The 54,209-nt window shown below is 63.9% G+C and carries 59 protein-coding genes and 4 tRNA genes (2 of these 63 running past the window's edge); 34 read left to right on the top strand and 29 right to left on the bottom strand.

Going from position 1 to position 54,209, the window contains the following annotated elements:
- Together IEX85_RS19485 and IEX85_RS19480 are read right to left on the bottom strand one after the other, a co-directional pair.
- On the bottom strand, positions 1–829 hold the 5' portion of the coding sequence (locus IEX85_RS19485; RefSeq protein WP_188862293.1) for an FAD/NAD(P)-binding protein. Its footprint begins 2 nt before the window's first position; the window shows 829 of its 831 coding nt (coding positions 1–829); its start codon is at positions 827–829; the stop codon is cut by the window's left edge — 1 of its three bases falls inside, at position 1.
- A complete protein-coding gene (locus tag IEX85_RS19480) occupies positions 822–1,943 on the bottom strand; it encodes a 4Fe-4S dicluster domain-containing protein (RefSeq protein ID WP_188862292.1) in 1,122 nt (373 codons plus the stop codon). Before IEX85_RS19480 ends, IEX85_RS19485 begins: the two co-directional genes overlap by 8 nt.
- Positions 1,944–2,115: 172 nt before the next feature.
- On the opposite strand from IEX85_RS19480, the gene hypF reads away from it, so the two are divergent.
- From hypF to dacB, 9 genes are all read left to right on the top strand, one after another.
- Positions 2,116–4,413, top strand: a complete 2,298-nt coding sequence (hypF, locus tag IEX85_RS19475; RefSeq protein ID WP_188862291.1) for a carbamoyltransferase HypF — start codon at positions 2,116–2,118, stop codon at positions 4,411–4,413.
- On the top strand, positions 4,410–4,916 hold the full coding sequence (locus IEX85_RS19470; RefSeq protein WP_188862290.1) for a hydrogenase maturation protease: 507 nt from the start codon (positions 4,410–4,412) through the stop codon (positions 4,914–4,916). Before hypF ends, IEX85_RS19470 begins: the two co-directional genes overlap by 4 nt.
- The gene (hypA, locus tag IEX85_RS19465; RefSeq protein WP_188862289.1) at positions 4,904–5,245 is read left to right on the top strand and encodes a hydrogenase maturation nickel metallochaperone HypA; all 342 of its coding nucleotides are present in this window, start codon (positions 4,904–4,906) and stop codon (positions 5,243–5,245) included. The genes IEX85_RS19470 and hypA overlap by 13 nt, the downstream gene beginning before the upstream one ends.
- Positions 5,245–5,949, top strand: a complete 705-nt coding sequence (gene hypB, locus IEX85_RS19460) for a hydrogenase nickel incorporation protein HypB (RefSeq protein WP_188862288.1) — start codon at positions 5,245–5,247, stop codon at positions 5,947–5,949. Before hypA ends, hypB begins: the two co-directional genes overlap by 1 nt.
- Entirely contained in the window at positions 5,949–6,197 is a 249-nt protein-coding gene (locus tag IEX85_RS19455; protein WP_188862287.1) for a HypC/HybG/HupF family hydrogenase formation chaperone, read from the top strand. The genes hypB and IEX85_RS19455 overlap by 1 nt, the downstream gene beginning before the upstream one ends.
- Positions 6,194–7,324 carry a hydrogenase formation protein HypD gene (gene hypD / locus IEX85_RS19450; protein ID WP_188862286.1) on the top strand — a complete coding sequence of 377 codons (1,131 nt, stop codon included), beginning with the start codon at positions 6,194–6,196 and terminating at the stop codon, positions 7,322–7,324. Before IEX85_RS19455 ends, hypD begins: the two co-directional genes overlap by 4 nt.
- Positions 7,311–8,330: a hydrogenase expression/formation protein HypE gene (hypE, locus tag IEX85_RS19445; RefSeq protein ID WP_188862285.1), complete on the top strand. Its 1,020-nt coding sequence runs from the start codon at positions 7,311–7,313 to the stop codon at positions 8,328–8,330. Before hypD ends, hypE begins: the two co-directional genes overlap by 14 nt.
- Before the next feature lie 80 nt (positions 8,331–8,410).
- Positions 8,411–8,605: a hypothetical protein gene (locus tag IEX85_RS19440; protein WP_188862284.1), complete on the top strand. Its 195-nt coding sequence runs from the start codon at positions 8,411–8,413 to the stop codon at positions 8,603–8,605.
- A 286-nt stretch (positions 8,606–8,891) separates the two neighbouring features.
- A complete protein-coding gene (dacB, locus tag IEX85_RS19435; RefSeq protein WP_229722017.1) occupies positions 8,892–10,319 on the top strand; it encodes a D-alanyl-D-alanine carboxypeptidase/D-alanyl-D-alanine endopeptidase in 1,428 nt (475 codons plus the stop codon).
- Positions 10,320–10,361: 42 nt separating this feature from the next.
- On the opposite strand, the gene IEX85_RS19430 is transcribed toward dacB, so the two are convergent.
- A complete protein-coding gene (locus IEX85_RS19430) occupies positions 10,362–10,934 on the bottom strand; it encodes a hypothetical protein (RefSeq protein WP_188862282.1) in 573 nt (190 codons plus the stop codon).
- A 487-nt stretch (positions 10,935–11,421) separates the two neighbouring features.
- Here IEX85_RS19430 and IEX85_RS19425 point away from each other — a divergent pair, with 487 nt between their 5' ends.
- On the top strand, positions 11,422–11,853 hold the full coding sequence (locus IEX85_RS19425; protein ID WP_308425668.1) for a DUF4399 domain-containing protein: 432 nt from the start codon (positions 11,422–11,424) through the stop codon (positions 11,851–11,853).
- Positions 11,854–11,871: 18 nt separating this feature from the next.
- On the opposite strand, the gene IEX85_RS19420 is transcribed toward IEX85_RS19425, so the two are convergent.
- The 4 genes from IEX85_RS19420 to IEX85_RS19405 form a co-directional block, all read right to left on the bottom strand.
- A complete protein-coding gene (locus IEX85_RS19420; protein WP_188862281.1) occupies positions 11,872–12,906 on the bottom strand; it encodes an acyltransferase family protein in 1,035 nt (344 codons plus the stop codon).
- Between the two features lie 152 nt (positions 12,907–13,058).
- Positions 13,059–13,472 carry a GFA family protein gene (locus IEX85_RS19415; protein ID WP_188862280.1) on the bottom strand — a complete coding sequence of 138 codons (414 nt, stop codon included), beginning with the start codon at positions 13,470–13,472 and terminating at the stop codon, positions 13,059–13,061.
- A 26-nt stretch (positions 13,473–13,498) separates the two neighbouring features.
- A complete protein-coding gene (locus IEX85_RS19410; RefSeq protein ID WP_188862279.1) occupies positions 13,499–14,974 on the bottom strand; it encodes an AAA family ATPase in 1,476 nt (491 codons plus the stop codon).
- A gap of 56 nt (positions 14,975–15,030) precedes the next feature.
- Positions 15,031–15,948, bottom strand: coding sequence for a pirin family protein (locus IEX85_RS19405; protein WP_188862278.1), 918 nt, complete (start codon positions 15,946–15,948; stop codon positions 15,031–15,033).
- A gap of 67 nt (positions 15,949–16,015) precedes the next feature.
- On the opposite strand from IEX85_RS19405, the gene IEX85_RS19400 reads away from it, so the two are divergent.
- A complete protein-coding gene (locus tag IEX85_RS19400; RefSeq protein WP_188862277.1) occupies positions 16,016–16,444 on the top strand; it encodes a DUF1499 domain-containing protein in 429 nt (142 codons plus the stop codon).
- A 7-nt stretch (positions 16,445–16,451) separates the two neighbouring features.
- Here IEX85_RS19400 and IEX85_RS19395 read toward each other — a convergent pair whose 3' ends face one another.
- Genes IEX85_RS19395 through IEX85_RS19385 form a run of 3 tightly spaced genes read right to left on the bottom strand, consistent with a single transcriptional unit; the run spans position 16,452 to position 19,427 of the window.
- On the bottom strand, positions 16,452–17,738 hold the full coding sequence (locus IEX85_RS19395; protein ID WP_188862276.1) for a TRAP transporter large permease: 1,287 nt from the start codon (positions 17,736–17,738) through the stop codon (positions 16,452–16,454).
- Complete coding sequence (locus tag IEX85_RS19390; RefSeq protein WP_188862275.1) at positions 17,735–18,340, bottom strand: TRAP transporter small permease subunit; 606 nt, start codon at positions 18,338–18,340, stop codon at positions 17,735–17,737. The genes IEX85_RS19395 and IEX85_RS19390 overlap by 4 nt, the downstream gene beginning before the upstream one ends.
- A 49-nt stretch (positions 18,341–18,389) precedes the next feature.
- Positions 18,390–19,427 (bottom strand): TRAP transporter substrate-binding protein, encoded by a 1,038-nt coding sequence (locus IEX85_RS19385; RefSeq protein WP_188862274.1) that lies wholly within the window; start codon positions 19,425–19,427, stop codon positions 18,390–18,392.
- A 282-nt stretch (positions 19,428–19,709) separates the two neighbouring features.
- On the opposite strand from IEX85_RS19385, the gene IEX85_RS19380 reads away from it, so the two are divergent.
- The 3 genes from IEX85_RS19380 (at position 19,710) to IEX85_RS19370 (ending at position 21,631) form a co-directional block, all read left to right on the top strand.
- On the top strand, positions 19,710–20,039 hold the full coding sequence (locus tag IEX85_RS19380; RefSeq protein WP_188862273.1) for a DMT family transporter: 330 nt from the start codon (positions 19,710–19,712) through the stop codon (positions 20,037–20,039).
- Positions 20,040–20,110: 71 nt separating this feature from the next.
- Positions 20,111–20,728, top strand: a complete 618-nt coding sequence (locus IEX85_RS19375) for a transglycosylase SLT domain-containing protein (RefSeq protein WP_188862272.1) — start codon at positions 20,111–20,113, stop codon at positions 20,726–20,728.
- A gap of 645 nt (positions 20,729–21,373) precedes the next feature.
- Entirely contained in the window at positions 21,374–21,631 is a 258-nt protein-coding gene (locus tag IEX85_RS19370) for a hypothetical protein (protein ID WP_188862271.1), read from the top strand.
- A gap of 149 nt (positions 21,632–21,780) precedes the next feature.
- Here IEX85_RS19370 and IEX85_RS19365 read toward each other — a convergent pair whose 3' ends face one another.
- The 5 genes from IEX85_RS19365 to IEX85_RS19345 all read right to left on the bottom strand — a co-directional run bounded on the left by IEX85_RS19365 (position 21,781) and on the right by IEX85_RS19345 (position 25,140).
- A complete protein-coding gene (locus IEX85_RS19365) occupies positions 21,781–22,392 on the bottom strand; it encodes a GDSL-type esterase/lipase family protein (RefSeq protein ID WP_188862270.1) in 612 nt (203 codons plus the stop codon).
- Positions 22,389–22,865: an FKBP-type peptidyl-prolyl cis-trans isomerase gene (locus tag IEX85_RS19360; RefSeq protein ID WP_188862269.1), complete on the bottom strand. Its 477-nt coding sequence runs from the start codon at positions 22,863–22,865 to the stop codon at positions 22,389–22,391. Before IEX85_RS19360 ends, IEX85_RS19365 begins: the two co-directional genes overlap by 4 nt.
- Positions 22,862–23,536, bottom strand: coding sequence for an alpha/beta hydrolase (locus IEX85_RS19355; RefSeq protein WP_188862268.1), 675 nt, complete (start codon positions 23,534–23,536; stop codon positions 22,862–22,864). The genes IEX85_RS19360 and IEX85_RS19355 overlap by 4 nt, the downstream gene beginning before the upstream one ends.
- Before the next feature lie 9 nt (positions 23,537–23,545).
- Positions 23,546–24,196: a pyridoxamine 5'-phosphate oxidase gene (gene pdxH / locus IEX85_RS19350; protein ID WP_188862267.1), complete on the bottom strand. Its 651-nt coding sequence runs from the start codon at positions 24,194–24,196 to the stop codon at positions 23,546–23,548.
- An 80-nt stretch (positions 24,197–24,276) separates the two neighbouring features.
- Positions 24,277–25,140 (bottom strand): fructosamine kinase family protein, encoded by an 864-nt coding sequence (locus tag IEX85_RS19345; RefSeq protein ID WP_188862266.1) that lies wholly within the window; start codon positions 25,138–25,140, stop codon positions 24,277–24,279.
- A 245-nt stretch (positions 25,141–25,385) separates the two neighbouring features.
- On the opposite strand from IEX85_RS19345, the gene IEX85_RS19340 reads away from it, so the two are divergent.
- From IEX85_RS19340 to IEX85_RS19330, 3 genes are read left to right on the top strand one after another with little or no spacing between them, the layout of a single operon-like run.
- A complete protein-coding gene (locus tag IEX85_RS19340; protein ID WP_188862265.1) occupies positions 25,386–26,621 on the top strand; it encodes a paraquat-inducible protein A in 1,236 nt (411 codons plus the stop codon).
- A gap of 34 nt (positions 26,622–26,655) precedes the next feature.
- On the top strand, positions 26,656–29,331 hold the full coding sequence (locus IEX85_RS19335) for a PqiB family protein (RefSeq protein WP_188862264.1): 2,676 nt from the start codon (positions 26,656–26,658) through the stop codon (positions 29,329–29,331).
- 33 nt (positions 29,332–29,364) lie between these two features.
- On the top strand, positions 29,365–30,051 hold the full coding sequence (locus tag IEX85_RS19330; RefSeq protein WP_229722016.1) for a hypothetical protein: 687 nt from the start codon (positions 29,365–29,367) through the stop codon (positions 30,049–30,051).
- A gap of 10 nt (positions 30,052–30,061) precedes the next feature.
- On the opposite strand, the gene IEX85_RS19325 is transcribed toward IEX85_RS19330, so the two are convergent.
- The 3 genes from IEX85_RS19325 to IEX85_RS19315 all read right to left on the bottom strand — a co-directional run bounded on the left by IEX85_RS19325 (position 30,062) and on the right by IEX85_RS19315 (position 32,615).
- Entirely contained in the window at positions 30,062–31,084 is a 1,023-nt protein-coding gene (locus IEX85_RS19325; protein WP_188862263.1) for a hypothetical protein, read from the bottom strand.
- Between the two features lie 269 nt (positions 31,085–31,353).
- Positions 31,354–32,205: an alpha/beta fold hydrolase gene (locus tag IEX85_RS19320; RefSeq protein ID WP_188862262.1), complete on the bottom strand. Its 852-nt coding sequence runs from the start codon at positions 32,203–32,205 to the stop codon at positions 31,354–31,356.
- A gap of 41 nt (positions 32,206–32,246) precedes the next feature.
- Positions 32,247–32,615, bottom strand: coding sequence for a PilZ domain-containing protein (locus IEX85_RS19315; protein WP_188862261.1), 369 nt, complete (start codon positions 32,613–32,615; stop codon positions 32,247–32,249).
- 228 nt (positions 32,616–32,843) lie between these two features.
- Here IEX85_RS19315 and IEX85_RS19310 point away from each other — a divergent pair, with 228 nt between their 5' ends.
- From IEX85_RS19310 to IEX85_RS19270, 9 genes are all read left to right on the top strand, one after another.
- Positions 32,844–34,226 (top strand): class II fumarate hydratase, encoded by a 1,383-nt coding sequence (locus IEX85_RS19310; RefSeq protein ID WP_188862260.1) that lies wholly within the window; start codon positions 32,844–32,846, stop codon positions 34,224–34,226.
- An 80-nt stretch (positions 34,227–34,306) separates the two neighbouring features.
- The gene (gene dapC / locus IEX85_RS19305) at positions 34,307–35,503 is read left to right on the top strand and encodes a succinyldiaminopimelate transaminase (protein WP_188862259.1); all 1,197 of its coding nucleotides are present in this window, start codon (positions 34,307–34,309) and stop codon (positions 35,501–35,503) included.
- Between the two features lie 107 nt (positions 35,504–35,610).
- The gene (locus IEX85_RS19300) at positions 35,611–35,958 is read left to right on the top strand and encodes an ArsC family reductase (protein WP_188862258.1); all 348 of its coding nucleotides are present in this window, start codon (positions 35,611–35,613) and stop codon (positions 35,956–35,958) included.
- 27 nt (positions 35,959–35,985) lie between these two features.
- The gene (gene dapD, locus IEX85_RS19295; protein WP_188862257.1) at positions 35,986–37,017 is read left to right on the top strand and encodes a 2,3,4,5-tetrahydropyridine-2,6-dicarboxylate N-succinyltransferase; all 1,032 of its coding nucleotides are present in this window, start codon (positions 35,986–35,988) and stop codon (positions 37,015–37,017) included.
- A 78-nt stretch (positions 37,018–37,095) separates the two neighbouring features.
- Positions 37,096–38,235 carry a succinyl-diaminopimelate desuccinylase gene (gene dapE, locus IEX85_RS19290; protein ID WP_188862256.1) on the top strand — a complete coding sequence of 380 codons (1,140 nt, stop codon included), beginning with the start codon at positions 37,096–37,098 and terminating at the stop codon, positions 38,233–38,235.
- On the top strand, positions 38,232–39,065 hold the full coding sequence (locus tag IEX85_RS19285) for a putative RNA methyltransferase (RefSeq protein WP_188862255.1): 834 nt from the start codon (positions 38,232–38,234) through the stop codon (positions 39,063–39,065). The genes dapE and IEX85_RS19285 overlap by 4 nt, the downstream gene beginning before the upstream one ends.
- Positions 39,062–39,340, top strand: coding sequence for a hypothetical protein (locus IEX85_RS19280; protein ID WP_188862254.1), 279 nt, complete (start codon positions 39,062–39,064; stop codon positions 39,338–39,340). Before IEX85_RS19285 ends, IEX85_RS19280 begins: the two co-directional genes overlap by 4 nt.
- Positions 39,333–39,722 (top strand): hypothetical protein, encoded by a 390-nt coding sequence (locus tag IEX85_RS19275; RefSeq protein WP_188862253.1) that lies wholly within the window; start codon positions 39,333–39,335, stop codon positions 39,720–39,722. The genes IEX85_RS19280 and IEX85_RS19275 overlap by 8 nt, the downstream gene beginning before the upstream one ends.
- A 38-nt stretch (positions 39,723–39,760) precedes the next feature.
- Entirely contained in the window at positions 39,761–40,588 is an 828-nt protein-coding gene (locus tag IEX85_RS19270) for an SEL1-like repeat protein (protein ID WP_188862252.1), read from the top strand.
- A gap of 121 nt (positions 40,589–40,709) precedes the next feature.
- Here IEX85_RS19270 and IEX85_RS19265 read toward each other — a convergent pair whose 3' ends face one another.
- The 3 genes from IEX85_RS19265 to IEX85_RS19255 form a co-directional block, all read right to left on the bottom strand.
- Complete coding sequence (locus tag IEX85_RS19265) at positions 40,710–41,477, bottom strand: hypothetical protein (protein ID WP_188862251.1); 768 nt, start codon at positions 41,475–41,477, stop codon at positions 40,710–40,712.
- A 143-nt stretch (positions 41,478–41,620) separates the two neighbouring features.
- Positions 41,621–42,505 carry a DMT family transporter gene (locus tag IEX85_RS19260; protein ID WP_188862250.1) on the bottom strand — a complete coding sequence of 295 codons (885 nt, stop codon included), beginning with the start codon at positions 42,503–42,505 and terminating at the stop codon, positions 41,621–41,623.
- Between the two features lie 78 nt (positions 42,506–42,583).
- Positions 42,584–43,003 carry a hypothetical protein gene (locus IEX85_RS19255; RefSeq protein WP_188862249.1) on the bottom strand — a complete coding sequence of 140 codons (420 nt, stop codon included), beginning with the start codon at positions 43,001–43,003 and terminating at the stop codon, positions 42,584–42,586.
- Between the two features lie 88 nt (positions 43,004–43,091).
- On the opposite strand from IEX85_RS19255, the gene greB reads away from it, so the two are divergent.
- Positions 43,092–43,610 (top strand): transcription elongation factor GreB, encoded by a 519-nt coding sequence (gene greB / locus IEX85_RS19250; protein WP_188862248.1) that lies wholly within the window; start codon positions 43,092–43,094, stop codon positions 43,608–43,610.
- A gap of 310 nt (positions 43,611–43,920) precedes the next feature.
- Here greB and IEX85_RS19245 read toward each other — a convergent pair whose 3' ends face one another.
- The 6 genes from IEX85_RS19245 to IEX85_RS19220 all read right to left on the bottom strand — a co-directional run bounded on the left by IEX85_RS19245 (position 43,921) and on the right by IEX85_RS19220 (position 46,688).
- Positions 43,921–44,706 (bottom strand): YbaY family lipoprotein, encoded by a 786-nt coding sequence (locus tag IEX85_RS19245; protein WP_188862247.1) that lies wholly within the window; start codon positions 44,704–44,706, stop codon positions 43,921–43,923.
- Positions 44,707–45,060: 354 nt separating this feature from the next.
- Positions 45,061–45,136, bottom strand: a tRNA-Lys gene (locus tag IEX85_RS19240).
- Positions 45,137–45,162: 26 nt separating this feature from the next.
- Positions 45,163–45,238, bottom strand: a tRNA-Lys gene (locus IEX85_RS19235).
- Positions 45,239–45,247: 9 nt separating this feature from the next.
- A tRNA-Asn gene (locus IEX85_RS19230) sits at positions 45,248–45,323 on the bottom strand.
- 25 nt (positions 45,324–45,348) lie between these two features.
- Positions 45,349–45,436 (bottom strand) — tRNA-Ser (locus IEX85_RS19225).
- A 187-nt stretch (positions 45,437–45,623) separates the two neighbouring features.
- Positions 45,624–46,688, bottom strand: a complete 1,065-nt coding sequence (locus IEX85_RS19220; RefSeq protein WP_188862246.1) for an AraC family transcriptional regulator — start codon at positions 46,686–46,688, stop codon at positions 45,624–45,626.
- A gap of 526 nt (positions 46,689–47,214) precedes the next feature.
- On the opposite strand from IEX85_RS19220, the gene IEX85_RS19215 reads away from it, so the two are divergent.
- The 5 genes from IEX85_RS19215 (at position 47,215) to IEX85_RS19195 (ending at position 50,709) form a co-directional block, all read left to right on the top strand.
- Complete coding sequence (locus IEX85_RS19215) at positions 47,215–48,030, top strand: spermidine synthase (RefSeq protein ID WP_188862245.1); 816 nt, start codon at positions 47,215–47,217, stop codon at positions 48,028–48,030.
- Positions 48,031–48,061: 31 nt separating this feature from the next.
- On the top strand, positions 48,062–48,514 hold the full coding sequence (locus IEX85_RS19210; protein ID WP_188862244.1) for a cytochrome b562: 453 nt from the start codon (positions 48,062–48,064) through the stop codon (positions 48,512–48,514).
- A 14-nt stretch (positions 48,515–48,528) separates the two neighbouring features.
- Positions 48,529–49,185, top strand: a complete 657-nt coding sequence (locus IEX85_RS19205) for a cytochrome b/b6 domain-containing protein (RefSeq protein ID WP_188862243.1) — start codon at positions 48,529–48,531, stop codon at positions 49,183–49,185.
- 79 nt (positions 49,186–49,264) lie between these two features.
- Positions 49,265–49,777 carry an S-ribosylhomocysteine lyase gene (gene luxS / locus IEX85_RS19200; protein WP_188862242.1) on the top strand — a complete coding sequence of 171 codons (513 nt, stop codon included), beginning with the start codon at positions 49,265–49,267 and terminating at the stop codon, positions 49,775–49,777.
- A gap of 92 nt (positions 49,778–49,869) precedes the next feature.
- On the top strand, positions 49,870–50,709 hold the full coding sequence (locus IEX85_RS19195; protein ID WP_188862241.1) for a CvfB family protein: 840 nt from the start codon (positions 49,870–49,872) through the stop codon (positions 50,707–50,709).
- 607 nt (positions 50,710–51,316) lie between these two features.
- Here IEX85_RS19195 and metA read toward each other — a convergent pair.
- The gene (gene metA, locus IEX85_RS19190; RefSeq protein WP_188862240.1) at positions 51,317–52,249 is read right to left on the bottom strand and encodes a homoserine O-acetyltransferase MetA; all 933 of its coding nucleotides are present in this window, start codon (positions 52,247–52,249) and stop codon (positions 51,317–51,319) included.
- A 535-nt stretch (positions 52,250–52,784) separates the two neighbouring features.
- Positions 52,785–53,216 (bottom strand): PACE efflux transporter, encoded by a 432-nt coding sequence (locus IEX85_RS19185; RefSeq protein WP_188862239.1) that lies wholly within the window; start codon positions 53,214–53,216, stop codon positions 52,785–52,787.
- A 249-nt stretch (positions 53,217–53,465) separates the two neighbouring features.
- Between IEX85_RS19185 and IEX85_RS19180 the strand changes: the two genes are divergently transcribed.
- Both IEX85_RS19180 and IEX85_RS19175 read left to right on the top strand, forming a co-directional pair.
- The gene (locus tag IEX85_RS19180) at positions 53,466–54,098 is read left to right on the top strand and encodes a thermostable hemolysin (protein WP_188862238.1); all 633 of its coding nucleotides are present in this window, start codon (positions 53,466–53,468) and stop codon (positions 54,096–54,098) included.
- Positions 54,088–54,209: the 5' portion of an AMP-binding protein gene (locus IEX85_RS19175; protein ID WP_188862237.1), read on the top strand. It continues 1,303 nt past the right edge of the window; the window shows 122 of its 1,425 coding nt (coding positions 1–122); the start codon lies at positions 54,088–54,090; its stop codon lies beyond the right edge, outside the window. The genes IEX85_RS19180 and IEX85_RS19175 overlap by 11 nt, the downstream gene beginning before the upstream one ends.

Below are 54,209 nucleotides of genomic sequence, written 5' to 3'. Positions count from 1 at the left end.
AATAGCCCTCCAGCAGGAACCACTCCCGCACGTCCGAGACCCGGAAAATAGGCCCGTTCTTGCAGATGAAGGGAGCGCCCATCTGACAGTGGCCACAGAGCCCGAGCGCACACTGCATGTTGCGCTCGAGACTGAAGTAGCAGTTTTCCGCTGCCACCCCCTTTTGCTCCAGCGCCCGTATCGACGCCCGCATCATCGGTTCCGGACCACACATCATCACAGTGGCGCTGTCCGGGTCGAAGCAGGCCTTGTCGATCAGGGTCGTGACCATGCCCAGCGACCAGGCGAATGGCGCCTGTTTCTCCTCGCTGGCGGCCAGCAGCACCTGACAGTCGGGCACCTCGCGCCAGCGGTCGTACTGCGCCTGCCACAACATGTCCTCGCGGTGCTTGACGCCCTGCATGATCACCAGCCGCCGATAGCTGTCCCGCTCGGCAATGGCCCGTCGAATGGCCGCGATCACCGGCGCGCAACCGAGTCCCGCGGTGATGAACAGCAGATCCCGGCCCCGCGCCTCCTCGAGCGGCCAGCTGTTGCCGTAGGGGCCGCGCAGGCCGATGCTGGCACCGGGCTGCAGCTGCGTCAGCCCCCGGCTGACGCGTCCCACGGCCCGGATGGTGTGCTGCAGGCAGCCGTCCTGGTAGTCCATGATCGAGATCGGCACCTCGCCAAGTCCGTACAGATAGAGCATGTTGAACTGGCCACAGGCAAAGCGGTAACGACTCTGCACGTCGGGATCCGCAAAGCGCAGCGACAGGGTCACCACATCCGGCGTTTCCGCGACCCGGTCGACCACCTGGGCGCAGTATGGCGTCCAGGGATCAGTCATGGTTGCGCTCCGCTTCGCCGACTTCATCGCACAGCCGCTGCGCCTCTTCGACGATATCGATGCCGACCGGGCACCAGGTAATGCAGCGCCCGCAGCCGGTGCAGCCGCTGCGATCGTACTGGTCGTGCCAGCTGGCCAGCTTGTGGGTCAGCCACTGCCGGTATTTATGCTCGGCGCTCTTGCGAACCACATGCCCGACCAGGTAGCTGTGCTCGTCATTGAAACAGGTGTCCCAGCGCCGCACCGCACGGCTCAGGCTGCCATCCAGCGGGGCCTCCTCGTCGACCCGGTGACAGAAGCAGCTGGGACAGACCGCCGCACAGTTGCCGCAGGTCAGACAGCGGTCCGCCACCGGTTGCCAGTGGTGCATATCCTCCCGCGCCGCGTACAGCGGCGCGCGCAGATCCCGCGACGGCAGCGCCCGCTGCTGAACCCTTGCCCGACCGCGCAGCGCCTTGGCACGCCGCTTGTGCCAGCCACGTACCGGCCGGGTCGGCAGTTGCGCCAGCAGCGCTGCGCCGCGCCCGCTGCCCGCGCTGATCAGATAGCCCTGATCCAGTTCGTCCAGCACCAGATCCGCCCCGGTCCTGACCTGCGGCCCGTCACCTGTGGAGACACAGAAACAGGTGTCGGCACTGCGATGGCAGTTGACCGCCACCAGCAGCAGCTGGTCGCGGCGCGCCCGGTAATGCGGGTCCGGGTAATCACCCTCGAGAAAATGGCGATCCTGCAACGCCAGCGCCGCCAGATCGCAGGCACGAACGCCGATCACGGCGGTGGGCGGCGGTGTTTCACGCACTTCCTCGAAGCGCAGCCCGCCCTCGACCTCGCGCGCCACCCAGAGCGGCTGTTCGGCGCTGAAAAGCCAGGGCTTCAGGCCCTGGGCGGTGCCGACCCAGTCGAACCGGCGGTGATGGTCCTGCCGTTCGAGCCGGTAACGCCCCGGCGCCTGGTGGTCGACCAGCCCTGTCGGCATCCGGTCGACGCTTTCGAGCTCGCGGTAAGTCAGGGCGCCCTGCTCCTCGACAGCCCCGACGACGCGATAACCGGCGGCGCGCAGCACGTGGTAGAGCTGTCCGAAGTCTCGCTGAGGCAAAAATCGACTCTGGTCCATGGTCCGGTTCCGAAGCGGTCTGTTGCCCATCAGGATAGTCCAAGGCATTGCAGCGCTCCTGACCGAAATCAAGCCGGCGACAAAAAGCGCTGCCTATACTGAGGACAAACGCGTTGCCGGGCCCGTGACAGCGACTGGCCGGACAGCCTGCAAAAGGAGTGCAGTACCCGTCATGCAGCAGCAGATCGCCGAAATCCGCATCAAAGGCAGCGTCCAGGGCGTCGGCCTGCGGCCCTGCGTCTGGCACCTGGCGCAGGAAATGGCGCTGCACGGCGAGGTGTGCAACGACGGCGACGGTCTGTTGATACGCCTGTACCCCGCCGCCGCCGCTACGGGCTTTAGAGAGCGGCTCGAAAGCCGCCTGCCGGCACAGGCCGAGGTCGACAGCATCAGCATCCGCCACACCCGCTGCGATGCGGCCCCCAACGGCTTTCGCATTGCGCCAAGCTCAACGACACCCGGAACGACCCGCATCCAGCCGGACCTGGCCATCTGCCCCGAGTGTCAGACGGAGATCCGGGACCGCGGCAATCGCCACTATCGCTATGCGTTCACCAGTTGCACCCGATGCGGTCCGCGCTTCTCGATCGTCGAAGGACAGCCGTACGATCGCGAACGCACCACCATGGCGCCCTTCCCGCTGTGCCCGATCTGCAGCGACGACTTTAGCAACCCGCACAGGCGGCGCTTTCACGCCCAGGCAATCGCCTGCCCGGTGTGCGGCCCGCAGCTGCAACTGCTGGCCGCCGACGGCCGTCTGCTGGCGCAACAGGACGCCATCCACAGCGCCGCACAGCGGCTGAAGGCCGGCGCCCTGCTGGCCATCAAGGCCGTGGGCGGCTTTCATCTGGCCTGCGACGCCCTCGATAGCGCCGCCATCGTCCGACTGCGCGATTTCAAGGGGCGCCCGGAGAAGCCCCTGGCGGTGATGCTGCCCGACCTCGAGGCGCTCCAGCTGCGCTGCATTGCAGCCCCCGCCGAGCTTGAGCTGCTGACCGGTCCCGCCGCGCCCATCGTACTGCTGCGCTCGCGCGACGGGCACTGGCCGGGGAACCTGTGCGACGGCCTAGACCGGATAGGCGTGATGCTGCCGGGTACCCCGCTGCAGCAGCTGTTGCTGAGCGCCGTCGGCCGGCCGCTGGTGATGACCTCCGGCAACGTCGAAGGCGCGCCGCCCTGTCTCGACAACGACGAGGCCAGGACTCTGCTCGGGCCCGGCGTCGACGCCCTGCTGCTGCACGAGCGCGTCATCGCGCGTCGCATCGACGACTCGGTGGTGCAGCTGGCGGCCGGCCAGCCTCAGATTCTGCGCCGCGCCCGCGGCTATGCCCCCGCCGCGCTGAAGCTGGGTACGGGCTTCGAGGCCGCCGATGGCGTGCTGGCTCTTGGCGGCGATCTTAAAAACGCCCCCTGCCTGCTGCGCCAGGGCCAGGCGATTCCGGGCGCGCACCTCGGTGACCTGGCCAACCCCCGCATCCTGCAACAGCTGCAGCAAAGCGGTATCGATCTTGCCAGCCTGTTCGCCTGCCGGCCGCGCCTGATCGCCTGCGACGGTCATCGGGGTTATCACAGCCGGTCGCTGGCGCAACGGCTCGCCGAGCGCCAGCAGCTGCCGCTGATCGAGGTCCAGCATCATCACGCACACCTTGCCGCCTGTCTTGCCGAGCATCGCAGACCGCTCGATGCGCCACCGGTACTCGGGCTGATCCTGGACGGCAGCGGTCAGGCACCCGACGACAGTCCGCACCCGCTGTGGGGCGGGGAAATTCTGCTCGCGGACTACCGTCACTGCGAGCGCCTCGACGGTCTGCCGGCGGTGGCGATGCCCGGCGCGGAACAGGCGGCGCGGGAACCCTGGCGCAACCTGCTGGCCCACCTCGAGCGCTGGTCCCCGGACTGGGAACGACTGCGCTGGCCATCCCTCGACGCCCTGCGCCGGCAACCGCTGGCGACTCTGCGGGGCCTGATCCGCGAGGGGTTCAACGCGCCGCCGGCAAGCTCCTGCGGTCGCCTGTTCGACGCCGTTGCGGCGCTGCTCGACATCGCGCCGCAGCGACTCAGCTACGAAGGCCAGGCCGCGATGCGACTCGAGGCCCTGGCAGGCCGCGCCTCGGCGCAGCCGGTGCCCGCCCTCGGGCCGCCGGCGGGCCCCATTGCGCTCGACGGGGTCTGGCAGCGGCTGCTCGGCGGCCTCGGGAGCGAAACCCCGGAACGCCTGGCCTACTGCTTCCACCACTGGCTTGCCGAACTGCTGGCGCAGCGGGTACGGGCGCTGGCGCACACCTATCACTGCGACACCCTGGCGCTGGGGGGCGGATGCCTGCACAACCGCCTGCTGCTCGAGGCCCTGCAGCATCAACTGCGCGACAGCGGACTGATGCTGCTGGCGCCGAGGCAGCTGCCGGCCGGCGACGGCGGCCTGGCGCTGGGGCAGGCCGTGGTCGCCTGGGCGCGGGAAAGGCGCCCATGAACGCGGCCATAGTGTTATCGCTGGGGCACCCGCTACGCAGCGACGATGGTTTCGGCGAGCGCCTGCTGCAGCGCTTCGAACAGCGCTACGAGATACCCGAGCAGGTACTCTGCCTGCACGGCGGTACCCGACCGGTGGCCCACTACGACCGTATCGCCGGCTGCCGCTGGCTGATCGTGCTGGACGCCGTGCGCTACAGCGATGCCGGTAGCGACCTTCGTGTGATCGATCCGCTGCCGGTGCTCGACTGCGAGCGGCAACTGGCGGTGCACGAACTGGGCCTTGCCGAGCTGCTGCAGCTGATGGCGGTGCTCGGCGAGGCGCCGGCGCGCGTCAGCCTGGTCGGGGCGGCGTTCGCGTCGCTGGACTGGGGCCCGGCGTTGAGCCGGGCGCTGGAACAGCGCCTGCCGCAGGCCTGCGAACGTCTGGCCACTTTGCTCGAGCACAACGGCATCCGCCTGAGGCAACGGGCGCCGCAGGGAGACCCGGCATGCACGAGCTGAGCCTGTGCCGAAGCCTGATCGCGACCCTGGAGCGCGAGGCCGACGCCCGCGGTCTGACGCATATCCTTGGCGTCGAGCTCGGTATCGGCTGTCTTTGCTGCGTCGAGCCCGAGGCGCTGCGCTTCGCCTTCGAAACGGTGGCAAAGCCCGCCTGCCTGGAGGCTTGCGCCCTGACCATCAGACGCCAGCCCGCCAGGGCCCGCTGCCTTGCCTGCGGCCGGCACTACGAGGTTTACCGCTGGCTTGACGCCTGCCCGGCCTGCGCCGGCGAAGCACGCGATCTGGCCGGCGGCGACGAATTGATCATCGAACAGATGGAGGCCCGCTGATGTGCGGACACTGCGGCTGCGACGAGCCGACACCCCAGGCTGAGCAGCGCCAGCTTATCGCGCTGCACCGCGACCTGATGGACGCCAACCGCCAAGGCGCCGAGCACAACCGCGAGCACCTGCGGCGCCGGCGACTGACCGCCCTGAATCTGGTCTCCAGCCCCGGCACCGGCAAGACCACGCTGCTGGAAAAAACCCTGCGGCGATTGCAGGGACTGCGCCCGGCGCTGGTGATCGAAGGTGACCAGCAGACCGAACTCGACGCCGCCCGCATCCGCGCCACCGGCACCCCGGCGGTGCAGATTCAGACCGGCCAGGCCTGCCACCTCGACGCCGCCATGGTGCACGACGCTCTGCACCGTCTGCCCGAGGCTCCGGGCGGCCTGCTGTTCATCGAGAACGTCGGCAACCTCATCTGCCCGTCCCAGTTCGACCTCGGAGAACAGGCGCGGGTGGTGCTGGTATCGGTCACCGAGGGCGACGACAAGCCGCTGAAGTACCCCGGTATCTTCCGTCACGCCGACCTCCTGCTGATCACCAAGATCGACCTGCTGCCCCATGTCGACTTCGACCCGGACCGCTGCATCGCCAACGCACGACGCATCTGCCCTGAGCTGCCGGCGCTGCAGCTGAGCGCAACCGCCGGTACCGGACTGGACGCCTGGCTCGACTGGCTGCGACAGCCCGACAGGGAGGCAGGCTGATGTGTCTCGCGGTTCCGGCACAGGTGCTGTCGATCAGCGACCCTTCACGCGCCCTCGCGCTCGCAGACAGCGGCGGAGTACAGCGCGAAATCGAGCTTAGCTGCGTCATCGCGGACGGCCCGCCGGAGACACTGATCGGGGCCTGGGTCCTGGTACACGTCGGCGTGGCTCTGGCGCAGATCAGTGAACAGGAGGCTCTGGCCTCGCTGGCGCTCTGGGCCGAACTGGACGACGGAGACGGCGCATGAAGTACGTTGACGAGTTCCGTGATCCGGCGCTGGTCGCGCAGCTGGTGAAGCGAATCGACGCCAGCGCCGCCAGGCTGCCTTCGCGCCAGCAACCCTGGCAGTTGATGGAAGTGTGCGGCGGCCATACCCACGCCATTTTCCGCTTCGGCCTCGACCGTCTGCTGCCGGACTGCGTCGAGTTCGTCCACGGCCCGGGCTGCCCGGTCTGCGTACTGCCCGAAACGGTGATCGACCAGGCGGTGGCGCTGGCGCAGCGCCCCGGCACCCTGCTGTGCAGTTACGGCGACGCCGTGCGCGTTCCCGGCACCGGCGGCAGCCTGCTCGAGGCCCGTGCCGGCGGTGCCGCGGTCGAGGTCGTGTACGGCCCGCGCGATGCGCTCGAACTGGCCCGCCGCCACCCCGACAAAGACATCGTGTTCCTCGCCATCGGCTTCGAAACCACGGCCCCGGCCACCGCCCTGGCGCTGCAGGCGGCGCGGCGCGAGGGGATTGGCAACTTCCGCGCGCTCTGTCATCTGGTGCTGATCGAGCCGCCGCTGCGGGCGCTGCTGGCGGACCCGCAGCTGTGCCTCGACGGTTTTATCGGTCCGGGGCACGTCAGTCTGGTCACCGGCACCCGCCCGTTCGATTTCATCCCTGCGCAATACCGGCGCCCGGTGGTGATCAGCGGCTTCGAGCCGGTGGATCTTTTGCAGTCGGTCTGGATGCTGCTGCGTCAGCTCGAACAGGGCAAGGCCTGCGTCGAGCTGCAGTACCGGCGCGTCGCCACGACCTCGGGCAATAGCGCCGCCCGCGCCGCAATGGAGGAAGTGTTCGAGCCTGCGCCATCAACCGAATGGCGCGGGCTCGGCTCACTGCCCCACTCGGGCCTGCAGCTGGCCCCGGAATACCGCGCCTTCGACGCCGCGGCGCTGCTCGAACCGAGGGCCGCGACAGGCGCGGAACCCGGGGATCCGCGCTGTGGCTGCGCGGCGGTACTGAGCGGGCGCATGAAACCGCCCCACTGCCCGCTGTTCGGTCGCGAGTGCACACCCGCGACGCCCAGCGGTCCGCTGATGGTGTCATCGGAAGGCGCCTGTGCCGCCTGGTATCAGTATCGACAGGAGAGCGCCGATGACCGACGCTAAACGCCTGACGCTGGCGCACGGCAGCGGTGGCGAACCGATGCAGCAACTGCTGCACCAGCATATCCAGCCGCTGTTCGACAATGCCATTCTGGCGCGTCAGGAGGACCAGGCCCGGCTGAACATGACGCTGGCGCCGGGCGAGCGGCTGGCGTTCACCACCGACAGCTTCGTGGTCACGCCGCTGTGCTTTCCCGGCGGCAACATCGGCACCCTGGCCGCCAACGGCACCCTCAACGACCTGGTCGTCGGCGGCGCCCGGCCGCACTATCTCAGCTGTGCTTTGATCATCGAGGAAGGTCTGCCGCTGGAGACGCTGCAGGCGTTGCTGGCCGACCTGGCCCGCGAAGTGCGGGCCGCCGGCGCGCTGGTGGTGACCGGCGATACCAAGGTCGTGCCCCGCGGCGCCGCCGATGGACTCTTCATCAACACCAGTGGCATTGGCGTGATTCCGGCGGCAGTCGACCTCGGCACCCACCGTCTGAAAGCCGGCTGCAGGCTGCTGGTCAGCGGTCCTGTCGGCGATCACGGCGCCGCCATCCTGGCCTGCCGACGCGAGCTGGCACTGGGCGGCGACCTGATCAGCGACTGCGCCAGCCTCTGGCCGCTGGTAAAAGGCATGCTGGAGGAACCGGGACTGCTGGCGATGCGGGATGCCACCCGTGGCGGTGTCAATGCCGTGCTGCACGAGTTCGCCGCCGCAGCCGGGCTCAGCGTCGAACTGGAGGAAGCGGCGATTCCGGTAAGGCCGGCGGTACGGGGATTGTGCGAGCTGCTGGGACTCGATCCGCTGCAGCTGGCCTGTGAAGGACGCCTGCTGGCAGCCGTCGAGGCCGACGCGGCCGAGCGGATGCTTGAACGTATGCACGCCCACCCACTGGGCAGCGGCGCACAGCTGATCGGCCGTCTGGTGCCGCAACGCAACAGTGCGGTGATCGTGCGCGGACTCTATGGCGTCGAGCGCAGCCTGCCCGCGGTCAGCGGAGAACTGCTGCCCCGAATCTGCTGACGCTCGACCCGGTAGGGAACTACTTGCAAAAAGCATACACCTAACCCATACCTACAGAGGTTGAACCCGAGGTAGCCCGAATGTACAAGACCAAACACTGGACCGCAGAACAGCTGGCCAAGATGAACGAGGAAACATTTCTCGTCGAAGCCCTGGACATGATCCGCATATCACCGGAACTCAGCGACGGCAGCAACAATATCGAGGCGATCAAGGCCAAGCTAGAGGCCCTGGAGGCACTGCTCGACAACCGGCTCGACGGTATCAAGCAGTAACCGGACGGGCCGGAACCGACCAGGCCGCCTTCGCGCCCGACGCATTCCGGCGTCCGGCTTGCGCCTGACAGCGCTGAACCTTTCCCCCCTGTCGCAGACCAATGTCTCCAGGCGCAACCCTGCAGGTTGCTGACCAGCGTTTTCGCTGCAGCCCTGCAGAATCAGCCCGGCCGGGTCAGCTAAACTGAGTCTGTAGAGCCTGCTTCAGACGCAGAATTCGGTTACTCACCCGGAACTTCAATGGCCTGTCAGGGACGATACATGAAAACTTTTGGCATACTCCTGCTTGGCTGCAGCCTGTTACTGTCCGGACCCGTGGCGCGGGCCGCCGGGGGGGTGGGAGCAGCTGCTGTCGCTGGCCCCGGAAGGCAGCCAGCTGGGGCTGGTCGTTGAGCCCATCACCTCCGGCCCCGTCACCATCGACTATCGCTCACAGGCGCTGATGCCGCCGGCCAGCACACTGAAGCTGCTGACCGCCTACGCAGCCGAGCGCGAACTGGGCCCTGATTTTCGCTTCCACACCCGCCTGTTACGTCGCGGCAACCGCACCGGCAGCCAGTGGTCGGGGGATCTGCGCCTGGAGTTCAGCGGCGCCCCGGACTTCAGCCGCTCGCAGTTGCGCCAGTTGCTGGAGCGCCTGGGCGCAGAAGGCATCGATACCATCAACGGCAACCTGCTGCTCGACACCTCCGCCTACGACGGTTACGCCTGGGCCGAAGGCTGGCCCTGGAACAACCTCAGCGTCTGCTACAGTGCGCCGGTGCCGGCGCTGATTCTCGACGAAAACTGTGTCGCCGCGAGCCTCACCGCCAGAGCCCCCGGCGACCTGGCGCGATTCTACATCCCGCCACACCAGCCGCTGCTGGTCGAAAACGAGGCGACCACGGTGACGCCTGCACAGCAGCGTCGTCAGCTGTGCGAGCTCGAGGTCGATACCGGCCCCGGAAACCGCTACCGGCTGCACGGCTGCGTGGTCAGCAACCGCAAGGTCTGGCCGCTCAACTTCGCCGTCACCGACCCGGTCGCTTTTGCCTCGGACGTGATCCGCCTGCAGCTGCAGGAGCTCGGCATACGGCTCAACGGTCAGATTCGCGAAGAAAGAAGCCCCGGCGACGGATGGCAGGAAGTGGCCCGGATCAGCTCGGCGCCGCTGTCACAGCTGCTGGGGCAAATGCTGCAGGTGTCCGATAACCTGGTCGCCGACAGTCTGCTCAAAACACTTGGCCGCCACCAGACCGGAACCGCGGGCAACTTTCGCAACGGCGCCCGGGCCCTCAAGGCGCGACTGCAATCGGATCTTGGACTGCTGCTGGATCCGGCGGTGATCGCCGACGGCTCCGGCCTGTCCCGGGACAATCTGCTGCAGCCTGCACAACTGGCGCAGCTGCTGCGACACCTGGCAGGACAGCGACAGGCCATTACCTACCGGTCGCTGGCGGTTGCCGGCGAATCGGGCACCCTCAGATACCGGCGCAGTCTTAGCAACTCGGTGCTGCTCGGCAACCTGCGCGGCAAAAGCGGAACCATCAATGCGACCACCAACCTGGCCGGATACCTGACCGCCAGATCCGGGCGCGAGTATCTGTTCGTGGTGATGGTATCGGGAATCAGCCTGAACGCCGAAGACCGGCAACAGGCCAGACGCGACTCGCTGAAGCACCCGGTACGGGCCTTCGAACGGTCGTTGCTGGAGTGGGTGTATCACAATGGCTGAACACCGACGGCGCCCGCAGGCGCCGCCGGACAGCGCAGCGGGTTACTGCTGAGCCTCTTTCATCGCATCGGCAGCTTCGTCGGCGCCTTCGGCGGCCGCGTCACCGGCCTCCTCCGCAGTCTCGGCGGCCTCGTTCATGCCCATGGACTCCTTGGCGGCGTCCATGGCTTCACCGGCAGTCGCCGCAGCCTCGTCAGCCGCTTCAGCGGTCGCCTTCATGGCGTCGTCGGCCATCTCGCCGGCGGCATCGGCGGCATCGCTCATCATTTCACCGGCCGCGTCGCCCATTTCGCTGGCGCTTTCCATCGCCGAGTCGGCGGCATCTTTCGCCATATCGGCGGCATCCTCGGCCATTTCGCCGGCTTTCTCGATGGCATCCGCAGCCATCTCGCCGGTCTTGTCTGCGGCTTCCTCCATTGCATCGCCGGCCTTGGCCGCGGTCTCCTCTGCCTTCTCGGCGGCATCCGACGCCATTTCCGAGGCCTTGGACTTCATCTCCTCGACACTGGGCGCGGTTTTTTCCGTTTTCGCTTCGTCGGACTCGTCGCTACCACAGCCGGCCATAAACGCCGCCGATGCCAGCACACAGGAAAACAGCAGTTTGTTCATCTTCATGGATCATCACTCTCCGTAGTTGATATCAATGCCAATGCTGTTGCTCGCAGCTTCCCTTGACTATAGGCCTTTGCTGCAGTTTACGCGAAACAGCACGGCAATAACGTGTCAGGTCTCGGGGCCCGATAATTCGACTATAGTGAGTCAGACGGCATTAACAGCCGATGAAAGCCCGCCCGGCATTACCCGACCGGGCAGCCCGAACGGAATCACCGAGGAGCAGGAAACCATGATGAAAATCTGGGAACCGACGAACAAGTCCCATTTGGTCTCTGCGGGTCCTGAAGCCTGTAGCTGCAAGGCGCAGTGCGCAGGGAATGGCCGTAGTCCTTTTCAAGCACTGCAACACAGCAGATGCATGCTTCAGGGCCCGCCCTCCGGGGCTTACAGCGCGAACCAGACTCTTCGTTGCCGCTTCTCGACAGGCCACCAGCATGCCTTCAAAACGGCGCCTCGATTCCGGCCCGCGCTGAAAGCCAGAGCCTTATTGGGACTTATTCGCCGATTCCCGGGCGTGATGCTGGCGACCGCACTGGCGGCAATGCCGCTGGCAGCGCAGGAAATGAAGTCCCGCCCCGCCCCCGAGGGCGCTCGCGCTTACATCATTTCGCCGCAGGATGGCGAAACGGTCTCGCAGACCTTCACGGTCCGCTTCGGTCTCAGCGGCATGGGTGTGGCGCCGGCCGGGACCGACAAGGAAGGCACCGGGCATCACCACCTGCTGATCGACGTCGACAGCCCGCCGCCTGCCGACACCGTCATGGATGCGAGCGTGAAGCACTTCGGCGCCGGCCAGACCGAAACCGAACTGACGCTAGCGCCGGGTCAGCACAGCCTGCAACTGATGCTCGGCGACATGAACCATGTCCCCTTCGATCCGCCGGTTATGTCGGAAAAGATCACCGTCACCGTCGAGTAGCCACCTTCCAACCGGTCACTACCAGCCAATCAGCATCCGGCTGTTGCGAGGAAAAGCGCGCCGGATCAGCCTCGCCACCCCATAGGTCAGCGCGGTGGCGAGGATCACCGAAAACAGCGTCGCCGCCACGTTCGCCCAGCCAGGCGGGTGCAGCGTTCGCATCCAGGGTATCAGTCGCTCGTGCACCTCGCCGAGCAGGAACGGATGCAGGAAGTACAGCGCGAAGCTGGCGGCGGAAATCTCCAGCAGCAAAGGATAATGCCCCCGGCGACTGAGCCAGTAAGCGATCTCCAGCATGACCACGCTCAGGCAAAGCTTCTGCACGAACATCAGGTCGATGCCGCCAAAGCGCAGCGGCGCCTTGTGGTAGTTCGCCAGATGCGGAAACACCAGCGTCTGCAGCACGATCATCAGCATCACACCCACAAAGGCCGCCGCCGCTATCGATCGGCGGTGACGGCTCAGCGGCTCGTAATACTGCGAATAGAGCATGCCGAGCATGTAGAAAGGCGTGAAATAGAGCACCGACTGCAGCACATTGGCGTTGCCCAGGGGCCGGTGCAGCAACATCGCAGCGATGCTGAACTCAATCAGCAACAGCAGCTGCGCCATCGTACTGGCACGGATGTAGAGCAGATACAGCGGCGACAGCAGGAACACGGCCATGATGAACAGGATGTACCAGTGCGGATACAGTACATAACCGTCATTGAGCTGCCAGTACAGATTCATCGCGAACTTCTGCGCCGTCATGTCGGGCTTGCCGAGCCAGGCCAGCATCATCGGTATCAATGCCGCCAGCGACACCACCAGAAAGGGACAGAAGACGTTGCGAAACTTCTTGCGCATGAAAGCGGCGTAATTGAAGCGGGGATAGAAAACCCGATGAAAAAAGAAGCCGGAGACAAACACGAACAGACCGGACCCGCCGGCAATCAGATTATGCAGAGCCAGAGGAAAGGTACGGTCGACATTGACCACCGCGTGGCCCAGTATGATCACCAGAATGGCCATGCCACGCAGGTAGTCGAATTCGAGATAGCGCTGATTCAATGGAAGGGCCCGAAACGCCGGACGGCGAAATTAGAGTCTGGGCAACACCGCCTGTACCGCCGCTGAAGGCGGCGCAACAGCGCCCCCGGCAGCGCCGGGCTGCCGTCTGGCGATTATATATCCGACAAGCCCGGGAACAAGTCCCATTTGGCCTATCCGGGATACTGATCGAAGCGCGGCGCCTGTTGCAGGCTGTCGTCGTCCCAGATGGCGCGATCGGCGCAGAAAATATGGGCCTGCGGCCTGATGCCCGGATCATCGTCGAGGGTCCCGGCCGGCACCAGCAGATAACTGCCGTCCTTTCCGACATGGGGCACCGGAGATCCGCAGGTGGCGCAGAAACTCTTGCCGAAACGCTCGGCACCGGGCAGCTCGAAGCGGCGCACCAGGTCCTCGCCGCTCAGCCACCGGAGCCCGTCCGGCTTGCAGAACAGGTTGCTGACGTGGACCGAACCACTGGCGCGCCGACAGCGACTGCAGTGGCAGAGCATGAAACGCTTGAAAGGGCCCGTGATCTCGAACCTGACACTGCCGCAAAGACATTGACCGCGGAGAGGGGTTGTCATGCAATTTCTTCCTTATAGTCGTTGAGTCAGTCGGCGGGCACCGCCCGCTCCCGCGCCCAGTTTCGCAATTGTGCCACCGGCTCCGCCATCAGCACCGACAGCGGCCGTGTGGCCTCGATTTCCGCCAGCAGGGTTGCGCCATCGAGGCCGCTTTCGGCGGCGTGGGCCGCGTAGTAGGCCGACACCACCGCCTGTTCGATCTCGGCCCCGGAAAAGCCTGCAGTCGCCGCCACCAGTGCCGGCAGATCCAAGCGCTTTGGATCGGCCTCGTGACGCTCCAGATGAATGCGCAGCGCCGCCTCGCGTGCCGCCTCCCCGGGCAGATCGACGAAAAAGACCTCGTCGAAACGCCCCTTGCGCACCAGTTCCGGCGGCAGCGCCTGAATGTCGTTGGCGGTGGCGACGACGAAAACCCCGCCGCGCTGCTCCGCCATCCAGGTCAGCAGCGAGCCCAGTATCCGCTTGGAGGTTCCCTGGTCGCTGTCTCCACTGGAAAAGCCCTTTTCGATCTCGTCGATCCAAAGCACGCAGGGCGCCATGACCTCGGCGGTGGCCAGTGCCTCGCGCAGATGGCGCTCGGACTCGCCGATATACTTGTCGTACAGCGCGCCGGCGTCGAAACGCAGCAATGGCACGCCCCAGGCTCCCGCCACCGATCGCGCCGCCAGGCTCTTGCCGCAGCCCTGCACACCGAGCATCAGCACCCCTTTCGGTCTGGCGCCACTGGGCAGGCTGGCCTCGCCAAGGAAGAAGGCCCGACGGCCGGCCAGCCACTGCTTCATTCGCGAGAAGCCGGCAACCTGTTCCGGGTCGACGGTTTCGTACTCGAACTGCAGCACGCCACCACGACTCAGCAGACGATACTTGGCATCCATCACCGCCGGCAGATCCGACTCGGTGATGGCACCGTCGTCCTGAATGGCATTGCGCGCCAGACGCCGGGCGTCGAGGCGTCCGAGCCCGGCGAGGTTGCGCACCAGCATCTCGAGCGCGCGACTGCTGGTCCTGACCTGACTGCCGCTCTGGCGTGTCCAGGCCCGGGCCTCGACACGCACGATCTCCTTCAGTTCGGCCTCGTCCGGCAGCGCCAGTTGCAGCCGGGCACTGTGCTTTTCGAGTTCGGCGGGAATATGCACCTCGTGACTAACCAGCACCAGGGTATGACAGTCGTCCAGCACGATGTCCTTGAGCAGACGCACATGCAGCGGATCGTCCAAAAAGGGGTGCAGGTCCGCCAGCAGATAGACCCCCGGCGTACTGACCGAGCGGATATGTCCCAGGGCGTCGCCGGGCTTGGCCAGCATTCGCTGCGGCGGCAGCGCCCGGTCGAGCCGGGCCAGGCCCTCGGTGAGACTCCACTTGAACAACGGGCGTCCGCAGCTGCCGACCTGGCCGCACAGCAGGCGCTCGACGCGTTCCTCGTCGTGGCTGCTGATCGCGATCAGCGGTATGCGCGAGCGCAGCAGCGCCGACAGGTCCTGCGTCTGAGAATGAATCGACATCCTGATCGTTCCCTCGTGTGACTTCCTCAAACGTTACTACGACTTCTGCTGACAGCCTACTTCAATCGGCCGTTGCGCGGCCACTGCGGCGCCTCCAGCCGCTCGCCTTGGTAGCCTGGCACACGAAGAAAGCGCCGCCCGGCGTTCCAGTCCTCGAGCGCGGAACGGATCGTCTGCTCGCGATGGGCAACGAAGTTCCACCAGATCTTGACCGGTTCGGCGAACGGCATGCCGCCCAGCACTATAGCGCAGCTGTCGGGCGCGAGCGCCAGGTCCAGGGTTTCACGCTGCCCGCCCAGGCAACAGAGCATGCCCGGGGCCAGCGTCGCGCCCTCCAGTACCAGGCTGCCGCGCAGTACCGTGACCGCATGTTCGAAGTCGGGATCGAGTTTCAGACGGGTAGCGGCGGCAGCGGTGCTCGACAGCTCCGCAGCGAGCAAGGGGGAGTAACAGCGGGCCGGCGAGACCAGGTGGTCATAGGCGCCCATAATGACCCTTATCCGTACACGGTCGACCTCGGTGAGCGGCAGCTCGGAATGGTGTTCGAAAGCGGGCTCGCAGCACTCGGACGTTGCCGGCAGCGCGACCCAGAACTGGACGCCCAGCATGCGCTCACCGCGATCCGGCGGGCTTTCCTCGGAATGGGCGATGCCGGCACCGGCGGTCATCAGGTTGAGCTGGCCCGGTTCGATGCGCTGATGCGAGCCCAGACTGTCCTTGTGCAGCAACTCGCCTTCCAGCAGCCAGGTCACTGTCTGCAAGCCGATATGGGGATGCGGCGCCACATCGACACCCCGCCCGGGCTCGAAGCTCACAGGACCGATCAGATCGAGAAAGCACCAGGGACCGACCATCCGCCGTGCACGCTGCGGCAACAGCCGGTTGACGATCAGCCCTGCCCCCAGATCACTGGCGCGGCCGCTCAACATCTCGATTATCGGCGCCGCTGCCGGTGCCGCCCCCGGAATAGTCATGATGTTTGCCTCCCGTCCGCTAAAGTATGCCATAAGGATAGAAGCCACTTGGGAGGCAGAACACCTGATGAAACAATCGATACTGTTAGTGCTGGTACTGCTGCAGGGCTGCAGCGGCCAGGTGCCTGACGGCCTTGGGCTGCACGACGGACAACTGGCGCCGTGCCCGCAGTCGCCCAATTGCGTTGGCAGCGAGTATCCGCAACACGACAGCCATATCGAAGCGTTGCGCTTCGACGATACGCCCGCCGACGCCTGGCGGCGTCTGCAACGCACCGTGCGCGAAGACGGCGGGCGCATCGAACAGCAGACCGAAACCTATCTTTGGGCCACCTGGCGCAGCCGGCTGTTCCGTTTCGTCGACGATGTCGAGTTTCGCCTCGAACCCGAGCAGAAGCGGATCGAAGTCCGATCCGCCTCCCGACTCGGCCACTGGGACCTCGGCGTCAACCGTGATCGGGTGGAGCGCCTTCGAGACGCCTTTCAGCGCCCCTGAAGGCACCTCAACCCATCAGCGCCGGCAACCAGAGCGCAATCTGGGGCACCGCCATCAACAGAAGGGCGAACAGCAGCATGATCAGTGCATAGGGTAGCGCCCCCCACATCACGTCTTCGATGCCGCCGCCGTCCTTGCGCACACTCTGCACCACGAACAGATTCATGCCGACCGGCGGCGTAATCATGCCCAACTCGCACATCACGACAATGAATACGCCGTACCAGATCGGATCGATGCCCATCGCCATCACGATCGGATAGGTAACGGGAATAGTGACCACCTGCATCGACAGCACATCCATGAACATGCCCAGTACCAGGTAGAAAACCATCAGAATCAGCAGCAGCGTAAGCGGTGACAGGCCGAAGCCTGTGACCCAGGCGGTCAGGTCATCGATGATACCGGTGATGCTGACACTGAGGTTCAGCAGGAAGGCCGCGGTGATGATCAGCAGGATCATGCCGGTAATGCGCGCGGTCTGCAGAAAGCAGGCCTCGAGCAGCTCGCGGCTGAAACGGCCACTGCGCCAAATGATCAGCAGCGCCGCGACCACACCCAGTGCCGCCGACTCGGTGGCCGTCGCCACCCCCGAGTAGATGCTGCCCATGACGATGCCGAAAATCACCAGCGGCGGCAGCAGGTGACGCGATGCGGTCAGCTTCTGCTTAAGCGGCAGCGACACCTCTTCGCGCTGGCCCCGGTTCGACCAGAGAATGAAAACCATGAACAGTCCGCTCAGCAACAGACCCGGCAGCAGGCCGGCGACAAACAGCTGACCGATGGAGTTGTTGGTGATCGAGCCATACACCAGCAGGTTGACGCTCGGCGGAATCAGGATTCCAAGGGTGCCGCCGGCGGCGAGGCTGCCGAGCGCCTGGCGCATCGGATAGCCACGCGCTTCCAGCGGCGGCAGCGCCACGGTGCCGATGGTCGCGGCGGTCGCCACCGATGAGCCGGAGGTGGCCGAGAACAGTGCACAGCAGCCGATATTGGTATGCAGCAGCCCACCGGGCAGGCGTCCAAGCCAGACGCTTAGCGCCTGATACATGCGGTCGGCGATACCGCTGCGCAGCATCAGCTCACCCAGCAGCACAAACATCGGAATCGCGGTGAGAATATGCTCGTTCTGCACGCTCCAGACCACCGCGCCCGTGGACTGCACGAAGGGCCAGCCAAACGCCAGCAGCCCGGACAGCATACCGACCGCCACCAGGCTGACGGCAATCGGGACACCGAGCAATATCAGCCCGAGCATCATTGCGAAGCCGAAGAACACCATGGCAATGGTCATGCCGTCACCTCCGGGCCAGTCGGCGCGCCAGCGTCCGGCGTGGTCAGGCCGCGCTGGCGCAGGTCGTCCAGCTCCTCGCGCAGCTCGTCCTCCAGGCCACGGGGGCCGTAGTCACGATCGAAATCTTCGCGACGGCCGGCCCGCAACAGCCAGATACCGCGTAACAGGAGCGCCAGACTGGCCAGGGTGAACAGCACCAGGCCGGCGAACCAGGCCGACTGAGGGTAGATCAGCGGAGTCGCCCAGGGTGTCGGAGCTGTACTGCCGTAATCGAGCGTTTCCCGGACCTGAATCCAGGCCATGCCGCACAGTGAAAGCGCCAGTCCGGCCATCAGCAGCATCGAGACGAGATTCAGGGCTGTGCGCAGACTGCGGGGCAGCCGTCGGTGGATCAGGTCGATGCGTATGTGGCTGCGGTCGAGCAGTGCCAGCGTAAAGGCGATGGTCGAACCCAGTGCCAGAGCGTAGCCGCCCAGCTCATCGACTCCCTGCAACGAGGTACCAAAAAGCTTGCGCAGCAGGGTTTCCGCGGTAACGGCCAGCGCCAGCGTGATGAAGATGGCGCCAAACAGATTGGCGGCGATTCGTTCGGTCGCTTTCATATAATTCTCCCGACCGCCCGGCTTTGCGCCGGGCGGCATCAGGCTCAGATCAGAAACCCAGCTTTTCGCCCAGCGCGGCGCGCCACTGGCTGGAACATTCCGGGTTCGACTTGTCACAGATCTCGGCCCAGGTCGGATAGGAAATTTCCCGTACCGCATCGCGGACCATGGCGATATCCTGCTCGGTCACCGGCACCTCGGTCAGGTTGAAGCTTTTGTTGTAGTCGCAGGGCGACTCGCCGACGTTGCAGCGCTTGGCATCCTCGAACAACTCCTCCGAGTACTCCCAGATATCATCGGTCAGTTCGGCGAAGGCGGTCTCGAGGGTTTTCTGCTGCGTCACACTGAGCCGGTTCCAGGTATCGAGGTTGATGCCGTAGCCGTTGATGGCCATCTGGAATGCCAGCGGCAACACATGGGTCGTGACCTCGGGCCAGCCAGCGCTGTTGGCGGAGCTCGGGCCGGTAATGGCACAGTCCACGACGCCGAGCGCGAGGCTCTGATGCACCTCGCCGAAACTCAGCGGCACCGGGATTCCGCCGGCCGACTCGACGACCGCCGCCAGGTTCTGGTCGTATACCCGCACCTTGAGCCCCTTGATATCGGCCAGTTTTTCGATCGGCGCGTTACAGAACAGCACCTGCGGGCCGAACGGCCACACCCCCAGCAGCTTGGTGTTGAAGCGTTCCTGCAGGCGCGCATCCACCACCGAGCCGAAAGCGTCCACGGTTTCACGACCGGCCTCGTAGGTCGGGTTCATGCCGACGAGATCCAGACCAAGAATCGTCGGCTCGTCGCGGGAGACCTGGGAAAATCGCAGCGACACCACGTCGAACAGTCCGGATTTGAGCGTCCTCAGCTCCTCGACATCCTTGATACCCGTCGAGTCCAGCGGCTTGAAGTTCACCGCCAACGGCAGGCCTGTGCGCTCGGCAAGCGTCTCGAAAAAAGGCTTTTCCTTTTCCTGCATGATCAGTCCGGTTGCACTGGGCTGACCCAGAACCTTGAGTTCGATGGCTTCGTCCGCCTGGGCACCGGTGGCCATCAGTCCTGTAGCGAGCAGCGTGGTCAGGATCGTTTTTTTCATTCTCTTCCCCTCGTCTTCAGATCGTTGGACGGCCAGCGGCCGTTGCAGACAAAGGGAGCAAACGCCATGCCAATAATAAATTATTGAATTATGAATAATAAAAGACGCCCTACATCAAGCCATTGGAATTCAATAATTCAATATTCTGAATTCAACCATAAGGGAAATCGCACCAGCAGCGTGCATCCTCGCCCCGAATTGCGCCACAGCAGAGCAAGGAGTAGCATGCCTGCGTCGGCTCCCGGTTTCGGGACTGTTTTTCGCTAACCGGCAGGTAACAGCATGCACTGGCTCTATCTGATAATCGCGATCGTGGCGGAGGTCATCGGCACTTCCGCACTCAAATCCGCTGACGGCTTTACACGGCTTGGCCCTTCGGTGGTGGTCGTGGTGAGCTACGCGATCTCATTCGTGCTGCTGTCACTCGCCCTGCGCACCCTGCCGGTGGGCGTTGCCTACGCCATCTGGTCCGGTATCGGCGTGGTACTGGTGACGCTGATCGCCTGGGTGCTGTTCAAGCAACACCTGGATGCCGCCGGGATGCTCGGTATCGGCCTGATTATGGCCGGTGTGCTGGTGCTCAACCTCTTTTCCAAGACCTCGGTGCACTGAGGGCCAGCAAAGACTTCAACCTGTTGAGATATTTGATAAAGTTTCGAAGCAGTACCAGCCAGGACTGTTCGATGCTTGCGACCCACTCCCACCTCCGACTGCTGGCCCCACTGGCGGGCCTGTTGATTCTTGGCGGCTGCAGCAGCGCGCCGCCGCGCCAGCCCGACAACATCTGCTCGATTTTCGAAGAGAAGAAGAGCTGGTATGACGCCGCTCTGGATATGAACGAACGTTGGGGAACGCCCGTGTACGTTCCGATGGCGATCATCTATCAGGAGTCGGGCTTCCGCCACGACGCCCGACCGCCCATGCGCTGGTTCCTCGGTATCATTCCCTATGGCCGCGCCAGCTCCGCCTACGGCTACAGCCAGGCCAAGACCACGACCTGGACCGATTACGAGAATGAAACCGGTAACGGCTGGTCGTCACGCGAGGACTTCGCCGATGCCATCGACTTCGTCGGCTGGTATACCCACAAGACCCAGCGTACCAATGGCGTCTCGAAATGGGACGCCCGCAGCCAGTATCTGGCATACCACGAGGGCTGGGGCGGCTATCGCAATGGCAGCTATCGCCGCAAGGCCTGGCTGATGCGGGTTGCCGACAAGGTCGACCAGCGCTCACGACGCTATGCCGCGCAGTACAACCAATGCAAGGACGACCTCAAGCGCGGCGGCTGGTTTTTTTAAGTTTCATCGCGCTTTAGCGGGAAAAACGTAAATCGCAGGATGGGTTGCGCCGCGCCAACCTCGCTGAAAGCGTTGAACCCTGTGCCAATGCGGCTCCACCCATCCTACTTTTGGCCCCTGGATTCACGCTAATCTGCAAAGAACGTTTTTAACCGGCCGTTGGCATTTCTCTTCGTGACCAAGAAAGTCTACGGACAAACGGCTCCGTAGCCGGCACCCGCTAATGCTGTAGCGGTCAACTAATTCCGCACACCCTTCACCACCAGGCCCCGCATAAAACACCGCCCTCGACCGGGTACCCTGCCCACCATATCCGCCTACACCTCCCGACATCTGCAAAAATAGCATTAAAAACAACAATATATAATTTTGATATATCAAAATTTAGTTTTTATATTTCAAAATATGAATTTACATGATCTCATCACGCCCCACCCACCCGCGCTTTAAAAATAAAAATCCTTTAAATTCAGCAGGTTAAAAACAAACATCCAGATTTTAGAATCTTCGTCAATTATTTTTAAAAACCTATATAAAACAATAGCTTAAATACCACAAAAAGCGCATTGAAACTTGCGATATCTCAGTATAAATTTTATACTGATCATTACTGGTTAATTGATAAATCAAAAAGGAATTACAAAGATGCAGGAAAGAGAAATAAAACTTCTTTTCAAGGCGGGCGTGTTCGATTCCTGTCAGGCCATACCGGTCTCAATGGCCCGCGGCTGGACGCTGAAATTCGTAACCAAGGAAAACGAGGTGGTGACGCTGAACCTTCAGCGCAGCAAGGACGAACGTGAGTTCAAAAGCCTCGACGGCGCCGCAGCGGTCGCCCGGCGCATCGGTTTCGAGTGGCTCAATGTGCAGATTGGCGATCTGAAGTGGCGTGAAAAAATGTAGCCATTAACCCGGCGGGTCAAGGAACGGGGGCCGCTGAGTGTAACGAAGCGCACCGACATTGGTTCGAGAAGAATGAAATGTTGCCGCGGCGGTTTACCAGCGATACAGCGGCAATGGATACAGGACCCACTGCCGTTTTTGCAACATCCTCAGACCGCGCCGGCGGAGCGCAGCAGGTCCAGCAGCTCATCGGCTATGCGGGCGTAACCGGCCGCGTTGGGGTGGACCTGGTCGGACTTAAGCGAGGGATCCGACAGGGTGTCGGCGATGGCGTCGGGCAGATACACCAGGTCGTACTGCTCCGCCAGTTCTTGGTAGACATCAGCGGTGCTGACCAGCAACGAGGGTCTCGGCACCCCCAGCAGAACCAGCTGCGCCCGATGGTCCCGCGCCAGCTCGATCATCTGCACCAGTTGCCCGCGGACGCGCTCCTCAGGCTGGCCACGCAGCAGATTGTTGCCGCCGTGGCACAGCAACACCAGCGCCGGGGCTTCCCGTTCCAGCAGTTCACGCAGCCGCGGCACCCCGTCCTCGGCCAGCTCTCCCGGAACACCGGCATTGACCAGCTCCCAGCCGGTCGCCTGCGCCAGGCGCGCCGGATAGCTCTGATCCGATCCCGCGCCGGTGCCGAAGGTCAGGCTGTCGCCGAACGCCAGTACCTTGCTGCCCGGCGGCAGATAGTCGAGCTGCGGATCCCGGCCGCACCCGGCCAGAGCCAGGCATGCCGCCAGCACCAGAAACGCCTGTTTCAGCAGCCTCATACGCCAGCCGGCTCGATACGCCCCCTGGCCAGCTCGTCGCTGCTCGCTTCCCTGACTTCGACAATCTCGATCTCGAAATTCAGGCTCCGCCCGGCGTAAGGGTGATTACTGTCCACGGTGACGCCCTCATCGCTCACCTCGACGACCTGCGCCAGTTCCAGCTTCCCCTGGTCATCCTCGAGCTGGCAGTACTTGCCGATTTCCGCACCCCCGAGTGGCTCGAAGAAGGACGGCTCCAGGGTACGCACCTTGTCATCGTCGTACAGACCGTAGCCCAGTTGGGGCGGCACCTTTACCCGCAGCGTCTCGCCGGCTTCGTGCCCGTCCATGGCCTGCTCCAGCCCGGCAATGATGTTGGCCTTGCCGTGCAGGTAGGGCAGCGGCTCACCGCCATGGGTATCGTCGATCAGCTCGCCATCCTCGTCGAACAGCCGGTAATGGAAACTGACGACCCTGTTTGCTTCGACCTTCATCGGGAATTCCTCTGCAATTGCGCGGCAAGCCAGCGGCCAACCTGGTTGAGTTCGGGTACACAGACTTCATGGGCGATGGGATACTCCTGCCACTGTGGCGCCAGACCGAGACGCTGCAGCTCCGCGATTGCCCGCCGGCCAAGGGTGATGGGCACCACATCGTCGGCGCTGCCGTGACATACCAGCATCGGCAACCCGGCGTTGGACGGGTGCAGCTCCTGCGGCATGCGCGCGGCGCTCGCCAGGTAGGTCGACAGCGCCACCACGCCGCCGAGCGCGCTTGGGTAGCGCAGCGCCGTGTGATAGGCCACGGCACCGCCCTGGGAAAAGCCGAACAGGAAGATGCGCTCGGCCGGAATGCCGCGCTCCAGCTCCTGTTCGATCAGGGCACCGATCTGCTGCGCCGACTCATCGAGCGAGGCCTCGTCGATACGCCGCTCGATATTCATTTCCAGAATGTCGTACCAGGCCGGCATCGGCCAGCCGCCGTTTACCGTGACCGGGCGCACCGGCGCATTGGGGAACAAAAAACGCACCGGCAAGGACCCGGGCAGTTCCAGCAACGGCACCGCCGGCACGAAGTCGCTGCCGTCGGCGCCCAGGCCGTGCAGCCAGATGACGCTGGCGCAGGCATCGTCCGCAGGCTCGAGGGTTTGCAGTTCAAGCTTCATCGGGATCTCTCAGGGTTGCAGTCGCTCGATGGTCCAGTCGCCATTCTCGAGCCGGTAGCTGAAACGATCATGCAGCCGGCTTTCCCGCCCCTGCCAGAACTCGAAACGCAGCGGCTTGAGGCGATAACCGCCCCAAAGTTCCGGCTTCGGCACTTTGCCGTCCGCATGAAGCCGGCGCAGCTCCTCGACCCGGGCCTCGAGACTGGCGCGGCTGTCGATCACCGCGCTTTGACAGGACGCCGCGGCGCTGAGCCGGCTGCCGAGCGGTCGCTCGTTGAAGTAGGTATCGCCGAACTCGGCGGCGAGCGGCTCGACGGTACCGCCGATGCGCACCTGGCGTTCGAGCGCCGGCCAGTAGAACATGATTTCCGCACGCGGATTGGCCGCCAGTTCCTGCCCCTTACGGCTGCGATAATCGGTGTACCAGCAAAAGCCATCGACGTCGAAATGCTTCAGCAATACGATGCGCACCGAGGGCATGCCGTCGGCAGCGGCGGTTGCCAGCGTCATGGAGGTGGCATCATCCGGCATCGCTGCCCGCGCATCCTCGAGCCAGAGGCCGAACTGGGCCACCGGATCCGGCGCCAGATCGCTTCGGTTCAACGCCTTGGCCTGGTACTCGCGCCGCAGCGCCTTGTAATCACCCTTGTTGTCTGTCATCGCTTTCCTCTGTGTCCTCGACTCTGTGCCGCGGCCTATCGTACCGCGTAACCTGTCAACTGCGCGCAAGTTACAACAACTCAGCCCGAGTAGCGACGACACAGATCACGGATCGCCGCTTTGTAGCTGGCACCGAACAGGTACAGGTGGTTGAGCAGGTGCCAGAGATTGTAGAGCGGCGCCCGCTCCTCCCAGCCCGGCTCCAGCGGGCGCCGGCCCCGGTAGGCGTCGTAGAACGCATCCCCGAAACCGCCAAACAGCCGGGTCATGGCCAGGTCCGCCTCGGGCCAGCCCCAGTACACCGCCGGGTCGATCAGCACCGGCTCGCCGCCCGGTCCCGCCAGGACATTGCCCGACCAGAGATCACCGTGCAGCAGCGCGGGCGCCTGCGCCGGCAGCCAGCGCTCCAGTCCCGCGGCCACCGACTCGATCGCCTGTACGTCCCTGAGGCTCAGCAGGCCGCTGTCGAAGCACAGCGCGGCCCCGTGCAGCAGGCGACGCTCGGCGAAGAACCGGTAGCCATCGGCCAGCTGCGCATTGGGCTGCCGGGTGCCGCCGCAGAAGGTGTCGATGCCATAGCCAAAGGCCGGCTTGCCCTGCGCGTGCAGCTGCGCCAATCCCTCGCCCAGGCGCTGCCAGAAGTCGTCGGCAGCGCCTGCGCTGTCTATATATTCCAGTAACAGACAGTCGCCATACTGGTAGAGCACGGTCGGCACACGCAGCCCGGAACAATGCCCCAGATCGAGCAGCCCGCGGGCTTCGGACGCCACTTTTTCCGCCTCGGATGCGCGATAGCGCTTGAGCAGCAGGCGGCTGCCATCGTGCAGCTCGAGCCGGGCCACTTCAGCAAAAGAACCGCCGCCAAGGCGGGCAATCCTTGCCACCGGCGGCCGGCGCTCGCGACGCAGCCATTCGCTTATGGGCTGCGGGACGGAATCTGGCATACTAGGGAACCTATGAATAAGTCCAAGTTGTCCTCTGCGGGGCCCATTGGGACTTATTCATAGGTCCCCCGGCCTCTGACGCTGAAAGAATCGTTGCTGCTGGATGCCACATCTCGTCCGAAGAGAGATGGAAGACGAGTGGTGTATTCAGTCTACACGACGGACTGACGATGCGGCAGGGCAAAGCATCGCCCGGTGCTCGAAGGATGGAGACGTTGTCGGCTGATTCGGAAATCGCTACGAATATGGACAAGATGATTGCCTGCCACGACTGCGACCTGTTGCTGGCCCGGCCTTCGGTGCCGGAGGGATACTTCGCGCACTGCCCTCGCTGCGGTTCGACGCTGATTTCGGCGCGTCGCAACAGCATCGAGCGGACCCTGGCACTGGCCATTGCAGGGCTGATCCTGTTCGTGCCGGCCAACCTCTACCCCCTGCTGAGCCTGGAGGCGCTGGGGCTGCGCCAGAGCGAAACCATTTTCAGCAGCGCCATGTCGCTCTACGCCGACGGACTCTGGCTGGTCTCGCTGCTGATCCTGCTGTTCGCCATTATCGTGCCGCTGACCAAGCTGCTGTTGCTTGGCTACGTCAGCGCCTCGCTGTGCGCCAGAAGGCTATGGCGCGGCACCGCCATGGCCATGCGCAGCTACCAGCACCTGGACGAATGGGGCATGCTCGAAGTCTATCTGCTGGGCATCGTCGTGTCGGTGGTCAAGCTCGTCGACGTGGCCAGCGTCGAACCGGGACTGGGCATCTACAGTCTGGTCGGGCTGATCCTGATCACGGTGCTCAGCTCGACCATGCTCGACCGCGACCTGTTCTGGCGCCGGATCGGGGAGCGCTATCCGAACCCGCTGCCGGACGCCAGCGGCGAGAAGCACCCGATCTGCTGCCACGACTGCAGGCTGCTGTGCCCGCCGCAGATGGAAGGCCAGCACTGCCCCCGCTGCCACGGCAGACTGCACGCCCGCACACCCCACTCCCTGACCTGGAGCTGGTCGCTGCTGCTGACCGGAGCCTTCCTGCTGATTCCCGCCAACCTGCTGCCGATCATGACGGTACGCACCCTGGGCCGGGGCGAGCCCAGCACCATTATCGACGGTATCGTCGAGCTGACGCACCACGGTCTGTTCTGGATCGCGTTGGTGGTGCTGGTGGCCAGTATCATCGTTCCGGTGGGCAAACTGGTGGGGATGCTGATCCTGCTGCTGACCGTGCAGCTGGGCTGGACCACCAATCTGCGCCAGAAGATGCTGATGTACCGCTTCGTCGAATGGGTCGGACGCTGGTCGATGCTGGATATCTTCGTCGTCGGCATCCTGGTGGCACTGGTGCAGCTGGGCAATCTGACGCATATCATCGGCAACCATGGCGCCACCGCGTTCGCCGCCGTCGTCATCAGCACCATGCTGGCGGCGCAGAAATTCGACACCCGGCTGATCTGGGATCGCCACCTGCGCCGCCCGGAGACCACTGCATGACCCGCTCAGCCCTGAACATTCCCGAGGTTCCAGCATGACCGAAGTAGCCGACGCCCAACCCGCCCAGGTCCGCAGGCACCGGGGCCCGTCGGCGGTCTGGATACTGCCGTTGCTGGCCGCCCTGATCGCCGGCTGGCTGGTGTACAAGAACTATCGCGAGGCCGGCATCGCCGTCGAGGTGGTGTTCGACTCGGCCGAGGGGCTGGAGGTCAACAAGACCAAGCTGCTGTACAAGGGCCTTCCGGGCGGCACGCTGACCGCGCTGCGTCTGAACGAGGACCTGCGCACCGTTACCGCCACCATCGAGGTGGCCCCCGAAGCCGAGCAGCTGCTGAGCGCCAGCACCGAATTCTGGCTGGTAAAGCCGCAGGTATCGCTGTCCGGCGTGCGCGGGCTGGAAACCCTGCTGTCCGGCTACTACATCGGCGTCCGTCCCGGCGAAGGCCCGCCGGCACGACATTTCCGCGCGCTGCGGGAACCGCCGCCGCCGGACAAGGACGACGAGGGGCTCTACGTCACCCTGTTCGCCGCCAGCGCCGAATCGATCAACCGCGGCTCCCGTATCTACTTCCGTCATATCGACGTCGGCGAAGTCGTCGACTACCGGCTGTCGGACACCGGTGGCGATATTCTCATCGACCTCTACATCGAGCCGCGCTATGCCCATCTGGTGAAAAAGAACAGCCGTTTCTGGAACGCCAGCGGCATTCAGGTCAAGGCCGACCTGCCGCAGGTGGACGTGCGTTTCGGCTCCCTCGCCTCGATCATCGCCGGTGGCATTCATTTCTATAACGCCCCCTTCGAATCCCCCCCCGCCGTCAGCGGCGACCAGTTCCGGCTCTACGCCGATTTCGAGGCCGCCGAAGACGGCATCGAGGTGGCACTGACCTTTCCCGGCACCGCCGCCCTGTCCGAGGGCACCGACGTCATCAGCCGCGGTATCCGCATCGGACGGGTGCGCGATCTCCGGCTCAGCGACGACTACAGCGAGTTGAGAGCCAAGCTGCTGATCGACCCGCGGGCACGCGACCTGCTGCGTGCCGGCAGCCGCTTCTGGCTCGAAAAGCCGGAGCTGACCCTCGACGGTCTCGGTGACTGGCGCACCCTGGTCAAAGGCAGCCATATAGAACTCGAGCCGGGTACGGGCCAGGAGCAGTTCCGTTTCGAGGCGCTGGAGATGGCCCCGGCCAGACCGCCGGTTTACAGCGGCCTACCGATCGATCTGGTAACCGAACGGCTCGGCTCGGTTTCCCGCGGCTCGCCCATTCTCTACCGCCAGTTGCCGGTCGGCCAGGTCACGGGGTACGAACTGATCGACAAGGGCGAACGGGTGCTGATCCACGCGGTGATCGACGAACAGTACCGCGGGCTGGTGGCCAGCCACAGCCGCTTCTGGAACAGCAGCGGCATCCGCTTCGCCGCCAGCCTCGAAGGCGTCGAAGTCGACAGCGAGTCGCTGCGTTCGCTGGTGGCCGGCGGCATCAGCTTCTTCACCCCGGATATCCGCGATCCCAGACCCGCCGCCCCGGACCAGCGCTTCGAACTGCACGACGACTTCGGCGACGCTTCGCAGCAGGGTCGCCTGCTGTACGCCGAACGCGCCGACAAGAAAGTGGTGCGCCTGCACGCCGACACCCTGGGCTCGCTCGGCGTCGGCTCGCCGGTACTGTACAAGCAGCTGCCGGTCGGCACGGTGAACAACTACCGCCTGGCCGAAGACGGCGACGGCATCGACATCGAACTGCTGATCGACAAGCCGTACCGCCACCTGGTGACCAGTACATCCCGTTTCTGGAATGCCAGCGGCGTTTCGCTGCAGTTCCACCCGCAGCAGGGGCTGAAACTGAACACCGGGTCGCTGTCGTCGCTGGTGGCCGGAGGCGTGGCCTTCGAAACACCGGCCGGCGGCGAAACGGTGCCGGTTTCGCACCGTTTTACGCTCTACGCCGACCGCACCACCAGCATCGAACAGGGTCTGGAGATTCGCATTCTGTTTCCGCCCGACCAGGAACTGGAGGCCGGCGCGCCGATTCGCTATCGCGGCGTAACGGTCGGGCGCATCGAAGACGTGCGCCTGTACGACGCCAAGGGCACCCTCGACGCCCGGGCGGTGCTGTTTCGCGAAGGCCACTTTCTCGCCCGCAAGGGCAGCTGGTTCTGGATTACCCGCCCCGAGGTCCGGCTGTCCGAAATCAGGCATCCGGCCAACCTGATCTTCGGCAACTACGTCGAGGTCAGCCCCGGTCCGGATAACGCCGAGCCCAGCCGCTATTTCATCGCCGCCAGCGACGCGCCCCAGGACTATTACGGCAATGGCCTGAACCTGGTGCTCAGCAGCCGCCAGCTGGGTTCACTGGAAAAGGGCAGCCGGGTTTTCTACCGCCAGGTACCGGTCGGTGAGGTTACGGGGTTCCGGCTTTCCGGGGACGGCCAGACGGTCGAAGTCTTTGCGCACATCCGCGCCGAGCACGCACACCTGGTGCGCAGCGGCAGCCAGTTCTGGAACATCAGCGGTTTCCAGGCCGACTTCAGTCTGTTCAAGGGCCTGAAACTGGACGGCGCCACCCTGGAATCCCTGGTCGGCGGCGGCATCGCCTTTCGGTCGCCGCCGGAAGGCGGGCGGGTCGCCAACGGCAGTCATTTCGAGCTGCACGAACGCGAGCCGGAGGCCGCAGCGCAAACCGCACGCGAGGACGAACCGGCAACCTGAGGGAGTCGCCCGGTACAGGGCGGGAAGCATGACATGAAGTATCTGATGCTGCTGCTGACGTTATGGCTCGCCGGCTGCGCCCCGCAGCAGGAAGCGCGCCCGTTCGCCCTGCGCAACCTGGCCAAGTCGGATATCGACATGGTCACCGACGCCCACATTGCCGAGGCCAATCGTCTGTGCCGCGAGCTGACACTAAAGCTCTACCGCCGCAACCCGCGCGAACTCGCCAAGGCGCCCCCCGGCACCACCGTCGGTCAGCGCCTTTACCAGTTGTTCGAATTTCCGCGTCAGACCCGCTTCGCCGAGCTGGACAACCGCTATGGCGTGCACGCGGTACCGCTGGCCTTCGATCCGGCATTCGGAGGCGACCGGGTCTTCGCGCTGATGGTGGGCATCACCGGCATGCTGCACGCCTCCTACAACGGCCAGGACGAGTTCTACCTTCTCGACGACATCGATCAGCAAAAGCTCTACAACAGCGCCCGCAACCTCGAGCGCATCGCCTGGCAGCTGAACCACAGTTTCAACGACAACGGCGAGCCCTTTATCTACAGCAACGGCATCGGGGAAACCGGGGCACAGAACCTCAGTTTCGCGCGCACCTTCGGCAAGCTGATCTCGCTGCAGGACATGATGGCGCGCATTATCGCCGATACCCAGAATCGCACCATCAACCGGGTGATTCAGGGGGCCGCATCGACGGTGCTGCTGCCGATTTAGTGTTGAGCGGTCAGACGTCTGGCATCATCTGTTTTCCACACTCGGGTATCGGCCGGTTGACGCGAATATCGGCGATCTTGTGGTTGTCGTTGAGGCGCAGGATCACGTCGGCGCGCGGGGGCATATCCGCCAGCATGGCGCGGGTCAGACGCTCGTAATGCTGAATGAAGCGGTGAATTTCGCCTTGTCCCATGATGCGCAGATGGTCGGTCGGTTCACCGGCGTCGTAGAGGTGCTGCATGCGCTCCGCGAGCTTCAGTTCCTGCAGCGTACGCCACTGGTAAACAGCGTCCATGCTCGGCACCTGCAGCATGATCTGGACGTCGACCTGGTCGAACAGCGACCGGTAGGGCCCCGCCAGCTGAGCATTGACATAGCGCCGCCAGGCACCGTCAGGATCCTCGTCCCGCTCCAGGGCATTGACCGGCTCGCGCAGTTCCGACTCAGCCTGGGGACGGGCGCCGACGCACCATCCCTCCAGCACCACCAGATCGGCAACGCCGCTCCACTCCTGCCACACGGAGGGCGGACAGCGGTCGTCGACGGACTTGTCGAACACCGGAATGCGCAGACAGTCACCCTCGCCTCCCTTGAGCGCTCGCAGCAGCTGGGCCCCCAGCTCGATATCGTGGGTGCCGGGAACCCCGCGGGTGATCAGCAGCGGATGAACCTCGCGCGCCAGGCGTTCGCGCTCGGCCCGGGTCTTGTACAGGTCATCGATGGAAATGCCGGCCACGCGCAGTCCGAAGCCGTCCCCCAGGGTCAACTCCAGCAAATTGAACAGCGTCGCCTTGCCGGCCCCCTGGGCACCGTTGACCCCAACCACCAGCGGAGCGCCAAGGCGGCGCTGATGACAGACCAGCCAGGCGGCCAGCGGCACGTAGATCGCTTCGAACATTTCCACCAGGCCGATATCGACGCGCAGCGTTTCCAGGGTGGAGGCAAAGGCCCGTTCGAGAGCCCGGACCGCATCACGCCGTTCGTCGTCGCCCAGGCAAAGCTGGTTCTCTGGCCAGCGCGTCAGCAGACTCATCGCTAGTGTACTGTTTCACCCTTAAAGGCACTTATAGCGAGTCGCCAAGGGGCTGGCCGCAAGGCGCATTTTTGAAGGCATAGTGGGCCTACGTCGAGAAAATGCAACACCGCGGACGGCCCCTTGGCGGCTCGCCCGCAGGGAGCTCGCCAATTCGCGCCCAACTACGTTGCCGTTCTTGGCAAGAGCCCCACTATTCCCAGCGAACGGCGCCTTGCTGGACACGAATTGGCGGGCTCTATAAGTATCTATTAGGGTGAAACAGTACACTAGAGATGACCCTGGCTGCGCAGCCAGTTCTGAATGGCGTCGATCTGGTCGCTCTCCATCAGCGACGGCGCATGCTCGATGCCGGGCAGACTCAGCAGCTCCAGGTCCGGGGTTTCCCGCCGCATGCGCTCGACCGTCTCGGCCTGAAGCACATCCGAGGCTTCGCCCCAGATCAGCATGCGCGGACAACGAATCCGCTGCCACAGACTCCAGAGGTCGACATCGGCGTCGCTGCTCTGCCGCAGCGCTTCGGCGATGCCCGGGTCGTAGTGCTGCGTCAGGCTGCCATCAGGCTGCTCGCGGGTGCCGGCCTGCGCCAGCCGGCGCCACTGCTTGTCGCTGAGGTTGCGCAGCGCCGGATAGGTCTGTCTGAGCCAGGCCTCGGCCAGATCCAGATCGGTAAAGCGCTTTTCGCCCAGATACCCCTGAATGCGCTGCAATGCGGCGCGATCGACGAAGGGGCCTATGTCGTTCAGTACCAGAGAGCGGATGGGAGTGTTCGGCAACGCCGCCAGACAGATGCCGATCAGCCCTCCCATCGAGGTGCCGATCCAGTCCACCTTGTCGACCTGCAGCCGCGCCAGCAGCACCGTCATATCGTTGAGATACTGAGTGATCTGGTAACCGCCTGGGTCCGGCAGCCAGTCACTGTCGCCGCGACCGACCACATCGGGACAGACGACACGGTAGTTGCGCGACAGTGCGCGCGCCAGGTCGTCGAAATCGCGACTGTTGCGCGCCAGCCCGTGTACGCACACCAGTACCCGGTCGTTGTCGGCGCTGCCCCACTCGACATAGTGCAGCCGGTGGAAGCCCTGCGAATTGAGGGCACTCAGGGTTTCGCTACGCATCGACGATGGTTCTCCTTGGCTGCGACTGTTGCTCCGCCTGCTCAGTGGTGCGCCTGCAGACGGGATTCGACGAAACGGCTGAGCATATCCTGGCAGTCGCTGGCCAGGCTGAGGATTTTCATGCCCATCTGGTACCGGCTCTGGGCCAGCCGCCGGGTATGGATCAGGCGACAGTGGCAGTGCACCGGCCCCTCTTCCAGGCCAAAGTGAAGATTGACTTCCACCGGCACGCCGGACTCCGGGTGCCGAACCGCATTCAGAAGGCTTTCGAGCTGCTCGCTGCCCTCGATCAGCGCGCCGCCGACGCTCAGATTGACCAGCCTCACGTCCAGGCTGTCACTGCCATAGGGCTCAAGCTCCGCCGGCATATCCACCCCAACCCGCGGATGCAGGCGCATTTCCCGCTTCATCCCGATTCTCCTTTTTTTGTTTCAAACGTTTAGCCGAAGATGACGCAGTGCACAACCCCAAGCGCCCGTGTACTGCTCGCCGATATCGCTTTGCAGGCGCTGGCGCAGCACCCCGGTCACGACCTGCTGAGCGGGTGCCGGATCCCGGGAGCACTGAAAACTCGGTACCGTCCACTATTATCTAAAGAGACAGTGTCATTCACCCTTGGCGGCGAGGAGCCTCGCGTTATGAGCCAGTATCGAATCGAACAGGACAGCATGGGCGAACTGCGTGTACCCGCCGACGCCCTCTACGGTGCCCAAACCCAGCGCGCCATCGAAAACTTCCCCATCAGCGGGCTGCGCATGCCTGCGCCGTTCATACGTGCCCTGGCGCTGATCAAGGCCGCCGCGGCCGAGTGCAACGCCGAGCTCGGGCTGCTGGCACAGGATGTCGCCGGCGCCATCAGCCAGGCCGCCCGCGGCATCGCCGCCGGCGAGCACGCAGACCAGTTCCCGGTCGACGTTTTCCAGACCGGCTCAGGTACCAGCTCCAACATGAACGCCAACGAGGTGATCGCCAGCCTCGCCTCGGCGCTGTGCGGGCAGACGGTCAATCCCAACGATCACGTCAATATGGGGCAAAGCTCCAACGACGTCATCCCCAGCGCGCTTCATCTCAGTGCCGCCATGGTGCTCGACGATGCCCTGCTGCCGGCGCTGCATCACCTGCAGGTCACCATCGACAGCCGTGCAGAGAGCCTCGACGGACTGGTGAAAACCGGACGCACCCACCTGATGGACGCCATGCCGGTACGGATGTCGCAGACACTGTCAGGCTGGTCTGGCCAGATCCAGCTGGCGATGCGCCGCCTCGAGGACAGTCGCGACCGCCTGCACCGTCTTGCCCAGGGCGGCACCGCGGTCGGCACCGGCATCAACGCCCACCCGGAGTTTTCCGCCCGCATGGCGCAGAAGCTAAGCGAGCTGACCGGCCTGATGCTGCTGCCCGCCGCCAATCCGTTCACCGCCCTCGCCAGCCAGGATACCGCGGTGGAACTGTCCGGACAGCTCAAGGCCTGCGCCTGCGCACTGATGAAGATCGCCAACGATCTGCGCTGGATGAATTCCGGTCCTCTGGCAGGCCTTGGCGAGATCGAGCTGCAGGCGCTGCAGCCCGGCTCGTCGATCATGCCCGGCAAGGTCAACCCGGTGATCCCGGAAGCGGTGATGATGGCCGGCGCCCAGGTCATCGGCAACGACGCCGCCATCACCACCGGCGGCCAGCACGGCAACTTCGAGCTGAACGTGATGCTGCCGATGATCGCCCACAACCTGCTGCAGAGCGAGTCGCTGCTGGCCACCTGCGCACGACAGCTGGCCGACAAGGCAATCCAGACCTTCCGGGTCAACGAGGACCGGCTCAACGACGCCCTGGCGCGCAATCCGATCCTGGTCACGGCGCTGAACCCGATCATCGGTTACCAGAAGGCCGCGGCTATCGCCAAACGCGCCTACGCCGAAGGCCGGCCGGTGCTCGACATCGCCGCCGAGGACACCGACCTGAGCCGCGACGAACTGAGCCGCCTGCTCGACCCGGCCAGGCTCACCGAAGGCGGGATTCAGGAGTAGAGGGGTTAATCGCAGGGGCCGGATTCGCTATAATCCTGTACCTTTTTTGCATCTGGCCTAACCCTGGGACACTTCTGACGATGAATCGGGATCTTGCAAAGCTCCAGCCCTACCCGTTCGAAAAACTCGCGGCCCTGAAGGCCGAGGTGACGCCGCCGGCCGACAAGGCGCATATCGCGCTGTCGATCGGTGAGCCGAAACATCCGTCGCCGGCGTTCGTCGCCCAGGTGCTGGCAGACAACCTGGGCAGTCTGGCCAACTACCCGACCACCGCCGGCATGCCGGAACTGCGCCAGGCGATCGCCGACTGGTGCGAGCGCCGTTTTTCGCTCAGGGCCGGCAGTCTCGATATCGGCCGCAATGTGCTGCCGGTCAACGGCACCCGCGAAGCCATCTTCGCCTTCACCCAGGCCGCGGTCGACCGCCGTGACGATGCCCTGGTGGTCTCGCCGAACCCCTTCTACCAGATCTACGAGGGCGCGGCCTACCTCGCCGGCGCGAAGCCCTGGTTCCTGGCCTGCGACGCCGAAAATGGCTTCATTCCGGACTTCGATGCGGTGCCGGCCGATATCTGGCGCCGCTGCCAGCTGTTGTTCCTGTGCTCGCCCGGCAACCCCACCGGGGCGGTGGTGGGACGGGACATGCTGAAAAAACTGATCGCGCTGTCCGACGAATACGACTTCATCATCGCCTCCGACGAGTGCTACTCGGAGCTGTATTTCGACGAGGCCCAAGCACCGGTCGGTCTGCTGCAGGTCTGCGCGGAACTCGGCCGCGACGACTACCGCAACTGCGTGGTGTTCCATAGCCTGTCCAAACGCTCCAACCTACCGGGGCTGCGCTCGGGCTTCATCGCCGGCGACGCCGAGCTGCTGGTACCCTTCCTCAGCTACCGCACCTACCACGGCAGCTCGATGCCGATCCAGCACCAACTGGCCTCGATCGCCGCCTGGAACGACGAGACCCACGTACTGGAAAACCGCGACAAGTACCGCGAGAAATTCGCCCGCGTGCTGGAAATTCTGTCGCCGGTCATGGACGTCAAACTGCCGGATGCCAGCTTTTACCTCTGGGCGCCGACGCCGATCGATGACGACCGGTTCGCCCAGGGCCTGTTCGAACAGCAGAACGTCACCGTACTGCCCGGGCGTTATATCTCCCGCGAGGTCGACGGCCAGGTACCCGGCGCCGGCTTCGTGCGCATGGCGCTGGTCGCCACTGTCGAGGAGTGCGTCGAGGCGGCAGAGCGCATTCGCGCCTACGTCGAGTCGCTCTGAGAGAACTGCAAACGTAGGAGCCCGCTCCGCGGGCGAACAGAGGCCCCGAACGGTTTCGCCCACAGAGTGGGCTCCTACAGCTTTGAAAAAGACAAACGGACAAGCGGATGATCTGCGTTTACGGCATCAAGAACTGCGACACCATCAAGAAAGCCAGAAAGTGGCTGGACGAGAACGGTATCGAGTACCGCTTTCACGACTACCGCGTCGACGGCCTTAAGCGCGACCAGCTCGAAGCCTGGGTCCGGGAACTCGGCTGGGAGGCGCTGCTGAACAAGCGCGGCACCACCTGGCGGGCCCAGCCCGACGAGGTCAAGAACAGCACCGATGAAGCCGGCGCCATCGCCCTGATGCTCGAGCATCCGGCGATGATCAAGCGCCCGCTGCTGGATACCGGCGACGCCCGCCACCTCGGCTTCAAGGCCGAAACCTGGGCCGAGCTTCTCGGCAACTGAACACCTGAAATTACGGAGACCTGGAACATGACCAACTTTGCATTCGGCCTCGGCGTAGGCACCAAATCCGCAGCCGGCGACTGGCTCGAAGTCTACTTCAACGCCCCGCTGCTGAACGCGCCGCAAGCGCTGATCAAGGCGGTCGGCGACGCTCTGGATTATCAGGGCGGCAACCAGACCATCGAGATCGAAGAATCCCAGCTCAAGGCGCTGGAAGCGGCTTTCCTGTCGGTCGGTGCCGAAGACCAGGCCGAGATCGTCGAAGTGCTGGAAGGCACCCGTCAGCCGCTGGTTGTCTGCATTCTGGAGAGCGACGCCGAGCCGCAGACCACCGCCGACGTCTACCTGAAGCTCTCGCTGCTGTCGCACCGTCTGGTCAAGCCGCACGGTATCAATCTGACCGGCATGTTCGGCAAGCTGCCGAACGTGGCCTGGACCAGCGAAGGCGCCGTGGCCCTCGACGAACTGCCGAAGCGTCAGCTGGCCGCCCGCGCCCAGGGTCGCGTACTGGACGTTCACTCGGTCGACAAGTTCCCGAAAATGACCAACTACGTGGTCCCGGCCGGCATCCGCGTCGGTGACGCCGCCCGCATCCGCCTCGGCGCCCACGTCGGCGAGGGCACTACCGTAATGCACGAAGGCTTCATCAACTTCAACGCCGGCACCCTTGGCGTGAGCATGGTCGAAGGCCGCATCTCCGCGGGCGTTGTCGTCGGCAACGGCTCCGACCTCGGCGGCGGCTGCTCCACCATGGGCACCCTGTCCGGCGGCAACAACGTCGTCATCTCCGTGGGCGAAAACTGCCTGCTCGGCGCCAACGCCGGCCTCGGCCTGCCGCTGGGCGACCGCTGCACCATCGAGGCGGGTCTCTACGTCACCGGCAGCTCCAAGGTCACCCTGCTCGACGACCAGAACAACGAAGTCGGCGTGATCAAGGCCGGCGAACTGGCCGGCAAGCCGGACCTGCTGTTCCGTCGCAACAGCCAGACCGGTCGCATCGAGGTCAAAACCAACAAGAGTGCCATCGAACTGAACGCCGAGCTGCACAAGCACAACTAAGGCCGTACGTTCCGGGCCCGCGCGCACCCCGCCCGCGGGCCTTTCCGCCCCCATCCGCCACGAGCCTCCGACACGACCATGACCCAACTCTCCCCCACCGTCGAACTCGCCGCCGAGCTGATCAGCCGCCGCTCCGTCACTCCGGAAGACGCCGGCTGCCAGGAACTGATGATCGCGCGCCTCGAGGCCATCGGTTTCAAGATCGAGCGTCTGCCCTTCGAGGACACCCTCAACTTCTGGGCCCGCCGCGGCGACGCCGGTCCCGTGCTTTGCTTCGCCGGCCACACCGACGTGGTGCCGACCGGCCCCGAGGAGCAGTGGGAATTCCCGCCGTTCGAGCCGGAACTGAGCAAGGGCATGCTGTGCGGCCGCGGCGCGGCGGACATGAAGGGCAGCCTGGCCGCGTTCATCGTTGCCATCGAGCGCTTTGTCGCCAACCACCCGGATCACGGCGGCTCGCTGGCGCTGCTGATCACCAGCGACGAGGAAGGCCCCTTCATCAACGGTACCACCCGGGTCATCGACCACCTCGAAGCCCGCGGCGAAAAGATTACCTGGTGCCTGGTCGGCGAACCGTCCAGCACCGACAAGGTCGGTGACGTCATCAAGAACGGCCGCCGGGGCTCCCTCAGCGGCACCCTGCGGGTGCGCGGCATCCAGGGACACGTCGCCTATCCGCATCTGGTGCGCAACCCGATCCACGAAGCGGCGCCTGCGCTGGCGGAACTGTCCGCCGAGGTGTGGGACCAGGGCAATGAATTCTTCCCGCCCACCAGCTTCCAGATTTCCAATATCAACGGTGGCACCGGCGCCACCAACGTGGTCCCGGGCCACGTCGATATCGCCTTCAACTTCCGTTTCTCGACCGAGGTCACCGCCGACAACCTCAAGGAACGGGTGCGCGATATCCTCAACAAGCATGGCCTGGACTGGGACATCGACTGGGTACTCTCCGGCAACCCCTTCCTGACCGCCGCCGGCGAGCTGGTCGAGGCCAGTCAGGAGGCGATCCGCGCCATCACCGGCATCGAAACCGAACTGTCGACCTCCGGCGGCACCTCGGACGGCCGCTTCATAGCCCCGACCGGCGCCCAGGTGGTGGAACTCGGTCCGTGCAACGCCACCATTCACAAGGTCAACGAAAGGGTCAGTATGCGCGATCTGGATACCCTTTCGGATCTGTACGAAAACATCATCGCCCGCCTGCTGCTGCAATGACCGAACTCCTCTGCCCCGTCTGCCGGCTGCCGCTCACGCAGCACGAACGGCAACTGCGCTGCGAGCAGGGCCACAGCTTCGACCAGGCGCGGCAGGGCTACTGGAACCTGCTGCTGGTGCAGCGCAAGCGTTCCCGCGATCCCGGCGACAACGCCGCCATGGTGCAGGCCCGGCGCGACTTTCTCGACCGGGGGCACTACGCCCCCCTGTCGGACCGCATCAACGACCTGGTCGGCCAGGCCCTGACGCCCGGCAAGCGCTCCCGGATACTGGACCTTGGCTGCGGCGAAGGCTATTACAGCGCCCGCCTCGCGCAGGCTCTGCACGCAGCCGGCGTGGCGACGGACTTTATCGGCCTCGATATTTCCAAGCATGCGGTGCGTGCCGCCTGCCAGCGCAGCCGCGCCATCCGCTGGCTGGTCGCCTCCGGTGCCGACCTGCCGGTCGCGGAAGGCTCGCTGGACGCCGTGACGCTGCTCTTCAGCCGCCTGATGCCGGAGCCGCTGGCCCGGGCGATCAGGCCCGGAGGCCTGCTGCTGCTTGCCTGGCCCGGCGACGATCACCTGATCGAACTGCGGCGGCTGATCTACCGCGAAGTTCGCCCCTCGGGCTTCGACCCGCTGCCGCAACTCGAAGGTGACTTCCAATTGCGCAGCCGAGAGCGGGTCAGCTATCCGTTCAGGCTCGAGGACAGCGAAAGCATCCGCACACTGCTCGGGATGACCCCGCACAGCCAGCGCATGCCCAGGGAGGCGCGCGAGGCACTCGAAGCACGCTCCGACCTCGGGCTGACCTTCGACGTCAACCTGGCATTGCTCGAGCGGCGGTGAAGCGCCCGGACCTCAAACGCTGGCTGCTGCGCCGCGCCGACAGTCCGCGCCAGAATCTCAACCTGCTGCTTGGCGGCTTCACCCTGTTCTCGGCCGGCGCCGCCGTACTGCTGCTGGCCGAGTATCTGATTGGCGACAGCTGGCAGCGCGAACTGCTGGCCCTCGGCGGCTTGATACTGGCCGGCGCCGGCAGCATACTGGCAGCCGTCGGCTATCTTTGCCTGAGCCTGTTGCGACTCTTCCGATTTTTCAATGACGACCGCCACCATGACTGATCAGCGCCATCCCGATATCGAGATCTACGTCAAGAACTGCACGCTGGAACAGCTGGAACTATGGCTCAAAGAGCGGTGCTCGGCGCTGGAAAAGCGCTTTTCCCAGGGACTCATCCATGAGTATCACAGCGTCATCGACGATACTCCGGTACCGGTGATGATCCACGAAAAAGTGGTCGGCAAAGCCTGGACCAGTGTCTGGTTCAAATCAGACAGGTCACCCTGGAGACGGGACCTCGACTGCGCGCTGGAGGCATCCCGAACGCTCGATACCCAGATACGCTGCATCGTCGGCGGCTGGAGCAACGGCCAGGATCCGGACGAATGGTGGCGCGTGGAAAACGGACAGCAGGAAAAGATTCAGTGGCGAACCGAAAGCTAAACCTTCGCACCAGCGCTGCCGGGCAAGGCGGTGTTTTGATGCGCTCGCTCAGAATAGTCGCGCTTGGCGCCGCACTCGGCATGTCTGGCTGCAGCAGCCTGTCGCTGCCGTTCTTCACTCCCGAGCCGGATCCACAGCGGGCCGAGGCGGAATACAGGACCGGCATCAACTTCACCCAGGGTATCGGCGTCGAGCAGGATTACGCCCAGGGCGTGCGCCACTTCAAGCGCGCCGCGCGCTTCGGCTCCCAGGACGCCGCCTACATGACCGGCCTGGCCTACGTCACCGGACGCGGCGTCAGCGGCGACTTCGCCACTGCCGCGGACTGGCTGGAACCCGCGGCTGAGGCCGGCCATCCCAATGCCGCCTTCCTGCTGGGCAAACTGTACCTGAGCGGGCTCGGCGTCGAGAAGGACAAGGACTGGGGGGTGTACTGGCTCGGGCGCGCCGCCGAAGGTGGCGTGACGCAGGCGATGCTGGAGCTGGCGGTCTGCTACCACGCCGGTATCGGGCTACCCGCCGACCCGGGCATGGCCTGGCTCTGGGCGGATCGGGCTGCTGATACGGGCACCGACAAGGCCGCCAAGGCCAGCAGCCAGCTACTGGGCAAGAGCAGTGCCTCGCAGCGACGCCAGGCGATCAATCGAGTCCAGAGCGCCGCTTCGGCCGACAGCAGCCTGGCCACCGTCACCTACCTGCAACAGAAGCTTGCACAACTGGGGTACGAACCGGGCCTCGTCGACGGCCTCTGGGGACCCAGAACCCGTGAAGCGCTCGAGGCCTTCCGCCTCGCCGAGTCACTGCCAGGCGGCAGTGTCCCACACTTGCGGGATCTCGAACGTCTGCGGGACCGCACGACAGACTGAACGAAGCTGATGGGTTACGCCGCGCGTAGCACGCTGCAGGCCGGCGGCCCGGCACCATGCGACTGCACCCATCCCGGGCTCTGCTTGCTGCACTCCAATGGGGGATATCAGGCCTCGGCACTCAGTAGGCTTCGGGCTGTATCCCCAGCAGGGCATTGAGCTCGGCCACTACCTCGTCGTTGAGCTCCTTGTTGGCCGCCGCAACAAGCGACTCCGCCTCGATACGCGCCGCGGTCTCGACCGCCCGCTCCAACCGCCGCTGCCTGCGCTCCAGTCGCTCGATCTGCTCTGCAATCTGAGGATCCGCATCCGGCAGTGCCGCCTGTTCGTAGAGATCGTCGAGCCGGCGCTCCAACCGCTCCAGTCTCTCGCTCAGCTCGCGGCCCTCGAGCACCGCCTCCTCGTATTGCGCGATCAGCCCGACCCTCGAGCCGGGCGCCGCATGCAGGCGGGCATTGGCGGATGCATGGGCGGCGTTGAGACTGCCCAATGCACTTGCGACCGCCCGCCGATCGTTACCCAGCGACCGACCGCCTACCCGGCTCTTGTCGTGGCCCCGGGCCAGCCCGCGGCTGTGCGACTTTTCGCCCGCACGGGAAGCACCCGCTTCGGCGCCCTTCGCATCATGACTTGCGCCCTGGCCGCCGGCGTGACCACCCTGGTTACCGCCGCCATGATCGCCGCCACGGCCCCCGCCATGACCGCCACCGTTACCATTGCCACCGCCCTTGCCATTGCCGCCGCCATTACCATCACCGTTGCCGTTCTTGGCCAGTACCGAACCACCGGTATCCAGCCCGGTAACACTGTCGATTACGGGCGGTGCTGCGAGCAGGACCGCCGCAAGCGCAGCAGCCCCCAAACCCCAACGCTTCTCGAACGCTTTCATCACTTGGCTCCGGATCACATCAGTAGTTGAATTGAAGCAATTTTGCGCAGCAGTAGCCAGTGTCTAAAAACAGCGTCACCTGGCCGAAACAGAGCCTCACAGGGTTTCACCCGGCAGCCGCCCTCCCGGACCGGACCGCCGGCTCAGTTCCTGCGCTTCCACTGCTGCAGTATCACGCCGCCGACGATCAGCAGCAGTCCGATGTAGACCGTCGGATGGATCGACTCGCCGAGAATCTGACTGATAAAAATCAGCGACAGAAAGGGTGACAGAAAGATCAGGTTGCTGACCCGGCTGGCATGGACCGCGGTCTTGAGGGCGCCGAGCCAGAGCATGAAGGTCACGCCCATCTCGAAAAATCCGACGTAAACGGCCGCCGTCACCCCGTTCCAGTCCTGCGGAAAGCCGTCGCTCAACCAGGCGGCGGCGAGTACCCAGGGCAGACCGGTGAGGAAGCACAGCAGCAGCCCCACCACCGGTGACTCCTGGCTGCGGGCATTGAGAATCCAGTACAACGCCCAGATGATCGTACTGCCGAGCGCCAGCGCCACCCCCAGCGGGCTGTCGAACTGCAGTCCCAGCACATCGCCGCGGGTGGCGATGACCAGCACGCCACCGTAACCCATCGCCATGGCGACGAAGTCGCGCCCGTGCAGGCGCTGCCCCAGCAGCGGCACCGCCAGCAGCGACAGCGTCAGCGCCCAGGTGTAGTTGAGCGGCTGCGCCTGCTGCGCCGGCAACAGATCATAGGCCTTGAACAGTATGAAGTAATAGAAGAACGGATTGAGGAATCCGAGACCGATATAGCGCCAGCGACCGTTACGCCAGGCCTCGCCGACATCGCCCCAGGCCCGCTGCCAACTGACCGCCAGCGCCAGCACCAGCGTCGAGACAACGGAGGCGATGGCCAGCAGCTGCAGCGGCGTCAGGTATGCCAGCGCCAGCTTGAAGGCCGTCGCTACCGTCGACCAGAGCAACACCGCAGCGAGCCCGAGAACCAGCGCCCGTCCCTGAGATTTTTCCGTCATGACACCCTCTTCGGATTCGCGAAGCCTGAAAGAGCGCCGAGTCTAACCGGCCGCGCTGGCAAAGAAAATGGCGGACTGTCAGGCCGACAACTGCAGGCGGGAGGCCTCGATTCGATCCAGCATAAGCCGCCCGCTCGACATCAGTGCGACCTGCTCGAAGCGGTCGAGCGCGCGCTGCGTCTGCCGGGGAATGCTGGCGGCAACATCGAGATAGCTGCACAGCAGCGCAAACTCGCCCGGCTGCGACTGGCGCAGCGAACGGTTCAGCCGCTCGGTAAAGGCTTCGGTGTAGAAACTGCGGGGGTCCGGATAGCGGGGCTCGGGCGCCGGTTCGACAGCACCCTGTGCAGGGGGTGGTTGCGCCGGAGTATACTGCTGCTGATTGACCGATATCAGACTCAGCAGCAGCGAAAACTGCGCGCCCTGGCCGGCCTGCACCGCCGGCGTCAGGCCTGCGGTCAGGTTTTCGATACGGCTCTGGATAGCATCGGTCTGCATCGGCTCGGGCTGGCGGAAGGACTGCGAAAAGTTCTCAGGTTATCGGTCAGAGGCCCGAATACTTTAACGCCTCACACAAGGAAACAGCATGGGAAGATGGCGGCCACCACAGCCTCGCAGCTCGAAATATATCACCGCCGAAGGCTACCAGCGTCTCAACGAAGAGCTGAAGCATCTCTGGAAGGTAAAGCGCCCCGCCGTCACGGAAGCGGTGCGGGAAGCCGCCGCCCAGGGGGATCGCTCGGAAAACGCCGAGTACATTTACGGCAAGAAGCAGCTGCGGGAGATCGACCGCCGCGTGCGCTATCTGTCGAAACGGCTCGACGACATTACCGTGGTGGACAGAATCCCCGAGGACCGCGACACCGTATTCTTCGGCGCCTGGGTCACCCTGGCCGACGAGGATGACGTGGAAAAACGCTATCGCATCGTCGGCGCCGACGAAATCGACGCGGCGCAAAACTATATCAGCGTCGATTCGCCGCTGGCACGGCTGCTGCTAAAGCGCAGTATCGGCGACGAAGTCACGCTGGAAAAACCCGACGGCAGCGAAGTCTGGTACGAGATCGTCGCCGTCGAGTATCAGGCGTACAGCCAGGACCGCTAGTGTTGAATATCTGTCGGCGTTGCCGAGTGCGGCGGCCGGCCTGGGGAACTTACGAATAAGTCCCCATGAGGCTCTGGCTTACAGCGCGAGCCGGAATCGAGGCGCCGTTTCGAAGGCATGCTGGTTGCCTGTCGAGAAGCGGCAACAAAGAGTCCGGTTCGCGCTGTAAGCCCCGAAGGGCGGGTCCTGAAGCATGCATCTGCTGCGTTGCAGTGCTTGAAAAGGACTACTGCCATTCCCTGCGCACTGCGCCTTGCATCTGCACGCTTCAGGGCCCGCAGAGACCAAATGGAACTTGTTCGCAGGTTCCCTAGCGGGTGGTTTCGAGATAACGGCCACAGCCCTGATAGCGGCTGCCGCCGAGACTGACGCGCACCTTCGCCTCGAATGCCTCCCCACTCATGCTGTCCCGGCATGCGACAGGCTCGATCTCGATCTTGAATTCGTGGGCGCCGGTGCGAACGTCGTAGTGCACGATACCGGCTTCGAACCGCGGCGCCGGCGCCGGCGTATTGATGGTGCGCTCACCGTACCCCGTCACCAGCTGGATGCTGTTGCCGTCGTCGATCTCGATCGACCAGCCGGGCTCGTTACCGACGCCGCGAAAGTCGACGCCCCGCATGGTCGCCGCCGCCCAGGGATCCCCGCCGGCCTGCACCGCCGCCGGTTGCGGCGCGCTGCGCACCTGCTGCAGCACCAGGCTCAGATCGTCGCTCGGCTGCCCTTCGCCGAACACGCCATAGCGTTGAGTGGTGGTCCAGAGCAGCGAGTTGTCGGCCGCACGGATCTCGGCCCGGACCGCATACTGGTGACGCGGTTCGATGGCTGCCGGGTCGTACAGCAGACTGAAAGCGATCGGCACCTGCTTCTTCGGCTCGATCATCTGCTCGGCGATCAGCTCGGCCTTGGCGTCTGCGCGACTGACATCCTCCAGTCGTACCCGAACCTCGGCGCCCGGCGGCAGCATGACGCGCTCGCGATAGGTAACCTCGCCGTCCAGGGTTTCGCCGCCGCCATCCCGCACGCCCGCGCTGCACCCGGCGAGCGCGGCCACCAAAGCCGCCAGACAGATTCCCTTGCTCCCGATCAATCGCATTTTCAGTCCTCGTTCTCGTTCCCACACCCGGCCAGTCCGGTTCGGACACAGTATAGATACTCGAAGTTTGGGCGTGAATGGGCGCTGAAAGGACTGATGAATCTGTAGGAGTCGCGCCCCGAGACGAACGGGGTGAGGTGGTATGCGTGACTGTAAACGGCACAGAGGCAGGAGTCGATGCATCGCCGGCGGCAATGCATCACGACGTCGGACCGCCCGGCCAAAGGAAGGGGATACTCGACCAGACGGGACGGACTCGCTGGTCAGCCAGCGGCTGACAGCACAGACCAGATCCGATAAACAGGAAATCCGTTTGCGTTTTTGAATCGGGACCCGGCATGTCCGGGAAAAAGATGGTGGGTCGTATAGGACTCGAACCTATGACCAATTGGTTAAAAGCCAACTGCTCTACCAACTGAGCTAACGACCCACTTTGGGTCCACTTCCGAGAAGAAGTGGTGGGTCGTATAGGACTCGAACCTATGACCAATTGGTTAAAAGCCAACTGCTCTACCAACTGAGCTAACGACCCAACTTTTAGTGGCTCCCCGAGCTGGACTCGAACCAGCGACCAATAGATTAACAGTCTACTGCTCTACCAACTGAGCTATCGGGGAACGACAGCATTACTCCTTTTTGCGATGGCGGAGGGACAGGGATTCGAACCCTGGGAGCCTCTCGACCCGCCGGTTTTCAAGACCGGTGCTTTCGACCACTCAGCCATCCCTCCGAAGGAGTGGCGCGTATATTACCCGAATGAATTTCGCTGTCAACAACCTAAGAGACTGTTTCTTATAATTTTTTCTTAAAAGTTGATTTTGCCGCCACCGACCGCCCCAGACTGTGCAAAGCTTCGACAGCAGACACCCGGAGGCCGCCTTCCGCACGAACGACTGATCCCGCCAGCGCCACCGTCCTCAGCGCCGCTTGTCGTACAGCCGCAAGTAGCTCGGGCTCTTGCGATACTGTCCCGGTGTCATGCCGGTCCACTTCTTGAACGAGCGGAAAAAGGCCGACGGCTCGTCGAATCCCATCAGCGCCGCGACGTCGTTGATCGCCAGCTGCGGCGAGTTCATGTAATTGAGTGCCGCCGCCTTGCGACAGTCATCCTTGATCGCCTGATAGGACGTGCCCTCGTCCAACAGACGGCGGCGCAGTGTCGAAACCGACATGTTGAGCGCCCGCGCCACCTCTTCCGAACCCGGCAGCTCGCGACTGAAATCCTTGCCGATCATCGCGATGACCTGAGACTTGAGACTGTGATCGTTGTCCACCATCACGATCAGCTGGTAAGGCGCGGTCTTGAGAAAGGCGCGCAGGGTCTCCTCGGTCTGCACCAGCGGATAGTCGAGAAAGTACTGCGGAAACACGATGGCATTCTCGTGCTGATCGAACTTCACTTCCGACTGAAACAGGGTGCGGTAGTAGTCGGCGTCATCGGGCTCGGGAAACGCCAGGTAAACCGCTTTCAGCTCGAGCCGCTTGCCGATCAGCCAGCTGAGAAAGTGGTGCCACATCGACAGCGACGTGCGGATGCTGGTCGTGGACTCGCGCGCCAGCAGACTGTCGAACTCGGCTTCATCGACCTGGGCAACCGGTGCCAGCGACAGTTTGGCATAACGCCCCTTGCGCACCAGCATGGGCTTGACCAGCGTACCGCGGCAGATATCGAGAAAATCGGCGCAGCGCCACAGCGCCCGCTCCAGCGAACGACAGTGAATCAGACAGTGACACAGCAGCCGGAAGGTGCCGATCGGAACCTTGCCGTTACTGAGCATGCCGAAGAATTCGTCCTGGGCACTCCACATGATGCGCTGGTAAAGAGCACCGAACTTGACCGCCGACAGGGCGCTCTGCTGCTCCACCTGTTCCGGAGCAATGCCCACCTGCTCGAGCAGCTCCGCGACGTCCAGACCCTGGCGGTCGGCCTGCTCGAGCAGGTGCCGCACGTAACCGGTGGGAACGGTGATTCGTCGATCCATAAGTAACCTCGGTCGCGGGACAATACCCGCCTTCGGCGTTCCAGGCGCCGACTATCATCGGACGGCCCCGCTCATACTGCCAGCGACCGGGCCCGATACCGAATCGGGAAAAGCGACAATGGGAAAACAAGGTGAACGAAATGGCAACTGTTTTTGCGCGTTTCCGGTATTCCCTTTTCGTTCACCGAGGATAGAATACCGCGCTTTCCGCAGCATCCCGCGGATATCCGGGGTCCCTGGCGCCAAAAGCGCCGGGGGTAGCCTTCCCTCCATTGCTCCGGCGCCGTACATCCCCCCGAAGTGCATCGATATTCCAAAAAAAACGGCCCTCTGAGGGCCGCTGGAAAGGAAACTCTGCTGGAGAACTTCTTGCTCGCGAAAAATAAGACAGGCACATTGCGCAAAAGGTTCCAGCCCGATCGCATTTTTTTAAACGAATGTTTGGCCATGCGCATCGGGTCCCGAGATGTAACCCGCCAGGGCAAGGAGTAGAATCCGAGGCTGTCAGCGCAGCCAAGGAGCCCGGATGCCATCCCCTCTCGAATACTTCCCCGCCTCCGACCAGGATCGGTCAAAACGCGCGCTGGGCCGCACGCCCCCCGGGCACGAGTTGCACCGGGCCTACGACGAATGGGGCCCCGTCCGGGTCATCGAGGAAGGGCCACGGCGGTATCTCAGCTTCGGTTACGGCGGCGAGCAAAGCTGCATCCATTGCGAAGACCCGGCGCTGCCGGTGTTCGAGTACGTCCAGGCCATGCTGCTGGCCCTGCTTTACAAACCGGCGCCGCGTCACGTCACCCTGTTCGGTCTGGGCGGCGGCAATCTCAGCAACTGCCTGCAGGCCTACGACCCGACGCTGCAGCTGACTGTCGTCGAACTGCGTGCGCTGGTCGCCGAGACCGCCCGCAACTGGCTCTATCTCTCGGAGGGGCCCGGCCTGCGCCTGCGGATCGAGGATGCCGAGTGCTATGCCGCCAGCAGTACCGAACGCACCGATATTCTGTTCAGTGATCTGTTCCTTGACGAAGGCATGCAGGCGGTTCAGCTCGACCGCGATTTTCTCGGCGACTGCCAGCGCCTGCTGAACCCCGACGGCATCCTGGTTCTCAATCTCTGGGACGAAGGTCAGCCACGGAACCAAAAAGCACTGGGGCGGCTCAAAGAGCTGTTTGACGGTCAGTGCCTGCTTTGCCCGGTCAACGGCGGCAACCTGATTGCACTGGCCTTCAACGGAAAACCACCGGTCACCAACCCCAGGCGCCTGCAGCAGCACGCCCGGCAGCTGGGGCGCAAGGTCGGTGTACCGTTGCAGCGACTTCTCAATCAGCTGCAACGCTTTTGACCCATTCAATATCACGGAGACCAAGGACATCATGAAGCAGGCAAAAGGAATCAGAGCGGGACTGTTCGGCCTGACGATCGCCACGATGGCGTTGACGGCGCCGCTCACTCAGGCCGCGGAGCAGTGCGAAGACACACCGCTTGGCGAAACCATGGAAGAGATGAAAACCAGCTTCAAATCCCTGCGCGGCGCCGCCAAGTCCGGCGACTGGGACAGCATAGCCCCGGCCCGCGCCAAAATATCCGAACTCGCCGCCACGGCCGCCGACGAGGAGCCGATGAAGCTGCAGGACATCGACGAATCGGAGCGGCCGCAGATGCTGGAGGACTACCGTGCCGGCATCAACCGTCTGCAGGAGCTGCTCGACGAGCTGGCCGCAGCCGAGCAGGCCCGCGACCTCGACGGCATGCGGGAACTCGTGGCGCAGCTGGGTCAGCACAGCAAGGACAGCCATAAGCAGTTCAAGAAGGACTGCGACGACTGAGGCAGGCTCCCGCAATGGACTACAGGATCAAAGTCTGGGACCCGAGCATCCGGTTGTTCCACTGGGCCCTGGTGGGCCTGATGAGCTTTCTCTGGTGGAGCGGCAGCCAGGGTGACGGCATCGACTATCACCCCGTCGCCGGTTACTGCGTGCTGGGCCTGATCCTGTATCGAATACTCTGGGGCTTCGTCGGCAGCCGTTATGCCCGCTTCGGCGCCTTCCTGCGCCCGCCGCGGGAAACGCTGAGAAGCGTTCCCGGAGTACTGGGCCGGCAGCGCGCCCATTATCTCAGCCACAACCCGCTCGGCGGCTGGATGGTGGTCGCACTGCTGCTGTCGCTGCTGTTCCAGGGACTGACCGGGCTCGGCACCACCGACGACCTGATGATCGACGGCCCGCTGGTTGCATGGCTCGATGACAGCTGGGTGGAGCGACTGACAGACTGGCACCACTTCAACGCCAATCTGCTGCTGGTGCTGATCGGACTGCATCTGCTGGCGGTGCTGTATCATGACCTGGTGCGACGCGAGGGCCTTGTCAGCGCCATGCTGACCGGCGAAAAGCGCAGCCCTGTCCCGGCCGAATCCGCGCATCTGCCGCTGTGGGCCTTTGCCGTTACCGGCACTGGCGCCGCGGCTGCGGTATGGCTGCTGCTGACAGGGGCGGGCTGAGATTGCGCTAGCCCCCGCCGCGCTGGGATAATGACCTCAACGGCCACCGAGCCCTGCCCGTCAATCAAGAGGACCCGAGATGCCACTGCTCGATAGCTTCACCGTAGATCACACCCGCATGGCCGCGCCCGCGGTGCGCGTCGCCAAGACCATGACTACGCCTGGCGGCGATACCATCACCGTGTTCGACCTGCGATTCTGCCGCCCCAACGAGGAAATCCTCAGCGAAAAAGGCATCCACACACTCGAGCACCTGTTCGCCGGTTTCATGCGCGACCACCTCAACGGTAACGGCGTCGAGATCATCGACATCTCTCCGATGGGCTGCCGCACCGGCTTCTACATGAGCCTGATCGGCACCCCGGACGAGACCCGGGTGGCGGAAGCCTGGCTTGCGGCGATGAACGACGTGCTCCAGGTTCAGGCGCAGAACGAGATTCCCGAACTCAACGAATACCAGTGCGGCACCTACCAGATGCACTCGCTGGAGGAAGCCAAGCAGATCGCCGAGAACATCCGCAGCCGCGGCGTCGGCATCAACAGCAACGACCAGCTCAAACTGGATGCGGACTTTCTCGCCAAGCACTCCTGAGTAGCGCCTGGGCACCGATCACGGAGCCGCTTCGGCTCCGTTTTTATTTTCGTCTTGTCCTGCCGCGCGGGCGCAGGAATGGAGGGCTTTTCATGGCCGATCTCGGTCGCTTCAACCGCTTGCAGGTGATCAAGCAAAAGGACTTCGGCGTTTATCTCGACGGCGGGGAACTGGGCGAAATTCTGCTGCCGGCCCGCTACGTGCCGGCAGACTGCAAGACGGGCGACTGGCTCGAGGTCTTCGTGTCGCTGGATTCCGAAGACTATCTGGTCGCCACTACCCAGAAACCACTGGCCCAGGTCGGTGACTTCGCACTGCTGCGCTGCGCCGACGTTACCAAGGTCGGAGCCTTTCTCGACTGGGGGCTGCCGAAGCAGCTACTGGCTCCGTTCGGCGAACAGCACCGTCGCATGGAAGCCGGAAAGAGTTACCTGGTGCATATCCTCATCGATCGCAGCGACCGCATCGTCGCCTCCAGCAAGCTCGACCGCTTCCTCGACCGCACCCCCGCCAACTACCGCGACGGCCAGGCGGTCGATCTGGTCATCGCCAACCGCACCGACCTCGGCTTCAAGGCCATCGTCGACGGCCAGCACTGGGGCCTGATCCACCAGTCGGACCTGTTTCGCCGGGTGCATTTCGGCCAGCAAATCAGAGGCTACGTCAAGCGGGTCCGGCCCGACGGCAAGCTCGACCTCTGCCTCGACCAGCCCGGCTATAACAAGGTCGACGGCCTGGCCGGACAGATCCTCGAGCGGCTGAGGGTCGAAGGCGGTTTCATTGCCGCCCACGACAAGACCGATCCGGATACCATTTCGCGTCTGTTCGGCTGCAGCAAGAAGGCCTTCAAAATGGCGATCGGCAGCCTGTTCAAGCAGCGCCTGATCGAGATCGGGGACGATGGGATACGGTTGACCGACAGCCAACCCTAGGTTGGGTCTGGCGACGAAGTCGCGCAACCCGACAACAGATCGTAGTGCAGATCGATTGGGTTCAGCCGGCAACGCGGGGCAGTGTTGCGGCGGTGATGGGTTATGCCGCCGCAGACGTCGTGCAACCAGAAAGGAAGGCGGCGCGGCGGCGCCACCCACCCATACTACTTCAGTCTTCTATCTTCGTTTCCATCACGCTGAGATCGTACGGCGTGAGTTTCGGGCGCGTCGTAACCCAACACTGGTCGATCCGGCTGCGGTGGCGACCGAGACCCCCTGTGCAGATCGATTGGTTGCGGCTGGCAGGCGGGTGGGCCGGCGTTGGGTTACGGTCCTTCGGACCTAGACCCAACCTACGTCAGTCTTCTATCTTCGTTTCCATCACGCTGAGATCGTACGGCGTGACCTGGTCGCTTTGTAGGTTGGGTCTAGACGCGCAGGGCAGGGAGTGCCGGAATGGCGTGAGTTTCGGGCGCGTCGTAACCCAACACTGGTCGATCCGGCTGCGGTGGCGACCGAGACCCCCTGTGCAGATCGATTGGTTGCGGCTGGCAGGCGGGTGGGCCGGCGTTGGGTTACGGTCCTTCGGACCTAGACCCAACCTACGTCAGTCGTCTATCTTCGTTTCCATCACGCTGAGATCGTACGGCGTGATCTGATAGACGTAGTAGTTGAGCCAGTTCGAGAACAGCAGATTGCCGTGGCTGCGCCAGCGGTTGCGCGGGGTCTGCTCGGGATCGTCGCCGGGGAAGTAGTGTTCGGGCAGGGCCGGATCCAGCCCCGCCAGCACATCGCGATGGTACTCCTGCGCCAGCGTCATGCTGTCGTACTCCGGATGACCGGTCAGATACACCTGGCGCCGGTCCGCGCTGGCCATCAGATAGCCACCGGCGACCTCGGACGCTGCCAGCACACGCAGATCGGTATTGGCTTCGACGAACTCCACCGGAAAGTCCGCATAGCGCGAATGGGGAGCGAAGAAACTGTCGTCGAAACCCCGCACCAGCGGATCGTTCGGCACCAGGGTGAGGTGCTCGTAGATGCCGGAAAGCTTGCTTTCCCGGGTGCGTTTTGGCAGATCGTACAGTGCCTTGAGCCCCGCCTGGGCGGCCCAGCAGAGAAACAGCGTCGAGCTGACGTGCAAACGCGACCAGCGGATGATTTCCAGCACCGAATCCCAGTAATGGACGTCCTCGAACGACACCAGCCCAAGCGGCGCACCGGTAATGATCATGCCGTCGAAATTGCGCTCGCGAATTTCGTCGAAATTGCGGTAGAAGCTGTTGAGATGATCCGCAGGCGTATGGCGACTCTCGCGATTATCGATACGCAGCAGTTCGATATCCACCTGCAGCGGCGTGTTCGACAGCAGTCGGACCAGCTGGTTTTCGGTCTCGATCTTCTTCGGCATCAGATTGAGAATCACGACTTTCAGCGGCCGCACGTCCTGATGCATCGCGCGGGACTCGCTCATCACGAAGATGTTCTCGCTTCGCAACAGGTCGGCAGCCGGCAACTGGTCAGGAATCTTGATGGGCATCTGGATCGTGCTCCTCGAACAAAAACTGCAAAAAGACCGCAGATAATAGCACGATTCCGTGACGGCAAGATGCCCTGTGAGCCTGAGTGCAGGCAAAAGCGACATTTCGGATCATCACGAAGTCGCGGCGTCAAGCCTTGGCTTTTCCACCAAAACTGTGAATAAGTTTCTGGATAAGATATTCACAACGGTTATTCACAGCCCCCGAAGCCAGCAATATCGGGCCCCGTCACAAACTGGCGAATCTTCACTCAGAACGCAGTCCGGTAATAAAATTATTTTCTTGACACCGGGCTTAAGAGCCTAATTTTTCGGTGTATTCAGCACCGAAGTCCCCGTCTCGAGCCCTGCGAAAAGCCGCGAATGTCAAGATTGACAGCGCGCCGATCCGCCGCATTCGGGATCAGCGCCGCTACGGGCTTATACACAAAATCAGTGGATAAGCTTTGGGGAAAACTTTGGACAAATCACTTCGGATCGCAGCAGAGCCCGCGTCGGCGGGCTCTGCCAGGCTGCGACACTCAACTGCTCATTTTCAGCGCGCCGGCACGGGTGCCTTAGATGCCGGGAACAGCCAGTCGTACGCCAGGTTGTACAGGTAAGCGTACAGCAGGTAGAAGACAACCATTGCGATATCGGCCACCAGCGCCTGCCATAAACTCATATCCAGCCACCAGGCGATGACCGGCAGGGTCACCAGCAGCAGTCCGCCCTCGAACATCACCGCATGCAGCACCCGGTCCGCCTGCCGCTTGACGACACTGCCCCGCCTTTTCAGCAACCAGCCATCGAAAGCGCGGTTGTAGTAATAGTTCCAGACTGTCGCCAGTACGGAGAACAGCAGCGCCAGCGGGCCAAAATGTGCCGGCTCCAGACCGAACAGCCAGTCGCCGAAACCGATGACCAGCACCAGACCGATGATCTCGAACCCCAGCGCATGCCGGATCCGGTCCGCTTTGCTTCTCATTCTTTCCACTCCGCCCCGGTTGTCAGAAGAACGAAGAATTCTATAGGTTAAATATTGGATAAATAAGTTAAAAACTATCGTAATTAGCGATAGTCATATACTTCCGGGGCTACGCCTGAAGCCTGATACCGAAAGGTTGCATGCTGTCTGAGGGCCGCTGACTGCGGGGAAGCGGTTTCTGCGGGCAGGTCTTAAGTATCCCTTAAGAGAGCGGGCTCATTCTGACCTCATCGCAATGGAGGTTACGACATGCAGCCCAGGACAGCGCCACAACAGCTCAACCTCATCAGCTGTGCGGAAGGAACGGAACTATACGAGCGAATCAAGCGCTTTGCCTGTGCCCGTTACGCCGACGTGCACCAGGCCAGGCTGCGTCACTTCCTGCCACAGCAGATATTGCTGCGCGACGGCAACCAGTGGAAAGCAAGCTGCGGCATCCGCTATGCCGACCGCCAACCGCTGTTTCTCGAGCAATATCTCGACGCCCCGGTCGAAGACGTACTGCGTCCGTTCGCCGGCAAGCCGGTGCGGCGCGAACAGATCGTCGAGGTCGGCAACCTTGCCGGCGAGCGCGGCAGTGCCCGATTGATGATCCTGAGCCTGACGCGCTACCTCACCGAAGGCGGCATCGACTTCGTCGTGTTCACCGCCACCCGCGAGCTGCAGCATGCTTTCAGCCGTCTTGGCCTGTCGCTCGGTTTCCTGACCGAAGCCCGCGCCCAGCGACTGGCTTCGGGGCTCGACGACTGGGGTCACTACTACCGCCACAATCCAGCCGTCTTCGCAGGATCCGTCGCCGACGGCTGGTCCAGCATTCAGCAGCAGCCGATGCTGCGCCGCCTGCTGCTGAACATCGACAACGAGGCTGCCGATGCTCTTTGATACTCTCGCCCTGGCACTGGAACAGAACGACAGTGCGCTGCAAACCGAAACCGAGACCCTGGCCGGTTCTGCGGTACTGGCCCGGGCAGGGGAGCTCGCCACCAAACTCGA

It is taken from the genome of Marinobacterium nitratireducens, from assembly GCF_014645375.1.
GTDB lineage: Bacteria > Pseudomonadota > Gammaproteobacteria > Pseudomonadales > Balneatricaceae > Marinobacterium_A > Marinobacterium_A nitratireducens.
This window is presented reverse-complemented; position numbering and strand designations above follow the sequence as displayed.

Excerpts from the sequence above, each read along its gene's own strand:
- IEX85_RS19480 (WP_188862292.1), bottom strand. The coding sequence starts at position 1,943 with ATGGACCAGAGTCGATTTTTGCCTCAGCGAGACTTCGGACAGCTCTAC.
- hypF (WP_188862291.1), top strand. The coding sequence starts at position 2,116 with ATGCAGCAGCAGATCGCCGAAATCCGCATCAAAGGCAGCGTCCAGGGC.
- IEX85_RS19470 (WP_188862290.1), top strand. The coding sequence starts at position 4,410 with ATGAACGCGGCCATAGTGTTATCGCTGGGGCACCCGCTACGCAGCGAC.
- hypA (WP_188862289.1), top strand. The coding sequence starts at position 4,904 with ATGCACGAGCTGAGCCTGTGCCGAAGCCTGATCGCGACCCTGGAGCGC.
- hypB (WP_188862288.1), top strand. The coding sequence starts at position 5,245 with ATGTGCGGACACTGCGGCTGCGACGAGCCGACACCCCAGGCTGAGCAG.
- IEX85_RS19455 (WP_188862287.1), top strand. The coding sequence starts at position 5,949 with ATGTGTCTCGCGGTTCCGGCACAGGTGCTGTCGATCAGCGACCCTTCA.
- hypD (WP_188862286.1), top strand. The coding sequence starts at position 6,194 with ATGAAGTACGTTGACGAGTTCCGTGATCCGGCGCTGGTCGCGCAGCTG.
- hypE (WP_188862285.1), top strand. The coding sequence starts at position 7,311 with ATGACCGACGCTAAACGCCTGACGCTGGCGCACGGCAGCGGTGGCGAA.
- IEX85_RS19440 (WP_188862284.1), top strand. The coding sequence starts at position 8,411 with ATGTACAAGACCAAACACTGGACCGCAGAACAGCTGGCCAAGATGAAC.
- IEX85_RS19430 (WP_188862282.1), bottom strand. The coding sequence starts at position 10,934 with ATGAAGATGAACAAACTGCTGTTTTCCTGTGTGCTGGCATCGGCGGCG.
- IEX85_RS19415 (WP_188862280.1), bottom strand. The coding sequence starts at position 13,472 with ATGACAACCCCTCTCCGCGGTCAATGTCTTTGCGGCAGTGTCAGGTTC.
- IEX85_RS19410 (WP_188862279.1), bottom strand. The coding sequence starts at position 14,974 with ATGTCGATTCATTCTCAGACGCAGGACCTGTCGGCGCTGCTGCGCTCG.
- IEX85_RS19405 (WP_188862278.1), bottom strand. The coding sequence starts at position 15,948 with ATGACTATTCCGGGGGCGGCACCGGCAGCGGCGCCGATAATCGAGATG.
- IEX85_RS19400 (WP_188862277.1), top strand. The coding sequence starts at position 16,016 with ATGAAACAATCGATACTGTTAGTGCTGGTACTGCTGCAGGGCTGCAGC.
- IEX85_RS19395 (WP_188862276.1), bottom strand. The coding sequence starts at position 17,738 with ATGACCATTGCCATGGTGTTCTTCGGCTTCGCAATGATGCTCGGGCTG.
- IEX85_RS19390 (WP_188862275.1), bottom strand. The coding sequence starts at position 18,340 with ATGAAAGCGACCGAACGAATCGCCGCCAATCTGTTTGGCGCCATCTTC.
- IEX85_RS19385 (WP_188862274.1), bottom strand. The coding sequence starts at position 19,427 with ATGAAAAAAACGATCCTGACCACGCTGCTCGCTACAGGACTGATGGCC.
- IEX85_RS19380 (WP_188862273.1), top strand. The coding sequence starts at position 19,710 with ATGCACTGGCTCTATCTGATAATCGCGATCGTGGCGGAGGTCATCGGC.
- IEX85_RS19375 (WP_188862272.1), top strand. The coding sequence starts at position 20,111 with ATGCTTGCGACCCACTCCCACCTCCGACTGCTGGCCCCACTGGCGGGC.
- IEX85_RS19370 (WP_188862271.1), top strand. The coding sequence starts at position 21,374 with ATGCAGGAAAGAGAAATAAAACTTCTTTTCAAGGCGGGCGTGTTCGAT.
- IEX85_RS19365 (WP_188862270.1), bottom strand. The coding sequence starts at position 22,392 with ATGAGGCTGCTGAAACAGGCGTTTCTGGTGCTGGCGGCATGCCTGGCT.
- IEX85_RS19360 (WP_188862269.1), bottom strand. The coding sequence starts at position 22,865 with ATGAAGGTCGAAGCAAACAGGGTCGTCAGTTTCCATTACCGGCTGTTC.
- IEX85_RS19355 (WP_188862268.1), bottom strand. The coding sequence starts at position 23,536 with ATGAAGCTTGAACTGCAAACCCTCGAGCCTGCGGACGATGCCTGCGCC.
- pdxH (WP_188862267.1), bottom strand. The coding sequence starts at position 24,196 with ATGACAGACAACAAGGGTGATTACAAGGCGCTGCGGCGCGAGTACCAG.
- IEX85_RS19345 (WP_188862266.1), bottom strand. The coding sequence starts at position 25,140 with ATGCCAGATTCCGTCCCGCAGCCCATAAGCGAATGGCTGCGTCGCGAG.
- IEX85_RS19340 (WP_188862265.1), top strand. The coding sequence starts at position 25,386 with ATGGACAAGATGATTGCCTGCCACGACTGCGACCTGTTGCTGGCCCGG.
- IEX85_RS19335 (WP_188862264.1), top strand. The coding sequence starts at position 26,656 with ATGACCGAAGTAGCCGACGCCCAACCCGCCCAGGTCCGCAGGCACCGG.
- IEX85_RS19330 (WP_229722016.1), top strand. The coding sequence starts at position 29,365 with ATGAAGTATCTGATGCTGCTGCTGACGTTATGGCTCGCCGGCTGCGCC.
- IEX85_RS19325 (WP_188862263.1), bottom strand. The coding sequence starts at position 31,084 with ATGAGTCTGCTGACGCGCTGGCCAGAGAACCAGCTTTGCCTGGGCGAC.
- IEX85_RS19320 (WP_188862262.1), bottom strand. The coding sequence starts at position 32,205 with ATGCGTAGCGAAACCCTGAGTGCCCTCAATTCGCAGGGCTTCCACCGG.
- IEX85_RS19315 (WP_188862261.1), bottom strand. The coding sequence starts at position 32,615 with ATGAAGCGGGAAATGCGCCTGCATCCGCGGGTTGGGGTGGATATGCCG.
- IEX85_RS19310 (WP_188862260.1), top strand. The coding sequence starts at position 32,844 with ATGAGCCAGTATCGAATCGAACAGGACAGCATGGGCGAACTGCGTGTA.
- dapC (WP_188862259.1), top strand. The coding sequence starts at position 34,307 with ATGAATCGGGATCTTGCAAAGCTCCAGCCCTACCCGTTCGAAAAACTC.
- IEX85_RS19300 (WP_188862258.1), top strand. The coding sequence starts at position 35,611 with ATGATCTGCGTTTACGGCATCAAGAACTGCGACACCATCAAGAAAGCC.
- dapD (WP_188862257.1), top strand. The coding sequence starts at position 35,986 with ATGACCAACTTTGCATTCGGCCTCGGCGTAGGCACCAAATCCGCAGCC.
- dapE (WP_188862256.1), top strand. The coding sequence starts at position 37,096 with ATGACCCAACTCTCCCCCACCGTCGAACTCGCCGCCGAGCTGATCAGC.
- IEX85_RS19285 (WP_188862255.1), top strand. The coding sequence starts at position 38,232 with ATGACCGAACTCCTCTGCCCCGTCTGCCGGCTGCCGCTCACGCAGCAC.
- IEX85_RS19275 (WP_188862253.1), top strand. The coding sequence starts at position 39,333 with ATGACTGATCAGCGCCATCCCGATATCGAGATCTACGTCAAGAACTGC.
- IEX85_RS19270 (WP_188862252.1), top strand. The coding sequence starts at position 39,761 with ATGCGCTCGCTCAGAATAGTCGCGCTTGGCGCCGCACTCGGCATGTCT.
- IEX85_RS19265 (WP_188862251.1), bottom strand. The coding sequence starts at position 41,477 with ATGAAAGCGTTCGAGAAGCGTTGGGGTTTGGGGGCTGCTGCGCTTGCG.
- IEX85_RS19260 (WP_188862250.1), bottom strand. The coding sequence starts at position 42,505 with ATGACGGAAAAATCTCAGGGACGGGCGCTGGTTCTCGGGCTCGCTGCG.
- IEX85_RS19255 (WP_188862249.1), bottom strand. The coding sequence starts at position 43,003 with ATGCAGACCGATGCTATCCAGAGCCGTATCGAAAACCTGACCGCAGGC.
- greB (WP_188862248.1), top strand. The coding sequence starts at position 43,092 with ATGGGAAGATGGCGGCCACCACAGCCTCGCAGCTCGAAATATATCACC.
- IEX85_RS19245 (WP_188862247.1), bottom strand. The coding sequence starts at position 44,706 with ATGCGATTGATCGGGAGCAAGGGAATCTGTCTGGCGGCTTTGGTGGCC.
- IEX85_RS19220 (WP_188862246.1), bottom strand. The coding sequence starts at position 46,688 with ATGGATCGACGAATCACCGTTCCCACCGGTTACGTGCGGCACCTGCTC.
- IEX85_RS19215 (WP_188862245.1), top strand. The coding sequence starts at position 47,215 with ATGCCATCCCCTCTCGAATACTTCCCCGCCTCCGACCAGGATCGGTCA.
- IEX85_RS19210 (WP_188862244.1), top strand. The coding sequence starts at position 48,062 with ATGAAGCAGGCAAAAGGAATCAGAGCGGGACTGTTCGGCCTGACGATC.
- IEX85_RS19205 (WP_188862243.1), top strand. The coding sequence starts at position 48,529 with ATGGACTACAGGATCAAAGTCTGGGACCCGAGCATCCGGTTGTTCCAC.
- luxS (WP_188862242.1), top strand. The coding sequence starts at position 49,265 with ATGCCACTGCTCGATAGCTTCACCGTAGATCACACCCGCATGGCCGCG.
- IEX85_RS19195 (WP_188862241.1), top strand. The coding sequence starts at position 49,870 with ATGGCCGATCTCGGTCGCTTCAACCGCTTGCAGGTGATCAAGCAAAAG.
- metA (WP_188862240.1), bottom strand. The coding sequence starts at position 52,249 with ATGCCCATCAAGATTCCTGACCAGTTGCCGGCTGCCGACCTGTTGCGA.
- IEX85_RS19185 (WP_188862239.1), bottom strand. The coding sequence starts at position 53,216 with ATGAGAAGCAAAGCGGACCGGATCCGGCATGCGCTGGGGTTCGAGATC.
- IEX85_RS19180 (WP_188862238.1), top strand. The coding sequence starts at position 53,466 with ATGCAGCCCAGGACAGCGCCACAACAGCTCAACCTCATCAGCTGTGCG.